The organism is Muriicola sp. E247 (assembly GCF_041358175.1).
Classification (GTDB): domain Bacteria; phylum Bacteroidota; class Bacteroidia; order Flavobacteriales; family Flavobacteriaceae; genus Muriicola.
The window spans coordinates 115,343-173,013 of sequence record NZ_JBGKBE010000006.1; the positions used below are offsets into that span (position 1 = coordinate 115,343).

The following is a 57,671-nucleotide window of genomic DNA, read 5'->3' on the forward strand; positions in this document are numbered from 1 at the left end:
GATACTATTCGGGATATCGTAAATAGTATCTCCAAGATCCCGGACCGTATCAAGCGTGAAATATACGTGCAGCAATGTGCTGCGATGATGAATATTTCAGAAGAGGTACTTTTTAACACCCTGGCACAGATCAGCAGGAAAGAAAATACCGAGGCAAAGAAACAGGAAAGACAGCAGCAAAAGGCGTTCGAAGTAGTTAGAGAGCATCCTAAGGAAGCCAAGGTAGATGTGCAATTTGAGCTGGAACGAAAGATAATCGAGATCCTCCTTCTTTACGGAAAGGAACAACAGCAATTCGAGGATCTGGTTCTCAAAGAAAATGAGGAAGGAGAATTGGTCCTTGAACCTGAACAGGTTGAAGCTAAGGTTTACGAAAAGATCTACCTCGATCTGCAGGAAGATGAGATTGAACTTACTCATGATCAATTCAAAATCATCTATTACAAGCTAATGGAATCCCTGAATGAAAAAGATGATTTCCAACTCTCAGCATTTTTGAACGACCTGGATCAGGAATTGGTTAATAATATCTCTTCTATCCTGATGGAGGAGGAAAAGTACAACCTGCACAACTGGGAACGAAAAGACATTTATCCCAAAGAGAAATCCGGAACTATTGCTCAGCTTGTAAGCGAAACCATCCTTACCCTGAGGTGCTACCTGATAAAAAAAAGGATTTACAGTCTGCAACAAAACACCGAGGAAGAATCAGAGGATAATAATGAAGTGCTGGAAGAAATTGTCAATTATCTCCAGCTCAATAAATTACTCAATAATAAATTAAACCGGGTCCTGTCTTAAAACCCGGAATTCCGCTATAATTGGTTAGGAAAAGAACATAAAAAAAGCCCCCAATTAGAAACGGGAGCTTTCATCTTATCTAAAATGTTTAATACAATTCCAGGGCTTTTGCCTGCTGTAGTAAGTCTACTAGGTTGTCTACATTGAGTTTTTTCATCAAACGAGACTTGTAGGTACTTACCGTCTTTTCATTCAGGTTAAGGCCTTCTGCGACATCTTTATTTCGTTTACCACTGGCAAGAAGTTTTAAAACTTCTACTTCCCTGGTGGATAATTTCCGGAAGAATCTTCGCTGTTTTTGTGTTCCTTCATCAAACGCCAGACGCTGAGCCAGTTCGTTAGTGATGAACATCTTGGCATCACCTACCTTTTTTACGGCAGTAATAATATAGTCCAATTCCGAGGTTTTCGACAGATATCCGAAGGCTCCAGCTCTTATTGTACTCAAGGCGTATACATCTTCCGACTGCCCGCTGTAGATGAGTACCTTTACATCGGGATACTCTTTTTTCATCTTCCTTAAAGTAGCAATCCCATTGATTTCAGGAATATCCATTTCTAATATAACCACGTCTGGTTTAACTTTTTCTAAAGTATTAAAAAGTTCAGTGGTTGTTGAAACGTCTCCTAAAACTTGAAATTCCGGAACAGTATTAAGGACTTCTTTGATTCCCAATCGGACAATAGGATGATTGTCTGCAATTAAAATATTGATCATTGTTGGTTTTTTCTGAATACTATACGTATGTCTTACGTATAACCCTAACACGCAATGTAAGGTTTTAATATCAAATTTCTAAGGCAAAACTGTAATAATTTTATGGTTTTACTACAATTTACGACCAACAATTCGTCTTAATAGCTTGATTCTTAGGTGATCGGTTGTTTTAGCGTATCAGGAATCTCACAAATTGGTATAGGAATCATCTTATGTTTATTGGCAGAATTGTACTTCTTATAAATGGTAAAAACTTCTGCTTCACGATTTTTGAAGTCCTCAATGCTTTTTCCTTTTTCATCCATTTTCATGGCCCACTCCAATTCGGGGTAAGAGGCGCCAATCTGATCCTCATCGGTTCTGTCGTCTCCCCAGAGTCCGTCTGTCGGAGGTGCCATTAGGATGTCTTTATTCACACCGAGGAAAGAACCTATCTCGTACACTTCTGTTTTCAGCAGGTCTGCAATAGGGCTGAGGTCTACCCCACCATCTCCGTATTTTGTGTAGAACCCAATCCCAAAATCTTCCACCTTATTACCCGTCCCTGCTACCAGATACCCTAATAAAGCTGCGAAGTAATAAAGGGTGGTCATTCTTAGTCTCGCACGGGTATTGGCTAGTGACATAAATCGTTCTTCCTCGTTATCTACTTTTGGTAAGGAATCCACCAACTGATCAAAGACAGGGGTGAGGTTTACCGGTTGCCTGCTCACATTGGGATATTTTTCCATCAGCCAGTCTATATGCCTGTCGGCTCTGGTAACCTGACTTTCCCCCTGGTGTATGGGCATTTCAACGCATAATACCTTCAGGCCCGTACGGGCACAGAGTGTAGAGGTGACCGCAGAATCTATTCCACCTGAAACTCCTACTACAAATCCTTTCATTCTGGCATTCAGGGTATAATCCTTTAACCATTCTACAATATGATCTACCACTTTGTCTGTTTGCATAATGCGCTTTTTTAAATTCAAATACTGTAACTTTGGCCCCGTAAAAATAACCCCTGTAAACCGAATATTAAAACAGATAAGGCTTTACTTTTTATGCAAAAGACAACAGTATGGGTTTTGGTAATTCTTGTTCTTTTCTCCGCTTGTAAGGAGGAAAAAGGAATTCCGGAAGCAATTGCAAACAGACCAGTAGCTCTGAATGTGCTCAGATTCGACAAGGAGTTTGCCGGGGCCACTCCGGCCACACTTCCAAAGATCAAACAAAAATACCCTTACTTTTTTCCTCCTCAGTATTCGGATAGTGTCTGGATCGCAAAACTGCAGGATAGTATACAGATGGAATTAAGGCAGGCAGTAGACAGTGCATTTACAGATTTTAAAGAGCAGGAGGAAGAATTAACACTACTTTTTAAACATATTACGTATTACTTCCCGAATTATCAGGTGCCGACCCTGATTACGCTTACTACAGATGTCGATTATGAAAACCGTATCATCCTTACTGATAGCCTGCTCCTGATAGGGTTGGATAATTATCTCGGGAAGAATCATAGGTTTTATGCGGGGATTGACCGGTATATTGCCAAGGGGCTGGAGAAAGAATACCTCGAAAGTGACATTGTAAGTGCACTTTCGAAAAAAATTATTCCTTATCCCGAGAATCGAAGTTTTTTGGCTCAAATGGTGTACTATGGAAAAGAACTTTATTTAAAAGACCTTCTTCTTTCATGGCAGTCTGATGAACAAAAGATAGGATACGAGCCAAATGAGTTAGTATGGGCGGAGGCGAACGAAGAACAAATCTGGCGATACTTCATTGAACGGGAGTTGCTTTTTAGCACCGACACCAAGTTGGGTCCCCGATTTCTGGATCCTGCACCTTTCTCAAAATTCAGACTTGAACTGGACAACGAATCCCCGGGACGTCTTGGAAGGTATATGGGGTGGAAAATCGTCAGAGCATTTATGGAAAGAACGAGTACTCCTGTTTCGGAATTGTGGAATTTACCCGCGGAAACCATCTTTAAACAATCAAATTATAAACCTCAGAAGTAAGAAAATGGCAAAAGAAGAGTCTTCAGAAATCACTTTAAGAATTACTCTTGATGAGAATCGGATTCCTGAAAAATTAAACTGGTCTGCAGAAGACGGAGGTATTGTAGATGAGGAAGCCAAGGCAATGTTGCTTTCCGTCTGGGATAGTAAAAATAAGGAGTCGCTTAAGATCGACCTCTGGACAAAAGACATGCCGCTGGATGAAATGAAGGTCTTTTTTCACCAGACTTTAGTGGCCCTTTCTGATACCTTTATGAAGGCAACTCAGGACGAGAAAATGACGGCCACTATGAAGGATTTTTGTTCATATTTTGCTGAAAAGCTCGAATTGAATGCTTGAACGATATAGGGGCCTAATTAGACATAGGTACCTCCATCAACAGGATTTTACATTCTTCCTGAATCTCAAACTCCACAGATTGGGTTTCCCATACTCCCAATCCATCTCTGTTATTTAAGGTCTCACCAGCTACCCTGCAGCTGCCTTCAAGGAGGAAAATATACAGTCCGTTAGTCTTATCCTGTAAATTCTTCCTGATCGTCAGACCAGGATCAAATTCCCCCAGATGAAACCATGCATCCTGGTGAATCCAGACCCCACTGTCTCCGGGATCAGGAGAGACAATCTGAAAGAATTGATTTTTAAAAGAAGCTTTGTCCAGGGTTATCTGATCATATCTGGGCGTAACATTCACTTTGTTGGGAAGTACCCATATTTGCAAAAATTTCACCTTTTTATCACGGTTCTTATTTCGTTCGCTATGTTCCACCCCGATGCCCGCACTCATCACCTGAATATCCCCTGCTTTAATTAGGGCTTTGTTGCCCATGCTGTCTTTGTGTTCGAGTTCTCCTTCCAGGGGGATAGAAATAATTTCCATATTTTGATGTGGATGTGTTCCAAATCCCATTCCGGGGGCTACTTCATCATCATTTAATACACGTAATACACCAAAATTCATCCGGGAAGATTCATAATAATTTCCAAAGCTAAATGTGTGATAACTACTAAGCCATCCATGGTTGGCAGATCCCCTTGTGTTTGCTTTATGGAGTATTTTCTTCATGATAGGTCAAGTATTAATTCTTATTTTAGAAGTAAGGTATTCTGTTATGTTTCGTCTACGAGGTCTGAAACCCATCCTTAAATAGAAATTTAAAAATCGTTATTTGTGCCCGGAGATCCAATTAAGAACTTACTTTTTGTTTACAATGCTGACTCAGGACTGATGAACGGCATCTTTGATGCCGCACATAAAGCTTTGAATCCCGAGACGTATCAATGCAGGCTCTGCGAACTGACCTATGGGAAATTCAGGGAGAAATCGATATGGAAAAGGTTTCGAAAGGAACATAACATCCCGATGGAATTTCTGCATAAGGATGAATTTTTAGCGCAATACTCCTCTAAATTCATGCCTCAGTACTCTTTCCCTGTTGTTCTTGAACTCTCTGACCATGAAATGAGTCTCTTTTTAGGTACTAAAGAAATCAACGAATTACAAAAGACCGAAGAATTGATCGAGGCAATCTGTAAAAGATTGGATTGATAAGATGATCTGACGTCGAATTAACTCTGGCTTTCAGGGGATTAAAGCTGCTGCTTGTAAAATTCAATATTTATTCCATCTATATAAGACAGGATCTCATCTCTCCCAAAAGCTTTGAGGGAGGAGGTCACAAAATACTGAGGAGCTTCTTCCCACAGGTCGTCAGTCATTGTTTTAAGGTACGCCTGAACCTGTCTGTCGATAGCCTTGGGTTTGAGTTTGTCTGCCTTTGTAAAAATGATGGAAAACGGGATCTGATTTTCTCCCATCCAGGCCATAAAATTGAGGTCTATGGGTTGGGGTTCATGACGTATGTCGATAAGTACGAATGCACTTAGAAGCTGGGATCTTTTTAAAAAGTACTCCGTAATATATTTTTGAAAGGTTTTTTTGTCTTTTTTCGATACCCTGGCATAGCCATATCCCGGTAGATCTACTAAAAACCAGTTCTTATTGATTTTAAAGTGATTGATCAGCTGGGTCTTACCTGGCCTGCCCGAAGTCTTAGCCAGTGACTTACGCTGAGTAAGCATATTGATCAGCGAACTTTTTCCTACATTGGATCGGCCTATAAAGGCGTATTCGGGAATGGGATCAGAAGGGCAATGGGCAACACTGGAATTGCTCATGACAAAGTCGGCCGACTTTATTTTCATGATTTGCGGATTTAGAATTTACGCTTCTCCAGCCATTTGGCAAGAATTTCATTGAATTCATCGGGATGTTCCATCATAGGGGCATGTCCGCATTTCTCAATCCAGAATAAATCCGAATCGGGGAGAAGTTCATGAAACTCTTTGGCTACATTGGGAGGCGTCACAGAATCGTTTTCCCCCCAGATAATACATGTAGGGGTAAGCATATGAGGCAGGTCTTTGGACATATTATGCCTGATGGCACTTTTGGCGATTGCCAGAGTTTTAACCAGTTTCATCCTATCATTTACAGTGGCAAATACCTCATCGACTATTTCTTTGGTCGCAACCGCAGGATCATAGAATACGTCCTGAGCTTTCTTCTTTATAAATTCATAATCCCCACGTTTGGGATACCCATCTCCCATGGCACTTTCATATAGGCCGGAACTACCGGTGATGACCAGTGCCTTCACCATTTCAGGGTATAGTTTGGTATGTAGTAATCCAATATGTCCGCCTAAAGAGTTTCCCAAAAGAATAACATCTTTTAGCCCTTTGTATTCGATGAACTGCTCGAGGTATTTGGCAAAATTCTTAACGTTGGTCTTGAGCATTGGCATGCTGTAGATTGGCAATTCGGGAACGAGTACCTGATACCCTTTTTCAGGAAAGTAATTGGTTACACCCTCAAAATTACTCAGCCCTCCCATCAACCCGTGAAGTATGATCATAGGTGTGCCTTCACCGACTTCTATATATCGGTATTTCCCATCGGTCTTAATTGAATTCTCCATGCTCGACAGCTTCGGTTGTCAGTTGGCAAATATAGGCATTTCCCTCATATGGGGCCATTTAATTGAGATGACCATGAATTGTCACTACATCTTAGCTTAAAATACTTTGAGGTATTGCCGACCAATGTATTTAACACAATTACAGGGGTAGGTTCAAAGGTTAAATATTCCAATTTTTATGAACAAAGTGGTAATTTGTGGTAAATTGTGGTAATAATTTCTATATATTTGAGTTTATATACGGTAGACCAACCAGATTTGAATGATCAATTTCATTGGAACATATGAATGCAAGGCCGATGTAAAAGGGAGGGTAATGATACCTGTCACCCTTAAGAATCAAATGGCTCCCGTAATAAACAAGGGCTTTGTGATCAAGCGCTCTGTTTTTCAGCCTTGCCTGGAACTTTATCCCATGGAAGAATGGAATCTGCTTATGCAGAAAATGAATCGGAAAAATCGATTCAAGAAAAAGAACAACGATTTTATAAGAAGGTTCTCAGCCGGGGTTAAACCTGTTGAGATTGATGCCACTGGCCGATTGTTGATTCCAAAAAACCTTATTGCCATTGCAGGTATTTCCAAGGAAGTGGTGCTGAGTTCGGCAATTAATATAATTGAAATCTGGGATAAGGACAGCTACGAAAAAGTACTGGATGAAACAGCTGAGAATTTTGCAGAATTAGCTGAAGAAGTAATGGGTGAAGATGGTGATGAGTTATCATAATCCGGTATTGCTGGGTCCTTCAGTGGAAGGGCTCAACATAAAAAAAGATGGTGTCTATGTAGACATCACGTTTGGAGGAGGAGGTCATTCCAAAGCTATATTGGAAAGATTGGGAAAAGAAGGAAGGTTGATCGCTTTTGATCAGGATGAAGACGCTCTGGACAATGAGATAAAAGATGACCGATTTACACTGATCAATGAAAATTTCAGGTACCTCGGTCAGTTTTTAAAGTTCTATGGAATTCGGAAAGTGAATGGAATACTTGCAGATTTCGGTGTTTCCTCACATCAATTCGACAGTGCAAAGCGCGGTTTTTCTACTCGTTTTGAAGGCGATCTGGACATGAGGATGTCTCAGAGAAATGAACTGTCGGCTTACGAAGTGATCAACGAATACCCGGCTAAGGATTTGGGGCGGGTTTTAAAGGTCTATGGCGAACTCAGAAATGCCGAAGCTATGGCCAGGAGCTTGGTTGAGGCAAGAGAAAAGAATCCTGTAAAGACCTCGTCAGAACTGAAGCAGGTATTAAAAAGGTTTTTACCTGCACATAAAGAGCATAAAATTCTGGCCCAGATTTATCAGGCGGTGAGAATTGAAGTGAATCAGGAATTGGAGGCCATAAAAGAATTTCTGCTTCAGACACCGGATTTGCTCGTTGAAGGAGGGCGCTTGAGTATCATCAGTTACCATTCACTGGAAGACAGATTGGTAAAACGGTTTATCCTAACGGGAAACTTTGAAGGGGAATTGGAAAAGGATTTTTATGGTAAACCGATAAAGCCATTTAAAAAAGTAGGAAATCTGGTCGTCCCTACAGAAGAGGAGATCAAAGAAAACAACAGGGCACGAAGTGCCAAGTTGAGAATTGCAGAACGCATTTAAAAATATTGAGCAACGAAATGAAAAAAGGAATCGTATCCATTTTAAAAGGTAAGTTTCTCGTTAGTGGGGACGCTCCAAAAAACTGGCTGTTCCTTGTATTTGCTTCATTCCTGGCAACAGTGATGATATCGAGCTCCCACAGTGCCGACAGAAAAGTACATCAGCTTGCTTCTCTTAACGAAGAAGTAAAGGAATTGCGTAGTCAATTTGTGGAAATGCGCTCGGATGTACAAAAGCTAAAATTAGAGTCGACTGTACGTTTAACCGTAGCAGAAAAAGGTCTGCTCCCGTCCGAGACCCCGCCAAAGAAGATCAAAGTAAAATCAACCCTCCCTTAAATGGCATTTTCCAGTAAGCACATTTTAACCAGGTTATATCTCGTTGCCGGAGGTCTCTTCCTTTTTGGCGGCCTGGTTCTGTTTAAGCTGGTGAGTATTCAAATGGTGCAGGGTGATAAATACAAAGAACTGGCTTTGCAGCGAACAGAGAAAATGTTCACTATCCCACCTAACCGGGGGAATCTATATTCTGATGACGGAAGTTTGCTCGCCACTTCTGTTTCCAAATACGCTATCAGATTTGATGCTGTTACGGTAAAAGACGAGGATTTTCAACGGTATGCCGGGCCCCTTGCTGCCAAACTGGGTGCTTTATTAAATAGGCCCGCATCTCATTTTGAACGCCTTCTTCGCAAAGCAAAAGCCAATAAAAACAGATATGCTCTCATCGCCCGAAACCTGGATTACTCCCAGTATATGAGCATTAAAGAGTTTCCGCTTTTTAATATGGGACCATACAGGGGTGGACTCATAGTAGATCAGAAAACAGTACGCGAACACCCTTTGGGAAAGATTGCTGAACGGAGTGTAGGATACGAGCGGTTTGATGAAAACGGCTATGTTACCCGTGTAGGCCTTGAAGGTGCTTTTGGCGAATACCTGAGAGGGAAAGAGGGGAAGCGACTCAAGCAAAAAATTGCCAAAGGGCAATGGAAGCCTATCGGACTTGACAATATTATAGAGCCTCAGGATGGGTACGATGTTATTTCTACCATTGATATCAACATTCAGGACATCGCCCATCATGCCTTGCTCAGGCAGCTGGAAAAATACAAAGCTGACCATGGCTCTGTTATCGTTATGGAGACCCATACAGGAGAGATTAAAGCAATTTCCAATTTGGGCAGGACGGCTGATGACAAATACTACGAAAGATTGAATTATGCTGTTGGAGAATCACATGAGCCTGGATCGACATTTAAACTGATGTCACTGGTGGCAGCTCTGGAAGATAAAGTGGTAGATACCAGCAGCATTATAGATACAGAAAAAGGGAGGTGGCGCCTTTACGACCGAATCGTGAGAGATTCAAAACACGGGGGATATGGTAAGATTTCTGTAGCTGAAGCTTTTGAAGTTTCATCCAATACGGCCTTCGCCAAAATGATCCACAATAATTATAAGCACAATCCCCAGGCATTTGTCAACCGACTTATGCAAATGGACCTGCATAAAGATCTCGGTCTTCCAATAAAGGGAGAAGGGGTGCCGGTACTAAGAAATCCTGGCGACAAAGGCTGGTCTGGAATTTCTTTGGCATGGATGTCTCACGGCTATGAAGTGGCCATGACTCCCCTCCAGATACTTGCTTTTTACAATGCCATTGCGAACGACGGAGAACTTCTCAGGCCCAGACTTATTAAGGAAGTAAAAGAGTGGAATAATACAATTCAGGAATTTGACAAGGAAGTAATCAACCCTGCCATATGTTCTAAGGAGACAGTGCGAAAAGTACAGCAATTACTAAAAAATGTCGTGGAGCGAGAGCATGGAACAGGACACAAATTATATGCTGCGGACTTTTCTATGGCTGGTAAAACAGGTACGGCCCAAAAGAATTATGTAGGGAAAGATCCTGACAAACTAAGGTACATTTCCACCTTTGCAGGTTATTTCCCCGCTGATAATCCTAAGTATTCCTGCATAGTGGTCATCCATGAACCGGATAAGAGTGTAGGCTACTACGGAGCCGATGTGTCAGGGCCCGTATTCAAATCCATAGCACAAAAGATTTATTCAAATAATCCACTGGTTGATGAGGTAGCAGACCTCGAACCCTATAATGAGGCACTTGAACAGGCCTATGAATCTTATTATCAGGAAGCGCAGAAGGAATTGACGATCATGCCCAATTTAAAAGGTATGAGTGGGATGGATGCCATTTCCATCCTGGAAAACCTCGGCCTGGAGGTAGAAGTAAAAGGCAATGGAAAAGTAAAGAAGCAATCGGTTAGTCAGGGAACCCGTCTTAATCAGGTTTCTAAAATAGTTCTCGAACTCTCATGAAGTCATTAAAAGACATATTATATGGAGTTAGCCTTACGGCGGTTAGCGGTACTACCGCCAAGCTCGTGAATCAAATATGTTTTGATTCCAGAATGGTTGCTCTTGATGATGTGTTTGTGGCTATAAGAGGAACACAATCCGACGGACACGATTATATAGAAAAAGCCATTGCGAAAGGAGCCAATGCAATCATTTGTGAGCAATTGCCGAATAAGCTGGTCAATGAGGTGAGCTATATTGAAGTAAGTGATACTAAAAAGGCACTGGCTATTATGGCCTCAAATTTTTATGAGAATCCCTCTAAAAATTTAAAATTAATAGGGGTCACGGGTACCAACGGGAAAACAACGGTAAGTACCCTTTTATACCAACTCTTTAAAAAAGCCGGATTTAAGGTAGGGCTGTTATCAACCATTAGGATCATGGTAGACGACAAGGAGTACGACACTCTACACACTACCCCTGACGCCCTTACCATAAATTACCATTTATCCCTGATGAGTGAGGAAGGAGTGGAATACTGCTTTATGGAAGCTAGCTCGCATGGCATCGATCAGAAACGTACAGAAGGCCTTGTTTTTGCAGGAGCCATTTTTACGAATCTCTCCCATGATCACCTCGATTACCACAAATCTTTTGCCGATTACAGAGATGCAAAAAAGACCTTGTTTGATCACCTGCCTAAAACAGCCTTTGCCTTATCAAATATGGATGATAAGAACGGCCTGATCATGTTACAGAATACCAAGGCCAGAAAATTCACATACGCCCTAAAATCCTATGCTGATTACCGGGCACAAATCCTGGAAAATCAATTTAGCGGGCAACTGCTGAAGATTGATAACAATGAATTATGGACTAAGCTCATTGGGAATTTCAATGCTTACAATGTTCTGGCGATTTATGCTACAGCTGATTTACTTGGGTTAGATAAGCTCGAAACCCTGAAGTTGCTAAGTGAGCTGGAAAATGTAAGTGGAAGATTTCAATACTATATATCAAAGAATCGCATAACGGCTATTGTTGATTATGCCCATACGCCGGACGCTTTAAAAAATGTACTGGAAACAATCAGTGCATTGAGGACTGGAAATGAAAACGTCATCACCGTAGTGGGGTGTGGTGGTGATCGTGACAAGTCTAAGCGTCCGGTAATGGGGCATATCGCTACCTCCCTTAGTAACAAGGTTATTTTCACCAGCGACAATCCAAGGACGGAACCTCCCGCCAACATTATTTCAGAAATGGAAGCAGGGGTAGAACCCCAGAACACAATGAAGGTGCTGTCTATTGAAAACAGGAAACAGGCTATTAAAACGGCCTGCCAACTTGCCGATGCAAAGGATATAATACTCCTGGCCGGGAAAGGACATGAAACCTACCAGGAAACTAATGGCAACAGGACTGATTTTGATGATTTTAAAATCGTCAAGCAAGTATTGAAGGATCTAAAAAAATAGTGAGAAAAACGTATGCTGTATTATTTGTTTGAATACTTAGAAAAACAATACCAGTTCCCGGGGGCGACACTCTTCCAGTTTCTCTCCTTCAGGGCAGCTATGGCAGTATTGCTTTCCCTTATTCTGGCCACAACTCTTGGAAAGCGCATCATTCTTTTTCTCAGAAAGAAACAAATAGGTGAGACTGTGCGTGATCTCGGACTCGACGGACAACAGCAAAAACAGGGAACACCCACTATGGGCGGACTTATCATTATTATGTCTACCCTGGTACCTGTACTTCTCTTCGCCCGACTTGATAATGTGTACGTAGTCCTGTTAATTATAACAACCCTATGGATGGGAATTATCGGATTTATAGATGACTATATAAAAATATTTAGAAAGAATAAACAAGGCCTTAAGGGTCGTTTCAAAATCCTGGGACAAGTAGTCTTAGGCCTGGTTGTGGGAGCTACCCTCTTTTTCCACCCCGAGGTGACCATGAAGGAAAAGAACAGAACAATCATCACAGAGAGTTTTGAAGTTCAGGAGGTAGAAGGCAAGGAATTAAAATCGACCAAGACCAATGTTCCCTTTTTTAAGAACAATGAGCTCGATTACGGGAATTTGATTTCATGGATTGGAGGAGATGTACAAAACTACGCCTGGCTCATCTTTATCCCCATAGTGATATTTATTGTGACCGCGGTTTCCAACGGAGCCAACCTCACTGATGGAATCGATGGCCTGGCCGCAGGTACTTCTGCTATTATAGTCTTAACTCTGGGCATTTTTGCCTGGGTATCGGGTAATATCATTTTCTCAGACTATCTCGATATTTTTTATATCCCCAGAGCGGGAGAGCTGGTGGTGTTTATTTCAGCTTTTGTAGGGGCACTGGTCGGATTCCTTTGGTACAATGCCTTCCCTGCCCAGGTATTTATGGGGGATACTGGAAGTTTAACCATAGGAGGTGTGATTGCAGTTATTGCCATCATCGTACGAAAGGAATTACTGATACCTCTGCTGTGCGGGATTTTCTTCGCCGAGTCGCTCTCAGTAATGATGCAGGTTAGTTATTTCAAATACACAAAGAAAAAATACGGAGAAGGGAAGCGCATATTTCTGATGTCGCCTCTTCACCACCATTATCAAAAAAAAGGATATCACGAAAGCAAGATTGTCACCAGATTCTGGATTATCGGAATCTTACTGGCCATTGTGACCATTGTAACCTTAAAAGTGAGGTAAATGGAGCGATTAGTGATCCTGGGAGGAGGCGAAAGTGGCGTCGGTACGGCCATCCTGGGGAAGCAGAAGGGGTATGAAGTCTTTGTCTCAGACAAAGGCCTGCTAAAGAAAAAATATAAAGACGTTCTTATACATGATGGATTGGAATGGGAAGAAGGAGGACATACCGAGACTAAGATTTTGAATGCCGACCTGGTGATGAAGAGTCCCGGAATCCCAGATAGAGTTCCTCTGGTTCAGAAACTGGTTAATAAAGGTATTCCAGTGATATCGGAGATCGAATTTGCATCGAGATATACAAAGGCAACTATCATCGGGATCACAGGTAGTAATGGAAAGACTACCACGACCATGCTCACACATCACATCCTTGAACAAGCTGGCTATTCGGTTGGAATGGCTGGAAATATCGGGGATAGTTTTGCAAGGATGGTAGCTGAAACCGAGAAGGAGTACTATGTACTTGAAATAAGCAGCTTCCAACTCGACGGAATCACTTCTTTCAGGCCGCATATTGCGATGATAACTAACATCACTCCTGATCATTTAGATCGATATGAAAATGATTTTCTAAAGTATGTCGCTTCTAAATTCAGGATAACCGAAAACCAGAGCAGCAAGGATTTTTTAATCTACGATGCCGAAGACGAAGCAATAATCGCTCACCTCGAAAGTCACCCAATCCAAGCCAATAAACTACCCTTTTCACTGAAGAAGGAAGGGGATATAGGAACATATATAAAAGACAAACAATTTGTAATAAAGACACAAGAAGACACTATGGAACTAGCATCAGATTCACTTGCATTAGAAGGTCGGCACAACCTTAAAAATACCATGGCGGCCATTACGGCGGCGAAACTGGTGGGGATCCGTAAAGAAACCATCCGTGATAGTATTCAAAACTTTCAGGGTGCTGCACACAGGCTTGAAAAAGTCCTGAAAATTCATCATGTGCAGTATATCAACGATTCAAAAGCGACTAATGTCAATGCAACTTATTATGCACTCGACAGCATGACTACCCCAACCGTATGGATAGTTGGGGGTGTTGATAAAGGAAATGACTATAAGTCCCTTATGCCCCTCGTGCGTGAGAAGGTAAAGGCAATAATTTGCCTTGGGGAAGACAATTCCAAACTCAGACAGACCTTCGTCAATGCTGTGGATATTTTTGTCGAAACCTTTGCCATGTCTGAGGCTGTTAAAGTAGCCTACAAAATTGCAGAACGTGGTGACACGGTGTTGCTCTCCCCTGCATGTGCAAGTTTCGATCTTTTTGAAAACTATGAGGACAGGGGAAATCAGTTTAAAGAAGCCATTAAAAATCTATAGATCCTGAAATTTCTAAGACACATACAAGGCGATAAAGTAATTTGGGCAGTAGTAGCACTCCTGGCCCTATTCTCTTTCCTACCGGTATATAGTGCCAGTAGTAACCTGGTATATGTGGTAGGAAATGGAACCACAATGGGGCACCTGATGAAACACGGCCTCTTACTTTTTTTGGGATTCGGAATAATTTACGGTGTTCATAAGATTCCCTCTCATTATTTCAAAGGCCTTTCTATTATAGCCATGCCCGTAGTCCTCGCCTTACTGGTGTATACTCTTGCTCAGGGAACAACAATTGAAGGAGCCAATGCAAGTCGTTGGATAAGGTTGCCACTGGTAGGGATCACTTTTCAGACATCTACACTGGCTTCAGTGGTACTCATGGTATATATCGCCCGGTATCTATCCAAAATAAAAGATCGCGAAGTAACCTTTAGAGAAAGTATTTTACCCTTATGGGCTCCGGTTTTTCTCATTGTCGTTTTGATTTTGCCGGCTAATTTTTCAACGGCAGCTATCCTATTTTTTATGGTGTTGGTTCTATGTTTCCTTGGAGGTTATCCCTTAAAATACTTGTCGGCGATGATAGGCTTTGGGTTGATCGGACTTATGTTCTTTGTTCTTATCGCCAAAGCGGCCCCCGATCTTTTTCCCAACAGAGTAGATACCTGGATGAGTCGGATTGAAAGTTTCTGGGACCCTGCGGATACTGAGGCAGATTACCAGATTGAAAAGGCCAAAATAGCAATTTCCAGTGGCGGACTTGTAGGGAACGGAGCCGGGAAAAGTGTAATGAAGAATTTCCTGCCGCAGAGCTCCTCTGATTTTATTTATGCCATCATCGTTGAGGAATATGGTCTTATAGGAGGCTTTTCCCTGATGTTTTTTTATATGCTGTTGCTTTTTAGAATTGTGGTAGTGGCTAATGCCAACGAGTCGGTTTTTGGAAAGTTACTGGTGGTGGGTGTCGGACTTCCTATTGTATTTCAGGCCTTGATAAATATGGCTGTGGCTGTTGAACTGTTTCCGGTTACCGGACAAACGCTGCCTCTGATTAGTTCCGGAGGGACTTCCATCTGGATGACATGCCTGGCGATAGGTATTGTACTGAGTGCAAGTAGAAAGAAAGCAAATGATTTAGATGAATCGGAAGTAGATGAGAATAACCCTTTAGAAGTCTTAAGTGGGCAACTATAAGTTTATCCTCTCCGGAGGAGGTACCGGAGGTCATATATATCCGGCGATTGCAATCGCCAATGAGCTGAAAAAGCGATTTCCGGAAGCTGAGTTTTTGTTTGTGGGGGCGAAAGACAAGATGGAGATGGAGAAGGTCCCTCAGGCTGGTTACCAAATAAAAGGATTATGGATAAGTGGTTTACAGAGAAGACTGACGTGGAAGAATTTGCTCTTCCCAATTAAAGTGATTAGTAGTTTGATAAAAGCGAGGAACATAGTGAACACTTTTAAACCCGATGTGGTCATTGGAACTGGTGGATTTGCCAGTGGTCCTGTGCTTAGAGTCGCATCCGGGAAGGGGATTCCCTGCCTTCTGCAGGAACAGAATTCCTATGCTGGAATCACCAATAAACTCCTGGCTTCAAGAGTGAGCAAAATATGTGTAGCCTATAATGGGATGGATAAGTTCTTCCCGAAGGAGAAGATCGTCCTCACCGGAAACCCGGTGAGATCAACCCTCGTTCAGTTGCCCGCAGAGGCGGGGCCGTCCTATGGGTATTTCGAGCTGGATCCGACTAAAAAGACCTTATTGATTTTGGGGGGGAGCCTGGGATCGCGGAGAATCAATGAACTCATTGAAAACCATCTGTCGTATTTCGCAGACTCGGGGTTACAGTTGGTTTGGCAATGTGGATCTATGTATTACGAGAAGTACAAACAATACAACAGTGAAAATGTAAAGGTCTACGGATATCTCAATCAAATGGAACACGGTTACAGGATATCAGATATCATCATCTCCAGGTCGGGAGCAGGCTCAGTATCCGAACTGTGTCTGGTGGGCAAACCCGTGCTTTTTATCCCTTCACCAAATGTGGCCGAAGACCATCAGACCAAAAATGCGCTGGCATTGGTAAACGTGAATGCAGCTGAAATGGTGGCCGAAAAGGATCTTGAAACCAAATTTAAATCCTCATTCGAAGAACTATTGCAATCAGATCGAAAAAGGGAAGAACTGAGTGAAAATATAAAGAAAATGGCCTTGCCCAGGGCCACCGAACATATTGTGGATGAAATTGAAAAATTAATTGAGTCAGGATCATGAGGAAATTTGATTTTCTTAGGGTGTATTTTATTGGTATCGGTGGGATAGGTATGTCTGCCCTGGCCCGGTATTTTACTTTTTTGGGTACATCCGTAGCCGGCTATGACAAGACTTCTACCCCCCTGACCCGGGAATTGGAAGCTCTTGGAATTGATATCCATTACTCGGATGACCTGTCGCTGATTCCCGAATCCTTTTTTAATACCAAAGAAACACTGGTGGTGTATACGCCGGCAGTACCAAAAGACTTAAAGGAATGGCTCTATTTTACGGAAAAGGGATTTACGGTAAAAAAGAGGTCTGAAGTGCTGGGAATGATTACCCGGGAGACCTTTTGTTTTGCAGTCGCAGGTACTCATGGAAAAACGACCACTTCCAGTATACTGGCTCATCTTCTCAGGGAAACAGGAACTCCGCTTACGGCTTTTTTGGGAGGGATATCCGAGGATTTCAACAGTAATTTTATATGGGAAGGTAATCAGTACTCTGTTGTGGAGGCCGATGAATTTGACAGATCTTTTCTTCAGCTAGAGCCCGATGTGGCCTGTATTACTTCCATGGATGCTGATCACCTCGATATATATGGAAATAATGAAGCCCTGCAAATGTCCTTCAGAGAGTTCGCAGCCAAGCTCAAACCCAATGGGAAATTATTTGTCAGGAAGGGCCTCCCCATTCAGGGGATCACTTATGGGATAGATGATAACTCGGATTATTGTATAAAAAACATCAGAATTGAACATGGTACCTACATTTTTGATTTGGGCACCCCTGACACTATTTTGAAAGGGGTGAAATTCAACAAACCAGGCAGGCATAACCTGTTAAACGGTTTGGTGGCTTTCGCAATGGCGATTCAGGCTGGTCCCCCGCTGGATCGCCTTGCAGAAGCTTTGGAAACATTTAAAGGTGTTCAGCGAAGATTCTCCTATAAGATCAAGGAAGAAAATCTGATTTTTATTGATGACTATGCGCATCATCCCACAGAAATTGACGCTGTTTTTGAGGCGATTAAAGAGATGCATCCCAATACTAAGATCCTAACTGTTTTTCAACCACATCTCTATTCCAGAACTCGTGATTTCCTTGAGGAATTCGCCAGAAGCTTGTCCAGGTTCGACAGTGTTATTCTTCTGGATATTTATCCGGCCCGTGAAAAACCTATCCCCGGAGTAAGCTCCCAGGGATTACTTGATCTTATTCAAAATCCCAGGAAAAAGTTGATAGCAAAACAAGACTTGGCAAATGAAATAATAGCACAAAAACCACAGGTCCTGGTAACTCTTGGAGCAGGGGATATCGGACTTGAAGTAGAATCATTAAAACAAGCATTGGAATATGAAAATTAATTGGAACTATATTAAGGTCTTGATTCTAATATTCTGCATAACAGGACTTTATGCATTCTCGAATAAAAGAAATCTCAAAAGACCCGTAAAGGAAATGGAGATCATATTTGAAGGAGACAACAATTTATACCTCTCTGAGGAGATGGTTAATAAATTGTTAATACAAAATTATGGTAGTGTCCTCAAGCTGGGCAAAGAAAAATTAGTTTTGAATACTATAGAAAAGGTCATTGAGACCCATGATATGGTAAAAAGCGCCCAGGTATATCTTACTATTGATGACAAACTTACATCTAAAATTTTCCAAAGGCAGCCCATAGGTCGTGTAGAGGGGATTAAAACATTTTACCTTGATGAGGAAGGTAAATCTATGCCTTTATCCAGGCTGCATTCTGCCCGTGTGCCAATAATCACCGGAGAGATTACAGGTAAGAGTCTGGATGATGTTTTTGAAATATTAAAATATATCAACCAGGATGATTTTTTGCGAAAAAACGTAATTGGGATACATGTAGAGGCCGAGGAAAGGTATCAATTGAAGTTTCGAGTAGAGGATTTCATAGTTGACCTGGGAAATGTGGAAGATCTGGAAAAGAAATTTAAAAATTTTAAAGCCTTTTATGCCAAGGCTCTAAAGGATAAATCCCTGAGGGACTATGCAGTAGTGAATTTGGAATTTGACAATCAAGTAGTGTGTACTAAAATTTAAGACCATGGAACAAGAAAATTACTCAGTTGGCCTCGATATCGGAACTACTAAAATAGTAGCGATCATCGGTAAAGAAAATGAATACGGCAAAATAGAAGTACTTGGGATAGGTCGTTCTAAAAGTCTTGGCGTGCATAGGGGCGTGGTGAATAACATCACCCAGACAATTAAATCTATTCAGCAGGCCGTGGAACAGGCCGAAGCTGATGCCGGACTTAAGATAGGATCTGTTGTCGTGGGTATTGCCGGACAACATATTCGCAGTTTGCAGCACAGTGATTATATCACCAGGGCGAATTCTGAAGAAGTTATCAATGAAGACGACCTGGATAAACTCTGTAACCAGGTTTACAAGTTAGTGATGTTGCCCGGGGAAGAAATTATCCATGTACTGCCTCAGGAATACAAGGTAGACGGGCAGGCTGAAATAAAACAACCTATAGGGATGTACGGAGGACGCCTGGAAGCGAACTTTCATGTAGTAGTGGGCCAGGTATCCTCTATAAAAAATATTGGAAGATGTATTAAAAGTGCAGGCCTCGATTTGTACAATATCACTCTGGAGCCACTGGCATCCTCCGAGGCTGTATTAAGTCAGGAAGAAAAAGAAGCAGGGGTGGCCCTGATCGATATCGGGGGGGGTACCACAGACCTGGCGATTTTTAAAGATGGGATTATAAGGCATACAGCGGTTATACCTTTTGGAGGAAACGTGATCACCGAAGATATAAAGGAAGGATGCTCTATTATAGAAAAACAGGCTGAGCTTTTGAAAATGAAATTCGGTTCTGCCTGGCCGGGAGAAAACAAGGACAATGAAATTGTTTCTATCCCCGGATTGAGAGGAAGGGAGCCTAAGGAAATTACACTGAAGAATTTGTCAAAGATTATCCATGCCCGTGTGGTCGAGATCGTAGAACAGGTCTATGTTGAGATTAAGAATTACGGCCATGAAGAACAAAAGAAAAAATTAATTGCCGGCATCGTCCTCACCGGTGGAGGTAGCCAGTTGAAACACCTGAAACAACTGGTAGAATACATCACCGGAATGGACACCCGTATTGGATACCCCAACGAGCATCTGGCAGGAGATTCAGATGCAGAGATCGCCAGTCCCCTTTATGCCACCGCAGTAGGATTATTGATGAATGCCGTTGAGAATAAGGATAAGCGCAGGTTAAAGACCCTGGAGGAAGAAAAAGAGAGAGAGATGGTTTTAGAAGGGCACGAAGAGGTGGGTGCAAGCGCGTCTGCCAGAAAAGAACGAAAATCAGTATTTGACAGGTGGTCTGAAAAGCTCAAGGATTTTCTAGACAACGCAGAATAAAGTAAAGTATATCATTTAACCAGTAATAAAAGTATCATGAACAAGAACACCGAATTTGAAAGTATTTCCTTTGACCTCCCCAAGAATCAAAGTAATGTAATAAAAGTGATCGGCGTTGGCGGTGGTGGTAGCAATGCCATAAATTATATGTTCCAGGCGGGAATCAATGGAGTTGATTTTGTCATCTGCAATACAGATTCCCAGGCACTCCAAAATAGCCCGGTACCCAATAAGATTCAGCTAGGGGTTTCCCTGACAGAAGGACTGGGAGCAGGGGCCAACCCTGAAGTAGGGGAGCAGGCAGCAGTTGAGAGCATGGAAGAAATAAAACGCATGCTCGATACCACAACAAAAATGATTTTCATTACAGCCGGAATGGGTGGGGGAACAGGTACTGGTGCTGCTCCTGTCATCGCAAAACAGGCAAAGTCAATGGATGTTTTAACTGTGGGAATCGTTACAATGCCCTTCCAGTTTGAAGGTAAAATGAGGTGTCAGCAGGCGCAAAAAGGAATTGAGCGCCTTCGGGAGCACGTAGATTCCCTGATCATCATCAACAATAATAAGCTCAGGGAAGTATATGGGAATCTCGGATTTAAAGCCGGTTTCTCCAAGGCAGATGAAGTTCTGGCGACTGCAGCCCGTGGAATTGCAGAAGTTATTACACACCATTATACTCAAAATATAGATTTAAGGGATGCCAAAACAGTGCTTTCGAACAGTGGTACTGCTATTATGGGATCATCCATGGCTTCAGGTTCAGCCAGGGCTCAGGAGGCCATCATGAAAGCGCTCGATTCTCCCCTGCTCAATGACAATAAGATCAATGGAGCGAAAAATGTACTGTTATTAATAGTCTCAGGTACAAAAGAAATTACAATAGATGAGATAGGAGAGATCAATGATCACATTCAAATAGAGGCAGGTCACGGCGCTAATATAATCATGGGGGTAGGTGAGGACGAAACTCTAGGAGATGCTATAGCCGTTACTGTTATTGCAACGGGTTTTAACGTGGACCAGCAGGATGAAATCGTCAATACCGAATCCAAAAAAATCATCCATACCCTGGAAGAAGACCAAAAGGCCGAACAACAGCTTATGGAGTCTGAACAGGTGGTTCATGAGCTGGTCATGGAAGAGGAAGAAACTGAGCCTATTGTAAAGCACGTTTTAGAAATTGAGGAAGAAATGGATTTGATTCCTACTACTAATTTCATTAGAAATTTCAACGTCTTTTATGATGAAGTAGTAGCTGAAGATATCGATGAAGATAGTTTTGTGATTATTGATTCAAAGGAAGCTCTATTTGACATCGAAGTTGTCGATCCTGTAACCGTTTCCTCAAAAGAGAGCAAGGAGCAGATCAGCATGAGTTTTGATATGCCCCTATCCAAAGAAGGAGAACCTGAAGAAGAGGAAGATAAAGAGCACGTGATTACTTTTTCCCTTGATGAAGACATCAGTGATATAGATGTAAATGAACATATCGAAGTAATTCCTGTATTAGAGTACAATAAAGAAGGAGAAAAACGGTACAGCCTTGACGATTATATGGAGCTTGAATCCAAGTTAACCGGCGCTCGTTCCAAGGCAGAGGATTTCGATCCAAAGATTGTTGAGGATGAACTTGTTTTTGAACACAAAACCGTAAGTGCCTACGAACAATCAAATAAAGAAATGAATCCGGAGGAGATCGATCCGATGTCTTCACCTATAGAAGAACTATTGAAGGCCAGGGCCGACGAACGCAGGAAAAAACTTAAGGATTTCAATTATAAGTTTCAGAATAGTATGGGCCATATTGAAGAAATTGAAAAGGAACCCGCTTATAAACGTCAGGGAGTTAATTTGAACGACAACCCTAAGGAGGGAAAGGTTTCCAGGACAACACTGGGTGAGGATAGCAATGATGAAATTCAAATGCGTTCTAACAATTCATTTTTACACGATAATGTAGACTAGTTAATTTTGATTGGTTGTTTCAACCGTTCTAAAACCCGAGATGATTCCCTTCGTTTCGGGTTTATTTTTTAACTTCACATCACTAAAAATAAAGGGTTATGAGCTTACAGGATAAGGTAATGCAGGAAATGAAGACAGCGATGAAAGCGAAGGATACTGTTGCTTTGGAGTCGCTTCGGGCCATAAAATCGGCACTTTTGTTAGCCCAAACCGATAAAGGAGGGGGAAAAGGACTCACTGAAGAAGAAGAGATAAAAATGGTTCAGCGTTTAGTGAAGCAGAGGAAAGACAGTGCAGCAATCTTTACCGAACAAGGTCGGAAAGACCTTGCAGAAGCAGAGATGTCTCAGGTCGCTGTTATCGAGAAATTCCTTCCAGAACAGCTTGGGGAAGCAGAAATTGAAAAGGTAGTGGTGTCTACAATAGAGGAAATGGGGGCAAGTGGAATGAAAGATATGGGGCCTGTGATGGGTCAGGTATCTAAAAAACTTGCAGGGAAAGCAGATGGAAAGACGATCTCGGGGATTGTCAGAAAGCATTTGAACTAAGTAGTAGCGTCGTGGATACTTCTGAACTTAGGGCACTATTACAATCCGCAATCACAAGGACGGAAAAACGAATAAAGCAATACAGCGATTTAAGCGGTCCTGTGGCTCCCGACAATGCCATCGGCAGGGTATCGAGGATGGATGCTATTAACAATAAGGGAGTCATGGAAGCGGCCCTGCGCAAGGCTGAAGAACAATTAAAAGGCCTGGAACGCAATTTCTCCCTGCTGGATACTGAAGATTTTGGAAAATGCATGAAATGCACGGCAGAGATTCCTATTGAACGTATTTTATTAGCTCCGGAAAGTTCTTTTTGTGTAAATTGCGCTCGCTAAGAAAAAGGCAGATAAAGGCCGCGTAGTTCAACTGGATAGAATATCAGATTTCGGCTCTGAGGGTTGGGGGTTCGAATCCTCCCGCGGTCACTACAAGCACCAAACCCCGCAACGGAAGTTGCGGGGTTTTTAGTTTCCTAAAGCGCCAATTTAAGCATGCTTAAAGCTGGCGCTAGGGAAACTAAAACCGCATGGGACAGGGCCCATGCAGGGTTGGTATTTCCAGAGGGGAGTGCCGTGAGGCTCATCGAACGGTAGTGAGGTAATCCATTGCGAAGCGAAGTCTTCTTTTTTTGGTTTTCAACCCCCCTGCCTGCCTGAGACGATCAGCTTGGGGAATATTTCCTTACCACTTTTCCTTATTCTGATTCTGTTCTGAGTTTTAAATAAAAGCTTGATTCAGCTATCTTAGTAAAGATTAAATTCTTCATGAAAACCGGAATAGGAGCACGAATAAGCACAATATTAGCATATCCTTAACAGTGGGAAGCAAATCATTATTTAATTTTGAAATTATGGGAGGTAACAGTTTAAAGATCACTTTTTCTTTATTGCTACTCGGTCTATTCCTTTTAGGCAAGGGAATAAGTTATCACCCATTATCCCATAGTGATGAAGCCGACACTGAAAAATGCGAATTGTGCCTGTTTTCAGTATTAAGTGAATCATTTCTTTACGATACCCCCGCCCAGGCAGTAAAACCTGCTATTGTATTCAACGTCCCCTCTCAAGGACATTTGGAAAGCAGGGACGCGTTTTTTAAAGAAGATAATTTCTTTCCATCCCTTTTTAGTCGACCTCCCCCCGCTCTATAGGTCTATACAGACAACTTGAGCAATACTCTTTTGCATTCCTGGGATGCAGGCCATATTAATTTATTATTTCATCTAATGTCTTTCAGACTCTTATATTTTTTGAGCGCTTTGCTCCTGCCGTTTATATTGATAGGGCAGAAATGCAACGATAAACTTACCGGAAAGGTTCTCGATTTTCACAATAAGACCCCCCTGGTTGGTGCAACGCTGGTTATTTCAGATATGAATGTATCGGCTTTTACAGACCTAAACGGGCAATATGTCTTTAAAGATATATGTAGTGGAGACTATGAGATAGAAGTCATGCACCCTGATTGCAGAACCCTTATTTTTCCTGTTACGATCTCAGGGGAGACAGAAAAGGATTTTTTCCTTGAACATCACCTGGAAGAATTAGATGAGGTACAGGTCGTTGGAGGTGCTGTTGTAAAAAAGACCAACTCCGGAATTGAAGAACGGCTCGATAATGAGACGCTGATCAGGTATAGTGGGGGTAGTTTGGGTGATGCATTAAATGAAATCAGCGGTGTCTCCAGCTTAAATACCGGGGCAACAATAGTGAAGCCTGTAATTCACGGATTAAACGGAAGCAGGGTCCTGGTTCTGAATGATGGAGTACGTATGCAGGATATGGAATGGGGAGATGAACACGCACCCAATGTAGACATCAATTCGGCCAGTGCCATTTCAGTTGTAAAAGGGGCCGCTGCGCTTCAATATGGGGGAGATGCGGTAGGAGGTGTTATCCTGATGGAGCAGGAAATCATGCCGGCTAAGGATACACTCTATGGTAAGACCATCCTTAACGGAATGACCAACGGACGTGGGGGATCAATATCCTCTGAACTATCGAAGGTCTTCGAAAACCAATGGTTTGCCAAAGTCCAGGGATCCTATAAACGCCTCGGGGATCAGGAAGCCCCGGATTATATTTTATCCAATACGGGTATCCGGGAAACCGGTATATCGCTGCAGGCTGGGAAGAAGACCTTTAACTGGGGCATAGACGCCCGGTTTTCTTACTACGATGCAGAAATCGCTATCCTAAGGGCCTCACATATCGGTAATGTCGATGATCTGATCAGAAGTATCAACAGTGGTACCCCCCAGATTATACGGTCCTTTACGTACGACTTGCAAAATCCAAGGCAGCAGGTTACCCATTACCTGGGAAAAATAGCCTTGTATAAAAGATTTCAGGGCCTTGGAAAATGGAGTCTACAATACGATTTTCAGGATAATCGAAGGCTGGAGTACGACGTAAGACGTGGTGAACTTGATGATAGAGCTTCTCTCGACCTCCAACTAACTACCCATACGATCAATACTGATTTTAAGTGGGATGCCAATGAAAGGTTAGAGATGCAGTTAGGTCTAATGGGGAGGTACCAGGATAATTTTCCTAATCCAGATACAGGTGTACGCAGGCTTATCCCGGATTATGAGAAATTCGATTTGGGTATTTTTAGTATTGCTGAGTATAGAATTTCCCAGGATTGGAACCTAGATGCCGGATTTCGGTACGATTTTTCCCGTATCGATGCCACCAAGTTTTATCTAACCAGCAGGTGGGAAGAAAGGGGCTACGATCAGGATTTCAGTGATATCATTATAGAAGACCTGGATACTCAGTTGCTGACCAACCCTGTACTCGATTTCAATAATTTTTCGGGAACGGCAGGTGTAAAATATAACAAAGACAACAATACCTTTTTTAGACTTAATTACGCCCTGGCGCAACGAGCACCTAACCCATCTGAACTTTTTAGTGACGGCCTTCATCATTCCGCAGCACGTATTGAATTGGGAGACCTGAGAATCAATAGCGAAACTTCCAGTAAGATTTCACTTTCCTATGAAAAGCGAAATACAAACTGGGGCTTTACCCTTGAACCTTACGCAAATTTTGTTTCAGATTTTATTGTCCTCGAACCAACCGGGGTTGAGTTTACCATTCGAGGTGCATTTCCCGTTTGGTCGTATCGTCAGACAGACAGTCGACTTATAGGCCTCGATGCATCTGCCTACATAGATTGGAGTGATCGATGGGAAACCGACCATCAGTTTTCCATAGTGAAAGGAAAGGATACGGAGAACGATATCGCCTTGATCAATATCCCATCGGCTAACTTTAGGAACAGGATCCGTTTTGTAAAAAGAGAATGGAACGGGTTGGAAGTAGCTCTGATGAGTAACCTGGTATTCCGGCAAAATGAATTCCCTCCGAACATAGTGGTATTCTCCCCTGAGGAGCAACAAGATGTGTTGTTGGAGATTAACACTCCACCCGATGCATACCATCTGCTGGGCTTTACCTCTAAGATGGACTTTTCCCTTGGAGATTCAGCGGCATTGACGGCTTCCGTTAACGTAAATAATATATTCGATACATCTTTCAGGGACTATTTAAACAGACAACGATTTTTTGCCGATGGAATGGGCAGAAACATTCAATTACAATTAATATTTAACTATTAAAATAAATCATGACTATGAAAAACATTAAATTCTTTACGCTTGTACTACTTTCAGGATTTCTTTTTACTTCATGTTCTGACGACGACAATCCGGTTCCGGTAAATGAAGAAGAGATAATTACGACCATAACAGTTACCCTGGTCCCCAATGGAGGGGGTGACACCATAACCTTGCAAAGCAGGGATCTCGACGGTGACGGGCCAGACGCCCCCGTGGTGACCGTTTCAGGCAATTTTGTAGCGAATACGGTATACGGAGGAGCGATAGTTATACTCAATGAAACGGAGTCACCTGCAGAGAATATTACGGATGAAGTGGAAGCGGAAGACGAAGAACACCAGTTTTTTTATACGATTAGTGGCGGACTTGATGCCACTACGGATTACGCCAATTTTGATGACGATGGAAATCCTTTGGGAACGCTATTTACTCTGAGTACAGGAGCAGCCAGTACAGGAACCCTTGGTTTTACCCTGCGTCATGAGCCTACAAAACCAAATACAGGCTTGGCAGATGCAGGAGGAGAAACCGATTTAGCCGTTACATTTTCCGTAACAATAGACTAGTCGGTTCAAGGGCGTTTATTATCAAGGGTAATAACCTGAATTAGCTAAACCCTTTAATTAATCGGATTTATATATCCGGTTGATTGAGGAGTTTTTTAATTAGGTTTGCCTTCTTTGAAGGAAGGGGATGAGACTGTCTTTGTGTTCGCTTTCATTTTTTTCAGGATTTCTGCAATGATAATCTTGGCGTGTATCCTTGAGTTTTCTATAAACCATTTATGAGTCTCCATCCCGCCACAGATTACCCCGGCAAGATAGAGGCCTTTTATATTGGTCTCCATAGTTTCCGGATTGTAATCAGGGAGTCTTTTCTCATCTTCGGATAATTGGATGCCCATGGTCTCTAAAAACTCAAAATTTGGCATGTATCCTGTAAGTGCCAGGACAAAATCATTAGGAAGTTCAACCTCCCCTTCTGGGGTGTTGAGGATGATCACATCGGGTCTTATCTCTGAAACGGTAGTATTATAATAGGCCTTAATACTTCCTTCTTCTATTCGGTTAATGATATCGGGTCTTACCCAGTATTTTACTCTTTGACCCACCTCAGGGCCTCTAATAATCATGGTAACATCAGCACCTTTACGCCAGCATTCCAGGGCGGCATCCACTGCAGAATTACTGGCCCCTACTACGGCTAGTTTCTGGCTGGCGTAAAAGTGAGGGTCTTTGTAGTAATGTGATACCTTCGGCAGTTCTTCACCGGGAACATTAAGTTTGTTGGGCAGGTCATAAAACCCTGTGGATATGATCACTTGCCTTGCACCATACGTTTCTTTCTCTGTTTTTACCTCAAATTCTTCGTTGTATTTCTTTACTGAGCTAACCTTTTCAAAAAGATGGATATTCAGCTTATTTGAGGTTACAATTCTCCTGTAATATTCCAGGGCCTCATTTCGCTTTGGCTTGGCTTCTTTGCTGATAAAAGGGATCTCATCTATCTCCAATTTTTCGGAAGATGAAAAAAACTGCATGTTCACAGGATAATTAAACAGGGAATTTACAATAGGTCCTTTTTCAATGATCAGGTACGACAATCCCTTTTTTTGAGCTTCCAGTCCGCATGCAATTCCAATAGGTCCTCCCCCTACGATAATCAGATCAAAATCCTTCTTCATTTTTTCTTTCGTAATCAGATAAATTATTTCAACATCACAAAACTAGGCATATTCTTATTATAATTCCCTAATCCTGGGTAGGAGGCTTAAACCTGACAATTATCATTCTTTTCCGGAGTATTGAATCGGATATTTAGGTAATAAAACTAAAACAATTCATCATGACCATTTCTATAGACATACCCATCTCAACTATAATGACCAAGAATATTATTTCGGTTGATATAAAGGACGGACTAGACAGAGCAGAACATTTGTTCAAGAAAAACAACATCAGACATATGCCCGTCACGGACAACAAAAAAATTGTGGGGATGCTCAGTATGAACGATCTGTTACGATTGAGCTTTGCAGACGGTGCTTTTCGGGAAGAAGACAATGTAAAGTCGGAGATATACGAAATGTTTTCCATTAACCAACTAATGGTTCGGACCCCTGAATCGATCAGTTCTAAAGAAACAGTGCGGGATGCCACGGAATTACTGGTAAAGCGCAAATATCACTCCTTACCCGTAGTTGATGATGGAGAGGTAGTTGGAATAGTGACTACAACGGACCTCTTAAAATATTATCTTTCCATGTTCTAGGAAAAGGTAGTAGCTGCCAGTTCTGCGATAATCTTTTTAGGATCTTCGGACTTAAATACCGAACTACCTGCTACAAGGACATCGGCCCCGGCCTCAATGAGTCTGGGGGCATTTTCAAGATTTACCCCGCCATCCACTTCAATAAGAGCAGACGCCTCCTGCTGTTCGATCATCTTCCGAAGTTTTCTGATCTTATCATAAGTCCTGGGAATAAAAGACTGACCTCCAAAACCAGGATTGACACTCATTACAAGTACCAGGTCAAGATCATTCAACACATTTTCCAATAATGAGACATCGGTATGCGGATTTAGGGCAACCCCGCTTTTCATTCCTGCTGCCTTTATGGCCTGGATTGTCCTGTGTAGATGGGTGCAAGCCTCGTAGTGTACCGTTAGCATATACACCCCAAGATCTGCAAAAGTCTGGATGTATCTGTCAGGGTCGACGATCATAAGATGGGTGTCCAAAGGCTTTGTTGCGTGTTCAGCGATGGTTTTAACTACAGGCATTCCATAAGATATATTGGGGACAAAAAGTCCGTCCATGATATCAAGGTGATGCCACGCGGCTTCGCTCTCATTGACCAATTCCACATCCCTCTGCAGATTTCCGAAGTCTGCGGCCAGGAGGGAAGGGGCAATTTTAACGTGATTCATTGATCAGCAGATTTTTATAAGTGTAAAAGTAAACAAACCCTTGTTATTCAGAGATAAGAGGGTCTTATTTTCTGATGGTGATATTACTGAGATCGCTTTCAGCAGCAATGTAACCAAAGGAAGTCCAGCTATCTCGTTCTATTATATCCATCCATATTTCTATGGCTTCTTCTTCCATCCCCTCATAAAAATACCAATTTGCCAGGCCGTAGGACACGGCATCTGAGGCAGCAGACATTTCTTTGGCTTTTGTGAGGGAATCTACAGGGATCAGGCCCTTGTAAAACCTACAGAGATCATAATAATTTGTATTTTCAATCACCTCCAATCCATTTTCGATTGGGATTAAAAGACTATCTGCCACAGTTTTGTTTCCGAGACGGCGCTGTATCATATACAACCAGTGGGTGCTCGATACGAGATTATCGGGGTTGGATCCGCTTTCACGGCAATTGAGATATGCCCTATAGGCATTGTTATAATCGTGTTTGAGGTAATAGGCAAGCCCCAGGTGGTACCAAATGTTACCGTGAAGGGTGCTAACGGGGATATTCATTGCATTGGGCATCCCGTCGGGTTCTATTTCATTTTCGGTGCCAAGGATAAGAGCTGCTCCCTTTTCCAGGTCGGCGATGGCTTTATCAAATTCTCTTATTGAGATATATCTGTGACCTCGATGCCTGTAGAGTCGGGCATCTTCAGGAAACCTTTTGATACCATTTGAGTATATGGCTATGGCATCTTCGTAGTTTCCCAGATAGGCCATTCTCCTGCCGTACCATATGAGAAGGTCTACATCGGTGGTATCTTTTAAATAGGCAATTCTCGCTTGCTGGAAATCTTCCAGTGCCTTACCACTGGCTATATTTCGCTGATAAACTTTTCCCGAAGGAGTAGTGAAGGGGGTAGGTGTTGCCGGGATATAGGCTTTTTCCTGCTTACAGGATGTATTCAGGAGGATAGATAAAATACCACTCACTAGCAGAAGTCGCTTTATAAGGGTTGGGATCGCAATTATTTTCTCCTTTTTGATGGCATTTACAGACATTTAAATCGGCTTTAGGTTGGTGATTGGTTGAAATGAAAAACTCCGGTAATCAGCCGGAGTTTATTCATCAATCAAAAAACGAACAGTCATGATACACTGTTGTTATCTTTTGCAAAATACACTAAAATCTCCAGTATTCCAATTTAAGGACTGGACATCCGTGTTCTTGCCCCCGGGAAATATTATCCCAGGTAGGTCTTCAGTATCTTACTTCTGGAGGTGTGTTTCAACCTTCGAATTGCCTTTTCTTTGATCTGTCTGACACGTTCCCTGGTGAGGTCAAAGGTCTCACCAATCTCCTCGAGGGTCATAGAATGTTGCCCTGCCAGGCCAAAGTATAGTCTGATCACATCAGCTTCTCTGGGCGTTAATGTTTCCAGGGCTCTTTCGATTTCCGTTCTCAGGGATTCATGCAATAAATCCTTATCAGGATTTGGCGACTCTCCGCTGCGCAATACATCGTAGAGGTTAGAATCTTCCCCGTCTATCAGAGGTGCATCCATGGAGACGTGCCTTCCTGAATTCTTCAGGGATTGCTTTACATCCTCCACAGTCATATCGAGTTCCTTTGCAATTTCTTCAGCAGATGGCACTCTTTCGTGTGCCTGCTCTAGAAATGCGAAGGTTTTATTAATCTTATTTATAGAGCCGATCTTATTCAAAGGAAGGCGTACAATCCGCGATTGTTCAGCCAAAGCCTGAAGGATCGACTGGCGAATCCACCAAACGGCGTAGGAAATAAACTTAAAACCACGGGTTTCGTCAAAACGTTGTGCTGCTTTGATCAGGCCCAGGTTCCCCTCGTTGATCAAATCAGGGAGGGTAAGACCCTGGTTCTGGTATTGTTTTGCCACAGAAACGACAAACCTGAGGTTGGCCTTGGTCAGTTTTTCAAGGGCGGTTTGATCTCCTGCCTTGATACGTTGTGCCAACTCCACTTCTTCATCAGCCGTGATCAAATCTACCTTACCAATTTCCTGTAAGTATTTGTCAAGTGAGGCCGTTTCCCGGTTGGTCACCTGTTTTGTAATCTTTAACTGTCTCATCTAATAGGTTCCTTTCAATTTAGGGTTTATTGCATGTGCTGCATATACTTATACGTATAAAAAGAGAGAATGTTACAAATAGGTAAGGAAATTTTCAATAAAATGTTAAAAAAATCAAAAAACCCCGACAAAATGCCGGGGTTTGAGCTTCTTAGGTCGAAAGATTAGTCTCTTCGCTGTCTTGAGGGTCTTCTTTGTCCTCTGTCATTTCGGTCACCGCGATCTCTCCTGTCATTTCTTGGAGGTCTTTCTACGTAACCTTCAGGTTTTGGAAGTAAAGCTTTCCTGGAAACCTTATCTTTTTTGGTACGCGGATCTATACCGATGTATTTAATGTCGAACACATCGCCCATATTTACCACATCGGAAACATTTTCTGTCCGTTCCCATGCCAGTTCTGAGACGTGCAACAGGACTTCGTTCCCCGGAGCTTCAGCATATTCTACCACAGCTCCGAAATCGAGCATTTTGATTACTTTAACCTCGTAAACGCTTCCCACTTTCGGTTTAAACGTTATAGAATCAATTTTTGCTAAAACAGCGTCTATTCCGGCCTGGTCAGTTCCCAGGATCTCAACTAAGCCTTCTTCGGTAACAGGGTCTTCATTAATTACAATGGTGGTACCTGTACTTTTCTGTAATTCCTGGATCACTTTTCCTCCGGGCCCGATCAAAGCACCGATATATTCTCCAGGAATCGTAGCGGTAACCATTTTTGGGGCATGAGGTTTTACATCACTGTTAGGTGCTGCAATGGTCTCAGTTAATTTAGAGAGGATATGTAACCTTCCATCTCTGGCTTGTTTCAATGCTTTTACGAGAATCTCGTAAGAAAGACCTTTTACCTTTATGTCCATCTGACATGCGGTAATACCATCCTCAGTTCCGGTTACTTTAAAGTCCATGTCTCCCAGGTGATCTTCGTCTCCCAGAATATCAGACAGCACTGCGTATTTTCCAGACTCCGTATCAGTGATCAGTCCCATGGCGATTCCCGATACTGGTTTTTTCAACTGTACCCCGGCATCCATAAGTGCCATCGTCCCGGAACAAACAGTAGCCATAGAAGACGAACCGTTACTTTCCAACACCTCTGAAACTACACGTACAGTATAAGGACAATCAAGCGGGATCATCCTCTTTAGTGCACGTTGTGCAAGGTTACCATGTCCTACTTCCCTTCTTGAGGTACCTCTGATTGGCCTCGCTTCTCCTGTAGAGAAAGGCGGGAAGTTGTAATGGAGGTAGAATGTTTCTTCGCCTTCATAGGAGGGCATATCAATTTGATTCGCCTCCCTTGAAGTTCCCAGGGTTACAGTAGCAAGAGCCTGAGTTTCTCCTCTCGTGAAAATGGCAGAACCATGAGTTGAAGGCAGGTAATCTACTTCACACCAAATAGGCCTGATTTCATCTGTCTTACGTCCGTCTAATCGAAGTCCCTCGTTAAGGGTAAGATCCCTGACGGCTGCTTTTTCTGCTTTGTAATAGTATTTTTTGATCAGATCACCTTTTTCTTCCTGTTCTTCTTCGGAAAAGGATGATTTTATCTCTTCTTTAATCTCAGAGAATGCGGTACTTCGTTCGTGTTTAGAAGAACCTGCTTTGGCGATGGCATATACTTTGTCATAAGCCATGTCATGGATTTTCTTAGCCAGAGCTTCATCTTCATCTTCCTGATCGTATTCTCTTACTTCTTTCCTGCCAAAAGCGTCGGCAAGTCGCTTCTGAGCAGCAACTTGTTCCTTTATCGCTTCATGGGCAAATTTAATGGCCTCTACCATTTCCTCTTCGGAAATTTCTCCCATTTCTCCTTCTACCATCATCACAGAATCTTCTGAAGCCCCGATGACCATTTCTAAATCGGATTCCTCGAGCTGTGCACGGGTTGGGTTGATAATGAATTTACCGTCAACCCTTCCTACGCGTACTTCTGAGATGGCGCATTCAAAAGGGAAGTCGGATAACTGTATTGCAGCAGAAGCGGCCAATCCGGCCATAGCGTCGGGCATAACGTCATCATCATGAGACATCAGCTGGATCATTACCTGCGTTTCCGCATGGTAGTCTTTGGGAAATAAGGGTCTTAATACCCGGTCTACAAGTCGCATGGTAAGAACTTCTCCATCGCTGGGTCGGGCTTCTCTTTTAAAGAAACCTCCCGGATATCGGCCAGAGGCAGCGAATTTCTCGCGATAGTCAACCGTAAGAGGCAGAAAGTCTACATCAGACGCTTTGTAATTGGATACAACGGTGCACAATAACATGCATTTACCCGATTGAACAACAACAGAACCGTGTGCCTGTTTTGCAAGTTTTCCGGTTTCGATAGAAATAGTTCTGCCGTCACCGAGGTCAATGACCTCTTTAAATGTCTTTGGAATCATAGTTTTTAGTTAATCCTGTTTCTTCAGGAATGTTAAACAATGGTCTCTGCCGCCCTCATGGCCGGCCGAAGTTGTGTTGTTGTGTTGTGGACCAATGAAAAACCGAGTGTAAGCTTTTTAATGTAGCCCTTTTCAGGGCCCTGAAAATTAAAAAATGGGGAAGCTTAACTTCCCCATTTCCATTATTTTCTGATATTCAGATCTTTAATTAATTCGCGATATTTTTCAATATCTTTCTTTTTAAGGTAATCGAGCAGGCTTCTTCTTTTTCCCACTAATCTCACCAAAGATCTTTCTGTATTGAAATCTTTCTGGTTGTTTTTTAAATGACCGGTAAGGTGATTTATCCTATGGGTGAATAAGGCGATCTGAGCCTCTGTTGCACCCGTGTTGTTTTCGTCCCCTCCGTACTTTTTGAAGATGTCTTTCTTCACTTCTTTGGTTAAATACATGCCAATATTTTATTTAATGATTTTTATGTATCTGATTGATTTTCAATCGAGGCGCAAAGATAGTAATAATTTAATAATAAGAGCTGTGTACAAATATTTTTTGGTCATACGTTAAACCTTTCTTAAAGAAATTGGTCTTAGATGGGTAATCTTTAAAAACTACATTATGAAAAAGAGTCTCAAAACATTGAACTATGCAGGTGTTGTGCTACTGGCAACAACCTTATTGATTTCCTGTGACAAGGAGGAATCAACTCCATTTGTGGAACAAGAAACCTTTGAAGTGGCTGAACTGAAGGTCAGTGATGAAACAGAAATGATCTCGGAAGAAGTTATGAATATTGCAGAAGACGTGTATATGGCTGATGAAGTCCTTGCCACTTCCAAATTTTCATATAATTCTGATTTTCTTCCAGACTGTGTGACCATTACCACGGTAATTACTTCAACTACAAAAGAACGCACCATTGATTTCGGGGAAGGGTGTGAATTGCCCAATGGAAATGTGCTCAGTGGAATTATTTACCTCAGCTATGCCAAGGATATGGAAATGGCTACAAAGACCCTGAGTTTGTCACTAGAGAATTTTACCTTTAACAGTGTTGCCATTGAAGGCTCGGCCTCTATCCTTAGAATGAGAGCCAATGAGGAGGGAAATCCTCAGTCTGATGCGGATGCTAGTTTCTCTGCTACCTGGCCTAACGGCGATACCGCTAGTTTTACTGGTGAAAGAACCAGAGAATGGATAGAAGGATACGGTACTGGCTTCTGGGGAGATAATGTTTACCTTATTTCCGGAAAAGGTACTTTTACCGGACCTTTGGGGAATGTCTTTGTAAAAGAGACAGTAACTCCTCTGAGAAGAGAATTGGCATGCCGATTCATTGTAAGTGGGATATTGAATATTTCAAGAAATGATGCAACGGCTAGTCTCGACTTTGGAGATGGAAGCTGTGATGCCAAGGGTCTACTTACTTATCCCGACGGAACAACAGAGGAGATATTCCTGAGAAGATTCTTAAACTAAGATCTGTTAAAGTAAAAGCCCTGATGATTCAGGGCTTTTTTTATTTCCTTACCGGATTGTTTTGTATCAGGTCAAGATAGAGATTGATCTTATTTTTTAATTCGCTGCGGTGGACAATAAAATCCAGGAAGCCGTGTTCCTTGACAAATTCAGCTGTCTGGAAATCCTTGGGAAGGTCTTTACCCGTTGCTTCTTTCACGACCCGCGGACCGGCAAACCCTATCAATGCGCCCGGCTCTGAAATATTGATGTCCCCTAACATGGCATAGGAAGCAGTAGTTCCTCCGGTTGTAGGATCCGTACAAAGAGAAACATAAGGTAGCTTTGCTTCCGCAAGTTGTGCGAGTTTTGCCGAAGTTTTGGCCAGTTGCATTAATGAGAGGGCAGCTTCCATCATTCGAGCTCCCCCTGATTTGGAAATCATCACAAACGGTACCTTTTTCTTTATTGCCATATCGATGGCCCTTGCAATCTTTTCTCCAACAACGCTTCCCATGGAACCTCCGATAAAACTGAAATCCATACAAGCCACAACCAGGTCGTTCCCTTTAGATTTTCCCATGGCTGTTCGCACAGCATCTTTTAATCCGGTTTTTTTCTGTGCAGCTTTGAGGCGATCTGCGTATTTCTTTGTGTCTTCAAATTTCAGGGGATCCTTGGAACTCAATTTGGGGTCGAGTTCAGTGAACTTATTGTCATCGAACAAAATCTCGAAGTATTCTTGACTTCCTATCCTTACATGGTAGTCGTCTTCCGGACTCACATAAAAATTCTTTGCGAGCTCTTCGTACTCAACTATCTTTCCCGTAGGTGATTTATACCAAAGTCCTTTAGGAGTGTCTTTCTTCTGCTCTGTAGCAGTCTGTATCCCTTTCTCTTTTCGTTTAAACCAAGCCGTCATAGTCTCTTCTTTTTTAATATCAGAACTACCTTTAAAGTTATAGGGTATTCACATTGTTGAGATCTTCGAAAGCCTTTTTCAGGCGCTCCACAAATGTTTTTTCACCTTCGCGAAGCCACACCCGAGGATCGTAATACTTTTTGTTGGGTTGATCATCTCCGTCCGGATTTCCGATCTGAGATTGTAAATACCCTTCTTTCCCCTTGAAGTAATCACGAATCCCTTCCATAAAGGCGTATTGAAGGTCGGTATCAATATTCATTTTAATTACACCATATCCGATAGCTTCTCTGATTTCCTCTACTGTAGAACCCGATCCACCATGGAAGACAAAGTCGATATGGTTGTGTTCCACATTGTATTTTTTTGTGACGTACTCCTGAGAATTCTTTAAGATTTTAGGAGTGAGTTTTACGTTGCCTGGTTTGTAAACGCCATGTACATTTCCAAAGGCAGCTGCAACCGTGAATCTATGGCTCACTTTAGACAATTCTTCGTAGGCGTATGCCACTTCCTCTGGTTGTGTATAGAGTTTGGAGTCATCAACGTCGGTGTTATCTACTCCATCTTCTTCTCCACCTGTTATCCCGAGTTCGATCTCCAGTGTCATATTCATCTTGCTCATTCGGGCAAGATATTCCTTGCAGATGGCAATATTCTCTTCGAGGGGCTCTTCTGAAAGGTCGATCATATGTGAACTAAAGAGAGATTTACCTGTAGCCTTAAAATGAACCTCGCTTGCATCCAGAAGACCATCAATCCAGGGAAGTAATTTTTTGGCGCAGTGATCGGTATGAAGGATTACGGTAGCACCATAAGCTTCTGCCAGTTCATGAATATGTCTGGCTCCAGCAATTGCACCCTTGATGGCTGCTTGCTGACCTTCATTCGAAAGTCCTTTCCCGGCGTTAAATTGAGAGCCTCCATTCGAAAACTGTATGATCACAGGAGAATTAAGGGCTGCAGCAGTTTCCAGAACAGCATTGACGGTGTTTGAACCGGTAACATTGACGGCGGGTAGCGCAAATCCTTTTTCTTTGGCATATGCAAAGATTTTCTGAACTTCATCGCCCGTGGCGACACCCGGTTTTATATTGTGGGACATAGTTTTTAGTTTGATTTTTGTGTTAGCCTACTCGGGCAAAAGTAATAAAATAATTAGGTCTAAAAGGGATAATTGATTCCTATTTGTATGACCGCATTGCTAAAATTATAATCCCTGAACCATCTTTTTGATTGTACTTCAGCGGGATTATATGTTTTAAATCCGGTGTCGACCCGGAATACAAAATAGGTAAAATCGTACCGAAGACCAAAACCTGTCCCCAGGGCAATATCGGCAAGGGATTCGAATCCGCTGAAAGTCTTGGCGGGATCATCAACATTGTCCCAAACATTCCAGATATTTCCAGCATCCGCAAACAAAGCACCCTTGATATTTCCCACGATTGGAAAACGGTATTCCAGGTTAAAGGCCAGTTTTAGATTTGCTTCATTAAAGTCGTTTATATCACTTGAACTTCCAGGACCCAGGGAATACGGAAACCATGCCCGGTTGTCATTTGAGCCACCTGCGAAGTAACTTCGTACAAAAGGAACACTTTCAGAATTTCCATATGGAATGGCTACCCCAAGGAAACTTCTGAATGCCAGAACGTTCGACCTGCTGAGATCCCAATGCTTGATAAAATCAAATTCAGTTTTTACATACTGGGAATAGGGAACGCCAAAAACCAGCAGATTGTCATTGTCATTTTGGTTGAAGGGAATCACATATGACAAGCCAGACAGGAGGTTTCCAGCACTTTCCAGGTTCAATCTGAACTGGTAGAAACTATTATCGTTGATTCCACCCTTATTATTCTTTGTAAAGGTGTAGTTGCTCGAAAATATCAGGTTGTTTTCTGTGAGTCGGTCTCTGCGTTCTTCAATCCGGCTCACATCGATGAAATCATCGGTATCGGTCGTTATAGTCCCGTCGAGGACTGCCTGGGTAAAACCGGTTGTTCCTTCAGGGATGATCAGGTTAGGATCATCCGGATCATCTGTAGAATCAAAGAAATCGGCCAGGACCGGATCGTCCTCATAATTGTCGGCGATGTCATCGAGTGACTCATATGTACTGGTATAAACATTAAAAAATCGATCCGGGTTAACATTCCTCACATAGAGGATATTTAACAATTCAAGTGAATTCCTTTTATAGGTATTCGGAACCCAGCCATACCTTAGAATAGAATTAAGAGTCTGCTTGTCCAAACCGATATTTTTCTGGAAGCTTGTACCTGCAGAAATACTGGTTTTGGGAAGCATAAAATTGGGAATAATACGCTTGGTGTTCAGCAAGGGAAACCAAATCCTGGGAAAGGTAAGGTTGATATCCGCTCCGACTTCCGAGAAAAAATCCTCTGGAAGGGAAGTGTCACTTAAAAGACCGAACGTTCCCCTCGCAGAGAGACTTAAAGTTTCTGCACCTCCAAATACATTTCTGGTAATAAGGGAACTGCTAAACCCGATTCCCAGGCGTTGAATGTTGGAGTGTGTAATATCCAGGTTAAGACCCAGGGAATATTTTGGTCTTGCTGTTAGAAAAATATTGGAAATGAGTTTGGTCTGTGTACTGTCTTCGAGAATCTGGATATTGGGATATTTAAAGGTGTTGAGATTGGTGATCTGCCGATAGGTTCTGAGCCTATCCAGATCTCTGTATAAACTGTCCTTCTCAAAAAAAATGGCATCGGTGAGAGCCTTGGGTTTGTACCTTAATTTTTCTTTAAAGTAAATTGTGTAATTCTCAAATTCGGTAGATTGCAGCGTTTCTGTCTCATCTCCAAATTCGTAATCGGCATAAATATTAATTTTTTCGAAAGAAAATACCTTATATTCTGAAGTGGTTATCGCCGTATCGCTTCGTTTTCGCAGGTTATCTATATTGAGTTCTACGTTCATCTGCTGATCGTCCCTTATCTCAGTAGTATCGCGAAGAATATCATAGGTGATGGAGCTCTCCTGGAAATTATATACACCCGAATTCCTGAACAATTCGGTAAGCCTTTGTCTTTCGTTGTTAAAATCGGTAAGATCGAATTGCTTCTTTTCCTTGATAAAGGAATTCTCCCTGGTGCGCTGGTATAAAGAATCGATTGCCGGAGAGGCTATATTTCGGGATAAAGAATCGATATAAAAGGGTTTTCCCAGTGTAACATTATAATCGATTGCTGCCCTTTGCTCCCTTTTTTCTTCCCTGATCTTAAAGGTTGTTGAATTGTTGAAATATCCCTTACTCCCATAATAAGAATTCAATCTCTGAAGCGTTTTTCTTGCTCTGGAAGTATCGATAACCACCGGTGCCTCTCCAATTTTCTTTAACCATTCGCTGTATCCTTTGACGAAAAATGATTCCCCCAATGCGTCGACCTGTTTTTGTGACAAGAGATTGGCCAGTCGTTCTTCCCTTCCGGGTTTTTTGTGCAGCCATGCCTGGAAGGTGGAATCTGGATCCTTTTTAGCCAGATTGTAGAGATTAAGGCGCAGTGGATACCCCAAAACGCGGGTATTGGGTTTCTGAACGATAAGACTTTTAATATCTTCGTCCAGAACCTTTTCGCCATCGACGAGAATCGTATTTTTTGTGAGTAAAAGTTCGTCTTCCCCAACCCTTTTTAATGTATTACAGGAGGAAAGCAGCGCGATAAGCAGGAAGATACCTATTTTAGCAGCGATGCCTTTAAGAGGAAAGGGGGTATTCATAAGTACCAAAAATACATTATTTGGATGGTTGGTAAAAGTCAATTAAAGTTTATAAAAAGCTTACAACTAAAAAAGTACCGAAAGGCAAATGGCCTGTTCGTGGCTGAAGGAGTTAAACTGGTTAATGAGTTATTAAAAACTGATCTGGAGGCCGAAGGGGTCTTCACTACTCAGCCGGAACTGCTGCCTTCCGAATTCTCTTCATTTGAAATTATCGGTGAATCGGATCTCAAAAGGATGAGCGGACTCAAAACCCCAAACAAGGTGCTGGCAGTTTTTCGGATTCCTAAAGCTCCTGAAGCGGTCATGGAAGAATGGACAATCGCTCTGGACGGAGTGAAAGATCCGGGGAACCTGGGAACCATTATTCGACTTTGCGATTGGTTCGGAATTCGGCAACTGTTGTGTTCGGAAGATACTGTAGATTGCTATAACCCTAAAGTTCTGCAGGCAACTATGGGGTCCATCGCCCGTGTAAATATAATTTATACACCCCTGGAACCCCTGTTAATAAAATCAGGTTTACCGGTTTATGGGGCGGATATGGAAGGGGAAAATGTCTATGGACTCAACTGGCCGACAAGTGGGATTTTGGTTATGGGGAATGAGGCCCATGGAATTTCAGACGAAGTGTGCGCAGTACTGGAGAAAAAGGTAAGTATCCCTCAATTTGGGAAAAGTACAACAGAAAGTCTCAATGTGGCTACAGCAACTGCCGTATTTTTAAGTGAACTGCGAAGAAGGGATAGCTGAATTACTCAAAAGTAAAGTTTACAAAGACTCCGCGTGTGCGCAAGGCATCGATATTAGCCGTCCAGGGACTCGATGGGTCATTATCCGGAACCAGTTCATCAGTTATGGCAAACACACCCCGTATGGAAGGTGAGAATTTAAAATATTCGGTGTAAAAATCGATCCCAAACCCCAGTTCGTAATTAAAAACCTGACTTTTCATTCTAAAGGTTCCGCTGCTGTTGTCATCAAGGCTGTCCTCATTGCTGCCCAGGTTGAGGGAGGCCGAAAAACCTCCTACAAGAAAGGGTTTCCAGTTTCCAATTCTCTTAGTGCTTACTTTCAGTAAAAGGGGAAAGTTAATATAGGTCGATTTTACCTCTCTGATAGCATCATTTGCTTCTGAAAAACCAGGGAATCCAAGTGTTCTCGTGCCGTAATACAAACCTGGTTCAAATCGAAGATCAAGGTGTTCGTGCAATCTCAATTCACCGATAAGGCCCACATTAAATCCCATGGTCTTATCAACAAGAATGTCCTGGAGGTCGTTGGTGTATTCAAACTTAAAATCATATTGATTAAAGCCGAGGAAATACCCCCAGTTCAGCAAGGCCTTATCTTCATTTTCTAAATTGAGGATGGGTCTTTCATTGAACTGTGCAAATACTCCGTAACCCGATGTACAAAGGAACAGTGCCAGTAGAATGGTGAATCTTCTCATAAATTTACTTCGAGGCGATATAAATGGAGGCCACCCCAAATGTCTGGGGCTTATTCTCCATACCTATAAACCCGATTTTCCCTAAAATATTGTTGAATTCGCGGCCATGGGGAAATACCGAAGCAGAATCACTTAAATACTGATATGCCGATCTGTCTTTAGAGAAAATTTTACCGATAGAAGGCAGAACATATTTGGAGTAGAACTTGTACCCTTGTTTAAATGGTGTTTTCGTTGGCACCGAGGTTTCCAGGATCACCAGCGTACCCTTTGGTTTCAGAACCCTATAAATTTCCGCCAGGCCCTTCTCCAGATTTTCAAAATTGCGAACCCCGAAAGCCACTGTTACGGCATCAAAACTATCATCTTCAAATTGGAGGTTTTCACTGTCGCCAACTATCATTTCTACTTTTCCTTCTAATTTTTTCCGAACAACTTTTGTTTTTCCAACCTCCAGCATCCCCCTGGAAATGTCGAGACCAACAATCCTGGAAGCTCCTGTTTCCACCAGATTGATGGCCAGGTCTCCCGTACCGGTAGCTATATCCAGGATTTTGTCGGGGGATTTCGTTTTTAATATCCCGACTACTTTTTTTCGCCATTTCACGTCGATCCCGAAAGAGATAACCCTGTTCAGGCCGTCGTATTCACCAGAAATGGCGTCGAACATAGTGGTCACCTGCTCCTTCTTGCCCTGTGATGAATCTTTGTATGGTGTTACGTTCCGCGGCATTACAGCAATTTTCCTGCAAAGATAGCATATAGTTGAAGTTTACCAGCTAGCAATGAGAAGAAGTATGCCTTCTAATCAGAATCTCATCTCCCTATATATAGGTTTGCAATAAAAATGTGTAATTTTGCCTCGCAAACCATGCAACTCTTCCTTAGGTAAGTGCCGTGGCTTATAGATCAAAATAGAACTTCCTAGACGATCTGTATAATATGTTTAAAGACCTTATTTTTTTATGAAGATTATTATTGCTGGAGCTGGCGAAGTAGGGTTCCATTTGGCGAAACTACTTTCCTATGAATCACAGGATATCACCTTAATCGATACTCATAAGGAAAGCCTTATATATGCCGACAACCACTTGGATATTAGGGTATTAAGAGGAGATGCTACTTCGGTCTCTATTCTCCAGGAAGCCAGAGTTGAGGGCTCAGATCTCGTAATTGGGGTCACTTCTTCGGAAACGACCAATATTACACTCTGTATGTTAGCCAAACAAATGGGATGTAAAAAAACCATTGCCAGAATTTCGAATACTGAATTTCTGGATCACCGGGAAATGATCAAATTCCCTGAACTAGGGATAGATGAACTCATTTCTCCCGAGGAATTAGCTGCTTCAGAAATACAACTTCTTTTACATCAGTCGGCCTTCCACGACACCTATGAGTTTGAAGATGGTGCCTTGATTATGGCAGGGGTTTCTCTGCCTAAAAGCGCACCCTTTGTGGGAAAATCTGTGAAGGAAGCGGCTTCTATATTCCCTGAACTGCATTTTATGCCCATTGCCATGCAGCGCAGTGGAACACAATTCACCCTGATCCCCAGGGGGGATTCGGTCTTTAAAGCCGATGATCAGGTTTATTTCATTACGGACCGAAAGGGAGTTGATGAATTGTACAAACTTACCGGGAAGAAGAAGGAGGCCATGAAGAATGTCATGATCCTGGGAGGCAGTAAGGTTGGATTTAAAGCGGCCCGGGATCTTTGCGGGAAGAAATTCAATGTAAAACTAATCGAGAAGAACAAGGAAAAAGCATTCGATCTTGCCGATATTCTGCCCAACGCCCTGGTGATTAACGGAGATGGCAGGAATGTGGAATTGCTGGAAGAGGAAAGCCTGGAATCGATGGATGCCTTTATAGCGGTGACGGGTAATTCAGAGACCAATATTATGTCCTGCCTGGTGGCTAAATCTAAGAATATAAAAAAGACGATAGCCCTAGTTGAAAATATGGACTACTTTCAGTTGTCGCAATCAATAGGTATCGATACACTGATCAATAAAAAACTTCTGGCAGCCAACAATATCTTTCGGTATGTAAGAAAGGGAGAGGTAGTGGCACTTACACGACTAAACAACCTCAATGCCGAAATACTTGAATTTGAGGTAAAACCAGAATCGAGAATGAACGGGCAAGTCATTCGCGACCTCGATTTTCCAAGAAATGCCATTATTGGCGGGGTTATAAGAAACGGTCTGGGTATGATAGCCCTGGGGGATTTTGAAATTGCAGCCGGTGACCGGGTTGTGGTTTGTTGCCTGCCCCAGGCGATCCAGAAAATTGAACGCTTATTTCTATAAAATGGGGTTTAACACGAAAATCATCCTGCACCTCATGGGCCTCCTTTTACTTTGCAACGGAGGATTTATGCTCTTGGCGGCCCTCGTAAGTGGCATCTATCAGGACGGTGTAACCCTGGATATTACCCTGGCGGCGATTGTTACCATGATGCTTGGAGTAATGGCCATGTTTCTCACCAGAGGCCATGAAAAAGAAGTGAGCCGGAAAGAAGGGTATATCATTGTAACCTTTGGGTGGATCATTATGGCGGCCTCCGGCGTTTTACCCTACTTGTTTTCAGGTGCCATACCGGATATTACCAATGCCTTTTTTGAAACCATGTCGGGTTATACAACCACAGGAGCATCTATTATTGATGATATAGAAGCTTTACCGGAAGGGATTCTTTTCTGGAGGAGTCTTACTCACTGGATTGGGGGTATGGGAATTATTGTCCTTGCCATTGCCATATTGCCATTATTGGGAATAGGGGGGATGCAGCTCTTCGCCGCTGAGGCCCCGGGGCCAAACGCAGACAAACTACATCCAAGGATTACAGATACCGCTAAACGTCTCTGGTTGATTTATTTTGGCTATACAATGGCCGAAACCCTGTTATTGAAATTGGCAGGAATGTCGTTCTTCGATGCGATCAACCACTCCCTTGCTACATTATCCACCGGAGGGTTTTCCACCAAAAATGCGAGTCTGGCTTACTGGAATAACCAGCCTCTGATTCAATACATCGTTATCTTTTTTATGTTTCTGGCCGGAAGTAATTTTGTCCTGAGTTATTTTGCTTTTAAGGGGAAAATCCAGAAGGTACTCAGGGATGAGGAATTTAAATTCTACGCCATACTGATGGGGATCTTTGTCCTAGCGGTTGGTCTTGTAATTTATTTTAAGGCTGAAGTGCCAGTCTCGGATTATCATCCCATGGTTATGGGTAATGTAGAAAGCTCATTCAGGCATGGCCTCTTTCAGGTGGTAGCCGTAATAACAACTACGGGTTTTGTTACGGCCGATTTTACAGCCTGGACACCTTTTGTTACAGTTTTCTTCTTCGGACTAATGTTTATTGGAGGTTCTGCCGGATCTACTGCAGGAGGTATTAAAATCATGCGGCATATCCTGATCATCAAGAACGGTCTGCTCGAATTTAAAAGGACCTTGCATCCCAATGCGATTATCCCTGTGCGTTTTAATCAAAAGACGGTCACCGAGCATGTGGTCTATAACGTCATCGGGTTCTTTGTGCTTTATATGTTGTTGTTTATTATAGGCGCGCTGGTGTTGGGTTTTTTAGGACTCGATTTTGAATCTTCCATTGGAGGGGCTGCTTCTTCCCTGGGGAATGTTGGCCCCGCTTTTGGCACCCTTAGTCCGTTGAACAATTTTAACAGCTTACCCCAACTTGGAAAATGGTGGTGTGGATTTCTGATGCTGGCAGGAAGATTGGAGCTTTTTACTGTCCTTATCCTGATGACCCCATATTTCTGGAAGAAAACCTGATAGGCTTAAAGAACCTTTTTTATCCTGTCTACGGCTTCGCGTATCTCGGCTTCAGAGGCAGCATAGGATATCCGGATGCAATCAGGGTTGCCAAAGGCTTCACCGGTAACTGTTGCTACATTGGCGTGCTCCAGCAGGTACATGGCAAAATCTGAAGCATTATTGATTTTGACACCCTTCAACTCCTTTCCAAAATAACTTGAAATATTCGGGAAGACATAAAAGGCTCCTTCAGGTACGTTCAGTTTAAATCCGTCAATCGTACCCAGAAGGCCCAGAATAAGGTCGCGCCTCTCCCGGAATTTGTCAATCATGAACTGTATCCTGCTTACGGGAGCTTCCAATGCGGCGATAGTAGCGCGCTGACCTATTGCGTTGGCACCACTTGTAATTTGCCCCTGAAATTTTGTACATGCTTTAGCTATCCAATCCGCGGCTCCGATATAGCCAATCCTCCATCCTGTCATGGCAAAGGCCTTGGAAACTCCGTTTACGGTGATAGTCCTGTCATACATTCCTTCAATGGCGGCAATACTGGAGTGTTTTCCCCTGAAATTGATGTGTTCGTAGATCTCATCCGATACAACGAAAATTCCCGGGTGCTTTTTCAAAACTTTCGCAAGCCCTTTCAGTTCTTCTTCGCTGTAAACAGAACCACTGGGATTACAGGGAGAGCTAAACCAAAGCATCTTTGTCTTTGGCGTAATCGCAGCTTCTAGCTGTTCAGGTGTCATTTTGAAATCGGTTTCTATAGAAGTCGGTACCTCAACCGGAGTCCCTTCTGCAAGTTGGACTATATCGCTATAGCTTACCCAGTAAGGAGCTGGGAGGATCACTTCATCCCCTTTGTTGAGCATAACCATGGCTACATTGGCCAGGGATTGTTTTGCTCCTGTAGAGACAACAATCTGATTAGGAGAGTAGGTGAGGGCATTATCTCGTTTAAACTTTTCTGAAATGGCCTTTTTAAGATCCGCATATCCGTCTACCGGAGAATAGCTGCTGTAATTTTCGTCTATAGCCTTTTTGGCAGCATCTTTTATAAAATCAGGAATATTAAAGTCGGGTTCCCCCAGGCTAAGACCAATGATATCCTTGCCTTCGTTTCTGAGTTCCCGGGCCTTGGCGGCCATAGCAAGGGTGGCCGAAGTAGATAATTTGTTGATTCTATCGGATAGTGGGTTGCTCATTGCGGATAAAATTTATTGAAACTGCAACTGTGGATTTTTCCCCAGTTCTTTTAAATGTCTGAAGTGCGAAATTATGGCTTTTCTGGTAGTTTTATACTCATTATAAGGCAAATTAAACTCCTTAGCCGTTTCTTTCACAATTTTGGAGATTTTTGTGTAATGGATATGACTGATGTTAGGGAAGATATGATGTTCAACCTGATGGTTGAGTCCGCCGGTAAACCAATTGACAATCTTATTTTTGGTTCCAAAGTTTACTGTAGTAAACAACTGGTGAATAGCCCAGGTGTTTTTCATTGATCCGTCTTTCTCAGGTAAGGGGGTCTCTGCTTCATCCACCACATGTGCCAGTTGGAATACAACACTGAGAATAACACCTGCGACGTAATGCATAATAAAAAACCCGAGAAGGATTTTCCACCAGGCAATATTCAGAAATATCATTGGGAGGACGATCCAGATGGTGACATATATTGCTTTTGTAGCAAGTAATACACTCCAGTTCAGGAAGGGGTTTGGAAACTTGCCATATGACAACTTCCTTTTAGTGTATCTGTACATCTGCATAAAATCGGTTGTAATGGCCCAGTTAAAGGTAAGTAAGCCGTATAGTAATACAGAATAGAAATGTTGAAATCTGTGAAATCGGTGCCATTTCGCATGTTTGGAAAAGCGTAATACCCGACCTGCTTCGAGGTCTTCATCGTGATTGTGGATATTCGTATAGGTATGATGCAGTACATTGTGTTGTACCTGCCAGTTATATACATTTCCGGCAAGGATGTATATACTGCTGCCCATGAGTTTATTTACCCATTTTTTGGTTGAGTAGGAACCGTGATTGCCATCGTGCATCACATTCATCCCTACGCCGGCCATACCAACTCCCATAGTAATCGTAAGTAATAGGTTAGCCCAGTTGGGCAGGTTTAATGTCAGGATTAGAAAATAAGGTGCGAGAAAAAGGGAAAACATAACAGCGGTTTTAAGGTGCAGCCGCCAGTTCCCGGTCTTTTTTAAATTGTTCTCTGCGAAATAATCATTGACCCGTTTATTAAGGGTCCTGAAGAATTTGGCTGAGTCCTTTCTTGAAAATTTAATTGTTTGATTCTCCATAATAGTACTAAAAGCCGTAAAGATAACGTAATATGTTGCTATTTAATGCCCGTCATGTCATAAAATTAGATTAAAAAGTGATTTGAATTGTGGTATTTTTGGTCAGGAAATCACCTTATATGGATGCGACTTTAATTAGAAAATACTTCCTTGATCTTACGGCTTTACAGCAACAACAATTCGAGAATTTAGGTGAACTTTACCAGGACTGGAATAAAAAAATCAATGTGGTATCACGTAAAGACATCGATGAGCTTTACCTGAGACATGTGTTGCATTCACTGGGGATTGCCAAAGTGATGTCTTTCCTTCCCGGAGCGCAGGTCCTCGATGTGGGTACGGGCGGTGGATTTCCGGGAATACCACTGGCAATTCTCTTCCCTGAAACTCAGTTTACCCTGGTAGATTCCATTGGAAAGAAAGTTAAAGTAGTTGAGGAAGTGGCAGATGGATTGGGATTACAAAACGTCACGGTAAAAAATATGCGTGTTGAAGGACTTCAGCTTCAGTTTGATTTTATTGTGAGTAGAGCTGTAGCTGCCATGCCAACATTTGTGCATTGGGTGAGAGGAAAAATAAAAAAGGAATCGAGTCACTCTCTGAAGAATGGCATTCTGTATTTAAAAGGGGGGGATTTAACAGAGGAATTAAAGACCTACAGAAATACACAGATCTTTGATCTTTCCGATTATTTTTCAGAGGACTTTTTTATATCAAAGAAGGTCGTTTACCTGCCTTTGAAATATAAAGGATAACTACATAGTTAGCATGGAGAGATAACAATATCTGCACTTTCGGGCGTACTTTTTTATTGCCTGGTAGAGGCGATTGAATTTCGACATAATCATTCCCTGAGAATTGTTAATGGCAACTGAATTCTTCATACGAATTGATTTTATTTTATAAATTTACAAAAAAATTACTTTAAATTAACGTTAACTTTACATTAAAAGTATCTCAGCTTTATAAATATTTCAAATTTTAAATAAAAAAACCCCTAATAATCAACGCCTTAGGGGTTTAGTTATAAGTGGATTCTGTTTTTATCCCATAAATGGATATCGATAATCTTCCGGACTAACAAAGGTTTCTTTAATCAGTCTGGGGCTAACCCATCTAAGCAAGTTTTGAGCAGAACCTGCCTTGTCGTTGGTTCCTGAGGCTCGGGCTCCACCAAAGGGTTGCTGTCCTACAACAGCTCCTGTAGGTTTATCATTGATGTAGAAGTTTCCGGCGCAATTTTGCAAGGCCTTGGTTGCCTGTTCAATAGCATAACGATCCGTAGACATCACTGCACCGGTAAGGGCGTATGGGGATGTTGTATCAACCAGTCCCAGCGTCTCATTCCAGTCTTCATCCTTGTATACATATACGGTAACTACAGGCCCGAATAATTCTGTTTCCATAGTGACATAATGCGGGTCGGTAGTTAAAATAACTGTGGGTTCAATAAAATAACCCTTCGACTTATCGTATCCGCCACCGGCAAAAATGGATGCTTCCTTGTCCTTTTTTGCCCTATCGATATAGGATGCCAGTTTGTCAAATGCCCCTTCGTGAATAACAGCAGTAATAAAGTTCTTCATGTCTTCAGGTGAGCCCGGAGCATTAAAAGAAGCAAGGTCTTTCTTCACTTCTGCAAGAATAGTTTCCGCGGTGGATTCGGGCAGATACACCCTTGAAGCTGCGCTACATTTCTGTCCCTGGAATTCAAAAGCCCCGCGGACGATAGCTGTCGCAACCTGTTTTGGTTTCGCTGTCGGGTGAGCCAGGATAAAGTCTTTCCCTCCGGTTTCTCCAACAATTCGGGGATAGGTTTTATAAGTATGGATGTTGTTTCCTATTTGTGTCCATAAACTTTTAAAGACATCAGTAGATCCGGTAAAATGAAGTCCGGAAAAATCGGGATGAGACAGGATGGTCTCTGTGATCATTACCGGATCTCCGTAGATTACGTTGATCACCCCGTCAGGCAAGCCTGCTTCCTTAAATACGTCTACGAGTATTTTTGCTGAGAAGATCTGACTGTCACTGGGTTTCCAGACCACTACATTGCCCATCATCGCCGCACTTGCAGGAAGATTTCCGGCGATGGCCGTAAAATTGAATGGTGTAATGGCATAGACAAAGCCTTCCAAAGGCCGATATTCTACCCGGTTCCAGATCCCTTCCGCAGAATCGGGCTGCTCCTGATAGATCTGAGACATATACTCCACATTAAAACGAAGGAAGTCGATAAACTCACAGGCCGCATCAATTTCAGCCTGATGTATGGTTTTCGACTGGGCAATCATTGTTGCAGCATTGATCTTAGCCCTGTAGGGTCCGGCAACTAATTCAGCTGTCTTAAGGAAAATTGCTGCACGTTGCTCCCAGCTGAGGTTTGCCCATGCTTCCCTTGCTTCCAATCCTGTTTCAATAGCCTGAGTTACATGTTTTTTTTCGGCAAGATGGTACTCACCTACCTGTTTTTTATGATCATGGGGAGGAGAGAGGGGTTTGGTATTTCCCGTCCTGATTTCTTCGGATCCGATGTAAAGAGGAATGTCTTCGTTTCCGTTGTAATATGTTTTGTATTGTACAAGAACCGCTTCCCTTTCCGGAGTTCCGGGAGCATAGCTTTTTATCGGTTCATTAATCGCTATTGGTACCTGAAAAAATCCTTTACCCATGATTTAGATAGTTTAGTTTAAAATCATGCAAAGGTACTAAAAGAAGGAAGCTTTATAAAATACTTAGAGAGGGAAAAATGACTTAATTTAAGGCAAATGGAGCACTGAATTTAAATACGGGAACGTAGACCCTGAATTTCTCTGTGGTCGTAAAATTAACCATGTTAAAATAGCCCTTCATTGAGCCGATAGGAGATGATAACAGACACCCGGAACTATAGGTGTGAGACTGCCCTGGTTTGATTACCGGTTTTTTGCCTATTACACCTTCTCCATCGAGAATTTCCATCTCGTTCAGGGCATCGAAGATCTGCCAATGACGAGAAGTGAGTTGTACAGAGTGTTTGCTCTGATTTTCTATACTTATTGTATATCCGAAGGCGAAATGCGTTTTATAGTTTTTAAAGAAAGTACCTTCAAAACTTGTCGCAACAGAAATTTTTATCCCTTTGGTAACCTGTGTAATCATCTTCACGTCTTCTATAGTTCTTCTGTTTGTTTCTTTAAGCGATTGGCTTCCTGAGCTTCACCTATTTTAAGGTGTCAAAAGATATGGTTTTCAATCGAAATAGAAATATCCTGTTAATCAGGAAACTTGTACCAGGCAAGATAATAAATATGCCCAATGGCCGGTAGATTTATAAAAAATATTCGGTGTAGCGGTAATTTTCCCTGCTCAACCTGAATATCCTAGTTTGTAATAGTGCTCGAATTTGCAGTACCTATCCCGATGATTCCGTCGTAAAGGTCCCCGAAATCCCTGTAGTATACCAGGATCAGATAACTGTTTTCGGTAAAGTGAAAATTGCCGCCTACCGCATTGAGATCTACCTGTCCATCTGCTCGTTTTAACGCATAAGAGTAGTTGTAGAAACCCTGCTTAAGGAGAAGGGTAGCTTCCATATTCCCAGTGGTTTCATTATAGCTCATTTTATTTTCCTCTTCCAGGGCATAATTATTAAACTTCCCATAGATAAAAACCTCGTCAAGGCCAAGGCGTTCTGTATACGGTAACGTAAAGTGAACTTCCGTGTATTCTGCTTCGCGTGAAACTTCTTCCCCCTGCAGGGTTCTGATAAGAAAGTCGCCATTGATATCAGGGAAATAGGTGTACTCCCTATCGTATCTGAAAATATCTGGGAAGAGGTAATGCTGGTACAGATCCTCAAATTCGATCCTCGAAATGGCCGCCGTTGGCGCTCTCAGATCACTGGTATCAAAATTTAGGAATTCGTTCCCCCCTAAAAAGCTTGTCTCCTTATCATATTTATATACCAAAGAATTGCCCAGAACATACTGTGGCCTGATATTCTGTAACATCGAATGCCACTGGTAATTCTGAATAATGGCTACTTTAATCTCTTTTATAGGATTGACCCAGGGAAAGCCTGCTGAATTGATCTCAAATTGAACCGATTGACGCTCGTCAAGAAAATTGAAATCCCGCGATCTTTTGACCACAGCACCTACATTTACCAGGTCCCGATATACGACAAATCGTCTCGAAAACTGTAATTGGTATGAACTGTTATATACCTCAAGTATATAGTTTCCACTTACTTTTAGCCTGACGTTGGCATTTGGAATGGTGAGCTGGTAGTTGGAATAGGGTTGAAGGGTGTTGTAGCTATTTTCGTAATTGATGATACGTTGGTTATCCATCCCGCTCAGGTACTGGGACTTTAAAAGTTGTGACTTTGTCCAGTCATAATTACAATGCACAATAGAATAATAGTAGTCCTGTTCTGTTGCAAGAAGGTCGTCGAATTCCAGGAATAGCTGATCCCCTAACTGAATCACCGGAAATTGTTCTTCGGTTGCCCCTTTGAAAATAATAGTTTTTATATTTTCAGGAGGATTCACTTCCTCTTGAACCTGGGTAAAACCCTGAACTACAACCAAGCAGAAAATAAATTGTTTAAGATTTAGGCGCATTATCAGGCTAAATTTGAACCAAAGGTAAACAAAAACCATGCCCACGAAAGTCACATCGGTGTAATGCCCAAATTTATAGGCAATAATTATGAAAACTTTCTTTTAAGTGGTATTTTTGGGCAAATTTTTATAACCATAAAAGGGTTCTGTTTCATGTCAAAAGACATTCGAATTAAAAAGGGGTTAAATATCAACCTGGTAGGTGCCGCGGAACCTACGACTTCCAAAGCCGCACTGAGCAATGTATACGCCATAAACCTTTCTGACTTTCACGGCATGACGCCAAAAATGATAGTAAAAGAAGGTGCAGAAGTGAAAGCCGGCGAACCCCTGTTTTACAATAAGAAAGTTGAATCCATGATGTTCGTCTCCCCTGTCAGTGGGGAGCTTATTGAAATTGAACGCGGGGCAAGAAGAAGAATCCTGAGAATAAAAATACTTGCTGACAAAGAACAGGAAAGTATAACACATAAAACACCTGAGCTGGATAAAGTTTCAGGAGCCGAATTAAAAAGCTTTTTGTTGCAATCAGGATGCTGGCCATTTATCAAGCAAAGACCTTATGATCTGATTGCAGATCCTGAAACGACACCAAAGTCGGTTTTTATCTCCGGCTTCAATACCGGTCCCCTGGCTGCGGATATGGAATATGTACTTGCTGGACGGGAAAAAGAAATTCAGGCGGCACTTACCGCCCTCGGGAAACTAACACCCGGGTCGGTTCATGTTTCCGTAAAAGCTTCCGGTAATTCTATTTTCGCTGCTATGGATGGAATAGAATTGCATAAGGTATCTGGCCCACATCCGGCAGGATTGGTGGGGACTCAGATCAATAAAATAGATCCGATAAACAAAGGAGAAAGAGTTTGGACTGTAGGTGCAGCAGACCTGGTCATCATCGGTGAGGCCCTGCTCACAGGGAAGTTTAATGCCGAACGCCTGATTGCCCTGGCAGGATCTTCGATTAAAAAGCCACAGTATTATAAAACCAGAATAGGAGCGGAGGTAGCTACTTTCCTTTATGCAAGCGGAGTCAACGATAAGAATTTTAGGGTTATTAACGGAGATGTTCTAACGGGATCTAAAACCCGTCAGGACGGTCATCTTGGTTTTTACAACTCGACGGTATCAGCCATCCCTGAGGGCGATGATTACGAATTGTTTGGATGGAATAAACCTGTGTTTGACAAAATTTCAACTACCAGAGCACTGACATTCTCCTGGTTTCAGCCAAAGAAAAAATACGACCTTGATACCAATACCAACGGAGAGCACAGGGCTTTTGTGGTAACGGGGCAATACGAAGAGGTATTTCCAATGGATATCTACCCCCTGCAGCTTTTAAAAGCCTGTATGGTTAAAGACCTGGATGAAATGGAGCAACTGGGCTTGTACGAAGTGATCCCGGAAGACTTTTCCCTGACTGAATTTATTTGTATTTCAAAACAACCACACCAGCAGATCATTAGAGAAGGATTGGACTTATTACACAAAGAAATTGGATAAGAATGAGAGACAAGAGACTGACGTTTAAAAAGAGATTGCACATCCTGAAACATCATTTCCGGGATAAAAAGATGGCGCCGGCTTTTAACGCCTTCCACACCTTTTTATTTACCCCGGATGAAACTACACATTCTGGCAGTCACATCAGGGCGGCGGATGATTTGAAACGGACGATGAATACTGTGATCATGGCATTGATTCCGGTTCTGTTATTTTCCATGTTCAATGCAGGTTACCAGCATTATTCAGCTGTCAATGGATTTCCGGAAAACTTTTCAGTTTGGAACGACTTTATCACCTGGGATAACTTCTGGATCGGAATTATTAAAGTTTTACCCCTTGTAGTAGTCTCCTACGGGGTAGGACTATTGGTTGAATTTATTTTTGCTGTGATAAAGGGTCATGAGGTGGAAGAAGGATATCTGGTGACAGGTATGCTTGTGCCCCTCATTGTCCCTATCGACACTCCACTATGGATGCTGGCGGTTGCCGTAGTATTTGGTGTGGTTATAGGAAAAGAAGTGTTTGGAGGTACAGGGATGAATATCCTCAATCCGGCCTTAACCATTCGTGCCTTCCTTTTCTTTGCCTATCCTACCTGGATGAGTGGAGACAAGGTATGGGTCTATGAGGGAATGGAAAGGGCAGGAACTCCCGATGCAATTTCCGGAGAAACCATTTTAGGGTATCTGGCCCAGAATGGAGGAGACCAGTTTTCCTACACGGTTTCTGATATGTTCTTTGGATTTATTCCGGGTTCAGTAGGTGAAACCTCAGCCTTCCTCATCTTGCTGGGAGGGCTATTTCTGATCTTTAGTAAGATCGCCAGTTGGAGGATCATGGTAAGTGCCGTGGCAGGTGCCCTGGCAATGGGTCTTATTTTCAATGGCGTAGTTGATGCGGGCTGGATCACGGAAACAAGTAAATTCTACGGACTGATGAGTTTTGATTTCTGGAAACATCTGATCGTGGGCGGACTCGCTTTCGGGATTGTCTATATGGCTACCGACCCGGTGACTGGTTCACAGACAAACAGGGGTAAATGGATTTACGGCTTCTTGATCGGATTTATTTCGGTTATGATCCGCGTATTTAATCCGGCTTACCCTGAAGGTGTATTCCTCGCCATTTTATTGATGAACGTATTTGCACCAACCATAGATCATTACGTAGTTCGAGGCAATGTCAGAAGGAGATTAAAACGATTTAAGAATGCAGTGATCCTGCCAAAGGATACAGAAGAAAAAGAGGCTGCGCTTAAAGTTGAAACCATATAGCTCATGAATAAAGAAAATAATTTATACACTGTACTTTTTGCCTGTGCAATGGTTATTGTGGTGGGTACTATTCTGGCTTATCTGGCCTCTGCCCTTAGTGGGAAGATCAAAGAGAATGAGCGCTTCGAAAAGCAACAGAATATACTTTACGCGATGGGCGTCAATGAAAATGAAGATGAAGGCAGCGTAAATTTTGTACCGGCAGATGTGGTAGAACAGGAGTTCAAGACCTATATCACCAAACAATTAGTAATTGAAGGGGATAAGATCACGGAAAACGATGAGGCATATTTGATCGATCTCAAAAAAGAACTGGATAAATTAAAGAATGGAGCAACTCCTCAGTTGCCTGTTTATGTTGGAGATAAAGACGGAGAAACCTTCTACATCGTTCCGATGTACGGCAAAGGACTGTGGGATGCGATCTGGGGATTTATGGCTCTGGATAAAAATATGGTCGTACAAGGCGTGTATTTTGATCATAAGGCTGAAACTCCCGGTCTGGGTGCCAATATCAAGCAACGTTATTTCATGGACGATTTTACAGGAGAAAGTATCCTGAACGGCTCAAATTATGCAGGCATTAAGGTGATTAAAGGGAATAATGATCCTGTGAATAACATTAAAGACGACAATGAGGTAGATGCTCTTGCAGGAGCGACTATAACCGGGAATGGAGTCTCAGCGATGATCTCTAAGACGGTGACTCTATACAAGGACTATTTTGAATCAATAAGAACTCAATAAGATGGCAATACTTTCCAAAAAAGATTCCAAACTAATATTAGATCCTCTGGCGGATAATAATCCTATTACTATTCAGGTACTTGGTATCTGTTCTGCCCTGGCGATCACAGCGGAACTCAAAGCATCCATTGTTATGGCCCTGTCGGTTGTATTTGTAATGGGCCTTGGGAATGTGGTCATCTCTCTGTTACGGAATGTGATTCCATCCAAAATAAGGATTATCGTGCAACTGGTCGTTGTGGCCGCTTTGGTGATTGTCGTGGATCAGGTGCTGAAAGCTTATGCCTATACTTTGAGTAAAACCCTGGCGGTGTTTGTCGGACTTATCATCACCAACTGTATCATCATGGGGAGGTTTGAAGCATTTGCTTTGGGGAATGGAGTTAAAAGATCCTTCCTAGACGGTATCGGAAATGCTGCCGGGTACGGTATTATTTTAATTATCGTTGGCTTTTTCAGGGAATTACTGGGTTCAGGTACCTTACTCGGATACGCCGTTTTGGGTAACCCCATTGAAAAGACCGGCCTTTATGCAATTGGATACGAAAACAACGGCTTTATGCTATTGTCTCCCATGGCCCTTATCGTAGTAGGAATTTTAATCTGGGTACAACGAACGCGTAACCCGGCCTTGATAGAAGAAAATTAAACCAGCTTTTAAACACGAAATATGTTAGAGCACACAGAATTATTTTTTAAGTCGATTTTTATTGACAACATGGTATTCGCAACCTTCCTGGGGATGTGTTCCTATCTGGCCGTATCCAAAAAGGTGACTACGGCAGTAGGTCTTGGTGCCGCAGTAATTTTTGTCCTTGCCGTAACGGTTCCTTTGAACTGGCTCCTGGATCAATATTTACTCAGAGATGGTGCCCTTGCCTGGTTAGGACCAGAATATGCAGATTACAACCTGAGCTTTCTCTCCTTTATACTCTTTATTGCTACTATAGCGACTATGGTTCAACTCGTAGAAATTGTCGTGGAAAAATTTTCTCCGGCACTTTATAATTCCCTTGGAATATTTTTGCCACTTATTGCAGTAAACTGTGCAATTCTTGGCGGGTCATTATTTATGCAGGCCAGGGAAATTTCCTCTCTCGGACTGGCCTTTAACTACGGACTTAGTTCTGGGATCGGCTGGTTTTTAGCCATCCTCGCTATTGCGGCCATCCGTGAAAAAATCAGGTACTCCAATGTGCCACCACCCTTAAGAGGCCTGGGGATTACCTTTATCATTACAGGCCTTATGGCGATTGGCTTTATGAGTTTTGGAGGGATGCTAACCGGGGGCGATGAGGTTCCTGTTGCGGCTGAAGATACTACTGCACAGCAGGAGGAAGAGGAAAAGAAAAAATTGGAAGAGGAAACGGCACAGAATACCGTTACCTATAACGCTATAGAAAAAGAATAAGCATGATTTTAGCTACAAGTACTTTAGGTACCATATTGATCACAGTAATAGCCTTCCTGGTGCTGTTATTACTTTTGGTTGCCCTTTTACTTTTTACTAAAGAAAAATTATCCCCTTCAGGTCCTGTTACCATTACTATTAATGGGGAAAAACAAGTTGAAGTGGCATCCGGGAGTTCACTTTTGTCCACCCTGGGAAATCAGAAAATTTTCCTTCCCTCGGCCTGTGGCGGAGGTGGAACCTGTATCCAGTGTGAATGTCACGTATTGTCGGGAGGAGGAGAAGCCCTGCCTACAGAAACGCCTCATTTTTCAAAGAGAGAACTCAATGAAGGAGCAAGACTCGCCTGCCAGGTGAAGGTGAAGCAGGATATGAATATTACCATACCTGAAGAGGTTTTTGGGATAAAGAAATGGGAAGGAACTGTCGTTCGAAATTACAACGTAGCTTCCTTCATTAAGGAATTTGTAGTAGAAATTCCGGAGGATATGAATTACAAGGCTGGGGGATATATCCAGATTGAAATCCCCCCCTGCGAGATTAAGTATTCCGATATCGATATTACCGCACATCCCGAAGAGCATGAAACTCCTGATAAATTTCAGACTGAATGGGATAAATTCAATCTCTGGCCTTTGGTGATGAAGAATACAGAAGTGGTAGAACGGGCGTATTCCATGGCATCCTATCCAGCTGAGGGAAGGGAGATCATGTTGAAT

56 protein-coding genes and 1 tRNA gene (2 of these 57 running past the window's edge) are annotated in these 57,671 nt (G+C 42.4%); 35 read left to right on the top strand and 22 right to left on the bottom strand.

What is annotated here, in order from left to right:
- Positions 1 to 801, top strand: the end of a protein-coding gene (dnaG, locus tag ACA086_RS10265; RefSeq protein ID WP_371003216.1) for a DNA primase. Its footprint begins 1,179 nt before the window's first position; only the last 801 of its 1,980 coding nucleotides appear in the window; its start codon lies off the left edge, out of view; its stop codon occupies positions 799 to 801.
- Between the two features lie 88 nt (positions 802 to 889).
- On the opposite strand, the gene ACA086_RS10270 is transcribed toward dnaG, so the two are convergent.
- Positions 890 to 1,519: a response regulator gene (locus ACA086_RS10270; protein ID WP_371003217.1), complete on the bottom strand. Its 630-nt coding sequence runs from the start codon at positions 1,517 to 1,519 to the stop codon at positions 890 to 892.
- A gap of 152 nt (positions 1,520 to 1,671) precedes the next feature.
- On the bottom strand, positions 1,672 to 2,472 hold the full coding sequence (nadE, locus tag ACA086_RS10275; protein WP_371003218.1) for an NAD(+) synthase: 801 nt from the start codon (positions 2,470 to 2,472) through the stop codon (positions 1,672 to 1,674).
- Between the two features lie 93 nt (positions 2,473 to 2,565).
- Here nadE and gldB point away from each other — a divergent pair, with 93 nt between their 5' ends.
- Together gldB and gldC are read left to right on the top strand one after the other, a co-directional pair.
- Entirely contained in the window at positions 2,566 to 3,528 is a 963-nt protein-coding gene (gene gldB, locus ACA086_RS10280; RefSeq protein ID WP_371003219.1) for a gliding motility lipoprotein GldB, read from the top strand.
- A gap of 4 nt (positions 3,529 to 3,532) precedes the next feature.
- Positions 3,533 to 3,868 carry a gliding motility protein GldC gene (gene gldC / locus ACA086_RS10285; protein ID WP_371003220.1) on the top strand — a complete coding sequence of 112 codons (336 nt, stop codon included), beginning with the start codon at positions 3,533 to 3,535 and terminating at the stop codon, positions 3,866 to 3,868.
- 13 nt (positions 3,869 to 3,881) lie between these two features.
- Here the strand turns inward: gldC and ACA086_RS10290 are convergent, their stop codons facing one another.
- Entirely contained in the window at positions 3,882 to 4,595 is a 714-nt protein-coding gene (locus tag ACA086_RS10290; protein WP_371003221.1) for a pirin family protein, read from the bottom strand.
- A 105-nt stretch (positions 4,596 to 4,700) separates the two neighbouring features.
- Between ACA086_RS10290 and ACA086_RS10295 the strand changes: the two genes are divergently transcribed.
- Entirely contained in the window at positions 4,701 to 5,078 is a 378-nt protein-coding gene (locus ACA086_RS10295) for a GTPase (protein ID WP_371003222.1), read from the top strand.
- A 41-nt stretch (positions 5,079 to 5,119) separates the two neighbouring features.
- Here the strand turns inward: ACA086_RS10295 and yihA are convergent, their stop codons facing one another.
- Positions 5,120 to 5,734, bottom strand: a complete 615-nt coding sequence (yihA, locus tag ACA086_RS10300) for a ribosome biogenesis GTP-binding protein YihA/YsxC (protein WP_371003224.1) — start codon at positions 5,732 to 5,734, stop codon at positions 5,120 to 5,122.
- Between the two features lie 11 nt (positions 5,735 to 5,745).
- Entirely contained in the window at positions 5,746 to 6,510 is a 765-nt protein-coding gene (locus ACA086_RS10305; RefSeq protein WP_371003226.1) for an alpha/beta fold hydrolase, read from the bottom strand.
- A gap of 262 nt (positions 6,511 to 6,772) precedes the next feature.
- Between ACA086_RS10305 and mraZ the strand changes: the two genes are divergently transcribed.
- From mraZ to ACA086_RS10400, 19 genes are all read left to right on the top strand, one after another.
- A complete protein-coding gene (gene mraZ, locus ACA086_RS10310) occupies positions 6,773 to 7,237 on the top strand; it encodes a division/cell wall cluster transcriptional repressor MraZ (protein WP_369747085.1) in 465 nt (154 codons plus the stop codon).
- Positions 7,224 to 8,120 (top strand): 16S rRNA (cytosine(1402)-N(4))-methyltransferase RsmH, encoded by an 897-nt coding sequence (gene rsmH / locus ACA086_RS10315; protein ID WP_371003227.1) that lies wholly within the window; start codon positions 7,224 to 7,226, stop codon positions 8,118 to 8,120. Before mraZ ends, rsmH begins: the two co-directional genes overlap by 14 nt.
- Positions 8,121 to 8,137: 17 nt before the next feature.
- Positions 8,138 to 8,458, top strand: coding sequence for an FtsL-like putative cell division protein (locus ACA086_RS10320; RefSeq protein ID WP_371003228.1), 321 nt, complete (start codon positions 8,138 to 8,140; stop codon positions 8,456 to 8,458).
- Positions 8,459 to 10,465, top strand: a complete 2,007-nt coding sequence (locus ACA086_RS10325; protein WP_371003229.1) for a penicillin-binding protein — start codon at positions 8,459 to 8,461, stop codon at positions 10,463 to 10,465.
- Positions 10,462 to 11,925, top strand: coding sequence for a UDP-N-acetylmuramoyl-L-alanyl-D-glutamate--2,6-diaminopimelate ligase (locus ACA086_RS10330; RefSeq protein WP_371003230.1), 1,464 nt, complete (start codon positions 10,462 to 10,464; stop codon positions 11,923 to 11,925). The genes ACA086_RS10325 and ACA086_RS10330 overlap by 4 nt, the downstream gene beginning before the upstream one ends.
- A gap of 12 nt (positions 11,926 to 11,937) precedes the next feature.
- Positions 11,938 to 13,158, top strand: a complete 1,221-nt coding sequence (mraY, locus tag ACA086_RS10335; protein WP_369747090.1) for a phospho-N-acetylmuramoyl-pentapeptide-transferase — start codon at positions 11,938 to 11,940, stop codon at positions 13,156 to 13,158.
- A complete protein-coding gene (murD, locus tag ACA086_RS10340; protein WP_371003231.1) occupies positions 13,159 to 14,493 on the top strand; it encodes a UDP-N-acetylmuramoyl-L-alanine--D-glutamate ligase in 1,335 nt (444 codons plus the stop codon). It begins immediately after the preceding gene.
- Complete coding sequence (locus ACA086_RS10345; protein ID WP_371003282.1) at positions 14,494 to 15,690, top strand: FtsW/RodA/SpoVE family cell cycle protein; 1,197 nt, start codon at positions 14,494 to 14,496, stop codon at positions 15,688 to 15,690.
- Positions 15,677 to 16,774, top strand: coding sequence for an undecaprenyldiphospho-muramoylpentapeptide beta-N-acetylglucosaminyltransferase (gene murG, locus ACA086_RS10350; RefSeq protein WP_371003232.1), 1,098 nt, complete (start codon positions 15,677 to 15,679; stop codon positions 16,772 to 16,774). Before ACA086_RS10345 ends, murG begins: the two co-directional genes overlap by 14 nt.
- On the top strand, positions 16,771 to 18,123 hold the full coding sequence (gene murC, locus ACA086_RS10355) for a UDP-N-acetylmuramate--L-alanine ligase (RefSeq protein ID WP_371003233.1): 1,353 nt from the start codon (positions 16,771 to 16,773) through the stop codon (positions 18,121 to 18,123). Before murG ends, murC begins: the two co-directional genes overlap by 4 nt.
- A 94-nt stretch (positions 18,124 to 18,217) precedes the next feature.
- Positions 18,218 to 18,832, top strand: coding sequence for a cell division protein FtsQ/DivIB (locus ACA086_RS10360; protein WP_369747094.1), 615 nt, complete (start codon positions 18,218 to 18,220; stop codon positions 18,830 to 18,832).
- Positions 18,833 to 18,836: 4 nt separating this feature from the next.
- Entirely contained in the window at positions 18,837 to 20,159 is a 1,323-nt protein-coding gene (ftsA, locus tag ACA086_RS10365; protein WP_371003234.1) for a cell division protein FtsA, read from the top strand.
- Between the two features lie 36 nt (positions 20,160 to 20,195).
- Entirely contained in the window at positions 20,196 to 22,124 is a 1,929-nt protein-coding gene (gene ftsZ / locus ACA086_RS10370; protein ID WP_371003235.1) for a cell division protein FtsZ, read from the top strand.
- Between the two features lie 98 nt (positions 22,125 to 22,222).
- Complete coding sequence (locus ACA086_RS10375; protein WP_371003236.1) at positions 22,223 to 22,672, top strand: GatB/YqeY domain-containing protein; 450 nt, start codon at positions 22,223 to 22,225, stop codon at positions 22,670 to 22,672.
- A gap of 11 nt (positions 22,673 to 22,683) precedes the next feature.
- Complete coding sequence (locus ACA086_RS10380) at positions 22,684 to 23,007, top strand: TraR/DksA family transcriptional regulator (protein ID WP_371003237.1); 324 nt, start codon at positions 22,684 to 22,686, stop codon at positions 23,005 to 23,007.
- 16 nt (positions 23,008 to 23,023) lie between these two features.
- Positions 23,024 to 23,097, top strand: a tRNA-Arg gene (locus tag ACA086_RS10385).
- A 425-nt stretch (positions 23,098 to 23,522) separates the two neighbouring features.
- A complete protein-coding gene (locus ACA086_RS10390) occupies positions 23,523 to 23,822 on the top strand; it encodes a hypothetical protein (RefSeq protein WP_371003238.1) in 300 nt (99 codons plus the stop codon).
- Between the two features lie 75 nt (positions 23,823 to 23,897).
- Positions 23,898 to 26,300 (top strand): TonB-dependent receptor domain-containing protein, encoded by a 2,403-nt coding sequence (locus ACA086_RS10395; protein WP_371003239.1) that lies wholly within the window; start codon positions 23,898 to 23,900, stop codon positions 26,298 to 26,300.
- A gap of 14 nt (positions 26,301 to 26,314) precedes the next feature.
- On the top strand, positions 26,315 to 26,866 hold the full coding sequence (locus ACA086_RS10400; protein ID WP_371003240.1) for a type 1 periplasmic binding fold superfamily protein: 552 nt from the start codon (positions 26,315 to 26,317) through the stop codon (positions 26,864 to 26,866).
- A gap of 95 nt (positions 26,867 to 26,961) precedes the next feature.
- On the opposite strand, the gene ACA086_RS10405 is transcribed toward ACA086_RS10400, so the two are convergent.
- Positions 26,962 to 27,984: a YpdA family putative bacillithiol disulfide reductase gene (locus tag ACA086_RS10405; RefSeq protein WP_371003241.1), complete on the bottom strand. Its 1,023-nt coding sequence runs from the start codon at positions 27,982 to 27,984 to the stop codon at positions 26,962 to 26,964.
- Between the two features lie 161 nt (positions 27,985 to 28,145).
- Between ACA086_RS10405 and ACA086_RS10410 the strand changes: the two genes are divergently transcribed.
- Positions 28,146 to 28,571 (top strand): CBS domain-containing protein, encoded by a 426-nt coding sequence (locus ACA086_RS10410; protein ID WP_369747102.1) that lies wholly within the window; start codon positions 28,146 to 28,148, stop codon positions 28,569 to 28,571.
- On the opposite strand, the gene rpe is transcribed toward ACA086_RS10410, so the two are convergent.
- The 5 genes from rpe to rpsO form a co-directional block, all read right to left on the bottom strand.
- Positions 28,568 to 29,230: a ribulose-phosphate 3-epimerase gene (gene rpe, locus ACA086_RS10415; protein WP_371003242.1), complete on the bottom strand. Its 663-nt coding sequence runs from the start codon at positions 29,228 to 29,230 to the stop codon at positions 28,568 to 28,570. The genes ACA086_RS10410 and rpe overlap by 4 nt on opposite strands.
- Positions 29,231 to 29,294: 64 nt before the next feature.
- Positions 29,295 to 30,278, bottom strand: coding sequence for a hypothetical protein (locus ACA086_RS10420; RefSeq protein WP_371003243.1), 984 nt, complete (start codon positions 30,276 to 30,278; stop codon positions 29,295 to 29,297).
- A 182-nt stretch (positions 30,279 to 30,460) separates the two neighbouring features.
- On the bottom strand, positions 30,461 to 31,324 hold the full coding sequence (locus ACA086_RS10425; RefSeq protein WP_266011705.1) for an RNA polymerase sigma factor RpoD/SigA: 864 nt from the start codon (positions 31,322 to 31,324) through the stop codon (positions 30,461 to 30,463).
- A 164-nt stretch (positions 31,325 to 31,488) separates the two neighbouring features.
- The gene (locus tag ACA086_RS10430) at positions 31,489 to 33,708 is read right to left on the bottom strand and encodes a polyribonucleotide nucleotidyltransferase (protein WP_371003244.1); all 2,220 of its coding nucleotides are present in this window, start codon (positions 33,706 to 33,708) and stop codon (positions 31,489 to 31,491) included.
- Positions 33,709 to 33,890: 182 nt separating this feature from the next.
- A complete protein-coding gene (rpsO, locus tag ACA086_RS10435; protein WP_371003246.1) occupies positions 33,891 to 34,160 on the bottom strand; it encodes a 30S ribosomal protein S15 in 270 nt (89 codons plus the stop codon).
- 166 nt (positions 34,161 to 34,326) lie between these two features.
- Between rpsO and ACA086_RS10440 the strand changes: the two genes are divergently transcribed.
- On the top strand, positions 34,327 to 35,187 hold the full coding sequence (locus ACA086_RS10440; protein WP_371003248.1) for a hypothetical protein: 861 nt from the start codon (positions 34,327 to 34,329) through the stop codon (positions 35,185 to 35,187).
- A gap of 40 nt (positions 35,188 to 35,227) precedes the next feature.
- On the opposite strand, the gene accD is transcribed toward ACA086_RS10440, so the two are convergent.
- From accD to ACA086_RS10455, 3 genes are read right to left on the bottom strand one after another with little or no spacing between them, the layout of a single operon-like run.
- Positions 35,228 to 36,088, bottom strand: a complete 861-nt coding sequence (gene accD, locus ACA086_RS10445; protein WP_371003249.1) for an acetyl-CoA carboxylase, carboxyltransferase subunit beta — start codon at positions 36,086 to 36,088, stop codon at positions 35,228 to 35,230.
- 37 nt (positions 36,089 to 36,125) lie between these two features.
- Positions 36,126 to 37,193, bottom strand: coding sequence for a class II fructose-bisphosphate aldolase (gene fbaA / locus ACA086_RS10450; RefSeq protein WP_371003250.1), 1,068 nt, complete (start codon positions 37,191 to 37,193; stop codon positions 36,126 to 36,128).
- 59 nt (positions 37,194 to 37,252) lie between these two features.
- A complete protein-coding gene (locus ACA086_RS10455; protein ID WP_371003251.1) occupies positions 37,253 to 39,838 on the bottom strand; it encodes a BamA/TamA family outer membrane protein in 2,586 nt (861 codons plus the stop codon).
- Positions 39,839 to 39,862: 24 nt separating this feature from the next.
- Here ACA086_RS10455 and ACA086_RS10460 point away from each other — a divergent pair, with 24 nt between their 5' ends.
- Positions 39,863 to 40,591, top strand: a complete 729-nt coding sequence (locus ACA086_RS10460) for a TrmH family RNA methyltransferase (protein ID WP_371003252.1) — start codon at positions 39,863 to 39,865, stop codon at positions 40,589 to 40,591.
- A 1-nt stretch (position 40,592) separates the two neighbouring features.
- On the opposite strand, the gene ACA086_RS10465 is transcribed toward ACA086_RS10460, so the two are convergent.
- Together ACA086_RS10465 and ubiE are read right to left on the bottom strand one after the other, a co-directional pair.
- Positions 40,593 to 41,291, bottom strand: a complete 699-nt coding sequence (locus tag ACA086_RS10465; RefSeq protein WP_371003254.1) for a porin family protein — start codon at positions 41,289 to 41,291, stop codon at positions 40,593 to 40,595.
- A gap of 4 nt (positions 41,292 to 41,295) precedes the next feature.
- Complete coding sequence (gene ubiE / locus ACA086_RS10470; RefSeq protein ID WP_371003255.1) at positions 41,296 to 42,024, bottom strand: bifunctional demethylmenaquinone methyltransferase/2-methoxy-6-polyprenyl-1,4-benzoquinol methylase UbiE; 729 nt, start codon at positions 42,022 to 42,024, stop codon at positions 41,296 to 41,298.
- Between the two features lie 232 nt (positions 42,025 to 42,256).
- Here ubiE and trkA point away from each other — a divergent pair, with 232 nt between their 5' ends.
- Both trkA and ACA086_RS10480 read left to right on the top strand, forming a co-directional pair.
- Complete coding sequence (gene trkA, locus ACA086_RS10475) at positions 42,257 to 43,606, top strand: Trk system potassium transporter TrkA (RefSeq protein WP_371003256.1); 1,350 nt, start codon at positions 42,257 to 42,259, stop codon at positions 43,604 to 43,606.
- A 1-nt stretch (position 43,607) separates the two neighbouring features.
- On the top strand, positions 43,608 to 45,098 hold the full coding sequence (locus ACA086_RS10480) for a TrkH family potassium uptake protein (protein WP_371003257.1): 1,491 nt from the start codon (positions 43,608 to 43,610) through the stop codon (positions 45,096 to 45,098).
- 5 nt (positions 45,099 to 45,103) lie between these two features.
- On the opposite strand, the gene ACA086_RS10485 is transcribed toward ACA086_RS10480, so the two are convergent.
- Both ACA086_RS10485 and ACA086_RS10490 read right to left on the bottom strand, forming a co-directional pair.
- Positions 45,104 to 46,288, bottom strand: a complete 1,185-nt coding sequence (locus ACA086_RS10485; protein ID WP_371003258.1) for a pyridoxal phosphate-dependent aminotransferase — start codon at positions 46,286 to 46,288, stop codon at positions 45,104 to 45,106.
- A 12-nt stretch (positions 46,289 to 46,300) separates the two neighbouring features.
- Positions 46,301 to 47,404: a fatty acid desaturase gene (locus ACA086_RS10490; RefSeq protein WP_371003259.1), complete on the bottom strand. Its 1,104-nt coding sequence runs from the start codon at positions 47,402 to 47,404 to the stop codon at positions 46,301 to 46,303.
- Between the two features lie 119 nt (positions 47,405 to 47,523).
- Between ACA086_RS10490 and rsmG the strand changes: the two genes are divergently transcribed.
- Positions 47,524 to 48,159 (top strand): 16S rRNA (guanine(527)-N(7))-methyltransferase RsmG, encoded by a 636-nt coding sequence (rsmG, locus tag ACA086_RS10495; RefSeq protein ID WP_371003260.1) that lies wholly within the window; start codon positions 47,524 to 47,526, stop codon positions 48,157 to 48,159.
- Here the strand turns inward: rsmG and ACA086_RS10500 are convergent, their stop codons facing one another.
- The 4 genes from ACA086_RS10500 to ACA086_RS10515 all read right to left on the bottom strand — a co-directional run bounded on the left by ACA086_RS10500 (position 48,160) and on the right by ACA086_RS10515 (position 52,011).
- Entirely contained in the window at positions 48,160 to 48,288 is a 129-nt protein-coding gene (locus tag ACA086_RS10500) for a hypothetical protein (RefSeq protein WP_371003262.1), read from the bottom strand. It lies immediately after the preceding gene.
- Between the two features lie 159 nt (positions 48,289 to 48,447).
- Positions 48,448 to 50,076: an L-glutamate gamma-semialdehyde dehydrogenase gene (gene pruA, locus ACA086_RS10505; protein WP_371003263.1), complete on the bottom strand. Its 1,629-nt coding sequence runs from the start codon at positions 50,074 to 50,076 to the stop codon at positions 48,448 to 48,450.
- Positions 50,077 to 50,158: 82 nt separating this feature from the next.
- Positions 50,159 to 50,545 carry a Co2+/Mg2+ efflux protein ApaG gene (apaG, locus tag ACA086_RS10510; RefSeq protein WP_129606892.1) on the bottom strand — a complete coding sequence of 129 codons (387 nt, stop codon included), beginning with the start codon at positions 50,543 to 50,545 and terminating at the stop codon, positions 50,159 to 50,161.
- A 221-nt stretch (positions 50,546 to 50,766) separates the two neighbouring features.
- Complete coding sequence (locus ACA086_RS10515; protein ID WP_371003264.1) at positions 50,767 to 52,011, bottom strand: DUF5103 domain-containing protein; 1,245 nt, start codon at positions 52,009 to 52,011, stop codon at positions 50,767 to 50,769.
- Positions 52,012 to 52,164: 153 nt separating this feature from the next.
- On the opposite strand from ACA086_RS10515, the gene ACA086_RS10520 reads away from it, so the two are divergent.
- The 6 genes in view from ACA086_RS10520 to nqrF are tightly spaced (at most 21 nt apart) and all read left to right on the top strand, a layout consistent with a single transcriptional unit that may run on beyond the window.
- Positions 52,165 to 53,517 carry a Na(+)-translocating NADH-quinone reductase subunit A gene (locus ACA086_RS10520; RefSeq protein WP_371003265.1) on the top strand — a complete coding sequence of 451 codons (1,353 nt, stop codon included), beginning with the start codon at positions 52,165 to 52,167 and terminating at the stop codon, positions 53,515 to 53,517.
- 2 nt (positions 53,518 to 53,519) lie between these two features.
- Positions 53,520 to 54,794 (top strand): NADH:ubiquinone reductase (Na(+)-transporting) subunit B, encoded by a 1,275-nt coding sequence (locus ACA086_RS10525; protein WP_371003266.1) that lies wholly within the window; start codon positions 53,520 to 53,522, stop codon positions 54,792 to 54,794.
- Positions 54,795 to 54,797: 3 nt separating this feature from the next.
- Positions 54,798 to 55,541, top strand: coding sequence for a Na(+)-translocating NADH-quinone reductase subunit C (locus ACA086_RS10530; RefSeq protein ID WP_369747125.1), 744 nt, complete (start codon positions 54,798 to 54,800; stop codon positions 55,539 to 55,541).
- Position 55,542: 1 nt separating this feature from the next.
- Positions 55,543 to 56,190, top strand: coding sequence for an NADH:ubiquinone reductase (Na(+)-transporting) subunit D (locus tag ACA086_RS10535; RefSeq protein WP_371003268.1), 648 nt, complete (start codon positions 55,543 to 55,545; stop codon positions 56,188 to 56,190).
- Positions 56,191 to 56,211: 21 nt separating this feature from the next.
- Positions 56,212 to 56,952, top strand: a complete 741-nt coding sequence (gene nqrE / locus ACA086_RS10540) for an NADH:ubiquinone reductase (Na(+)-transporting) subunit E (RefSeq protein ID WP_371003269.1) — start codon at positions 56,212 to 56,214, stop codon at positions 56,950 to 56,952.
- 2 nt (positions 56,953 to 56,954) lie between these two features.
- Positions 56,955 to 57,671: the 5' portion of an NADH:ubiquinone reductase (Na(+)-transporting) subunit F gene (gene nqrF / locus ACA086_RS10545; RefSeq protein WP_371003270.1), read on the top strand. The gene runs 591 nt beyond the window's last position; 717 of the gene's 1,308 nt are visible here — the first part of the coding sequence; it begins with the start codon at positions 56,955 to 56,957; its stop codon lies off the right edge, out of view.

Bases quoted from the DNA above. Each gene is read 5' to 3' on its own strand.
- ACA086_RS10270 (WP_371003217.1), bottom strand. From the start codon at position 1,519: ATGATCAATATTTTAATTGCAGACAATCATCCTATTGTCCGATTGGGA.
- nadE (WP_371003218.1), bottom strand. From the start codon at position 2,472: ATGCAAACAGACAAAGTGGTAGATCATATTGTAGAATGGTTAAAGGAT.
- gldB (WP_371003219.1), top strand. From the start codon at position 2,566: ATGCAAAAGACAACAGTATGGGTTTTGGTAATTCTTGTTCTTTTCTCC.
- gldC (WP_371003220.1), top strand. From the start codon at position 3,533: ATGGCAAAAGAAGAGTCTTCAGAAATCACTTTAAGAATTACTCTTGAT.
- ACA086_RS10290 (WP_371003221.1), bottom strand. From the start codon at position 4,595: ATGAAGAAAATACTCCATAAAGCAAACACAAGGGGATCTGCCAACCAT.
- yihA (WP_371003224.1), bottom strand. From the start codon at position 5,734: ATGAAAATAAAGTCGGCCGACTTTGTCATGAGCAATTCCAGTGTTGCC.
- ACA086_RS10305 (WP_371003226.1), bottom strand. From the start codon at position 6,510: ATGGAGAATTCAATTAAGACCGATGGGAAATACCGATATATAGAAGTC.
- mraZ (WP_369747085.1), top strand. From the start codon at position 6,773: ATGATCAATTTCATTGGAACATATGAATGCAAGGCCGATGTAAAAGGG.
- rsmH (WP_371003227.1), top strand. From the start codon at position 7,224: ATGAGTTATCATAATCCGGTATTGCTGGGTCCTTCAGTGGAAGGGCTC.
- ACA086_RS10320 (WP_371003228.1), top strand. From the start codon at position 8,138: ATGAAAAAAGGAATCGTATCCATTTTAAAAGGTAAGTTTCTCGTTAGT.
- ACA086_RS10325 (WP_371003229.1), top strand. From the start codon at position 8,459: ATGGCATTTTCCAGTAAGCACATTTTAACCAGGTTATATCTCGTTGCC.
- ACA086_RS10330 (WP_371003230.1), top strand. From the start codon at position 10,462: ATGAAGTCATTAAAAGACATATTATATGGAGTTAGCCTTACGGCGGTT.
- mraY (WP_369747090.1), top strand. From the start codon at position 11,938: ATGCTGTATTATTTGTTTGAATACTTAGAAAAACAATACCAGTTCCCG.
- murD (WP_371003231.1), top strand. From the start codon at position 13,159: ATGGAGCGATTAGTGATCCTGGGAGGAGGCGAAAGTGGCGTCGGTACG.
- murC (WP_371003233.1), top strand. From the start codon at position 16,771: ATGAGGAAATTTGATTTTCTTAGGGTGTATTTTATTGGTATCGGTGGG.
- ACA086_RS10360 (WP_369747094.1), top strand. From the start codon at position 18,218: ATGGAGATCATATTTGAAGGAGACAACAATTTATACCTCTCTGAGGAG.
- ftsA (WP_371003234.1), top strand. From the start codon at position 18,837: ATGGAACAAGAAAATTACTCAGTTGGCCTCGATATCGGAACTACTAAA.
- ftsZ (WP_371003235.1), top strand. From the start codon at position 20,196: ATGAACAAGAACACCGAATTTGAAAGTATTTCCTTTGACCTCCCCAAG.
- ACA086_RS10375 (WP_371003236.1), top strand. From the start codon at position 22,223: ATGAGCTTACAGGATAAGGTAATGCAGGAAATGAAGACAGCGATGAAA.
- ACA086_RS10390 (WP_371003238.1), top strand. From the start codon at position 23,523: ATGGGAGGTAACAGTTTAAAGATCACTTTTTCTTTATTGCTACTCGGT.
- ACA086_RS10395 (WP_371003239.1), top strand. From the start codon at position 23,898: ATGTCTTTCAGACTCTTATATTTTTTGAGCGCTTTGCTCCTGCCGTTT.
- ACA086_RS10400 (WP_371003240.1), top strand. From the start codon at position 26,315: ATGAAAAACATTAAATTCTTTACGCTTGTACTACTTTCAGGATTTCTT.
- ACA086_RS10405 (WP_371003241.1), bottom strand. From the start codon at position 27,984: ATGAAGAAGGATTTTGATCTGATTATCGTAGGGGGAGGACCTATTGGA.
- ACA086_RS10410 (WP_369747102.1), top strand. From the start codon at position 28,146: ATGACCATTTCTATAGACATACCCATCTCAACTATAATGACCAAGAAT.
- rpe (WP_371003242.1), bottom strand. From the start codon at position 29,230: ATGAATCACGTTAAAATTGCCCCTTCCCTCCTGGCCGCAGACTTCGGA.
- ACA086_RS10420 (WP_371003243.1), bottom strand. From the start codon at position 30,278: ATGTCTGTAAATGCCATCAAAAAGGAGAAAATAATTGCGATCCCAACC.
- ACA086_RS10425 (WP_266011705.1), bottom strand. From the start codon at position 31,324: ATGAGACAGTTAAAGATTACAAAACAGGTGACCAACCGGGAAACGGCC.
- ACA086_RS10430 (WP_371003244.1), bottom strand. From the start codon at position 33,708: ATGATTCCAAAGACATTTAAAGAGGTCATTGACCTCGGTGACGGCAGA.
- rpsO (WP_371003246.1), bottom strand. From the start codon at position 34,160: ATGTATTTAACCAAAGAAGTGAAGAAAGACATCTTCAAAAAGTACGGA.
- ACA086_RS10440 (WP_371003248.1), top strand. From the start codon at position 34,327: ATGAAAAAGAGTCTCAAAACATTGAACTATGCAGGTGTTGTGCTACTG.
- accD (WP_371003249.1), bottom strand. From the start codon at position 36,088: ATGACGGCTTGGTTTAAACGAAAAGAGAAAGGGATACAGACTGCTACA.
- fbaA (WP_371003250.1), bottom strand. From the start codon at position 37,193: ATGTCCCACAATATAAAACCGGGTGTCGCCACGGGCGATGAAGTTCAG.
- ACA086_RS10455 (WP_371003251.1), bottom strand. From the start codon at position 39,838: ATGAATACCCCCTTTCCTCTTAAAGGCATCGCTGCTAAAATAGGTATC.
- ACA086_RS10460 (WP_371003252.1), top strand. From the start codon at position 39,863: ATGGTTGGTAAAAGTCAATTAAAGTTTATAAAAAGCTTACAACTAAAA.
- ACA086_RS10465 (WP_371003254.1), bottom strand. From the start codon at position 41,291: ATGAGAAGATTCACCATTCTACTGGCACTGTTCCTTTGTACATCGGGT.
- ubiE (WP_371003255.1), bottom strand. From the start codon at position 42,024: ATGCCGCGGAACGTAACACCATACAAAGATTCATCACAGGGCAAGAAG.
- trkA (WP_371003256.1), top strand. From the start codon at position 42,257: ATGAAGATTATTATTGCTGGAGCTGGCGAAGTAGGGTTCCATTTGGCG.
- ACA086_RS10480 (WP_371003257.1), top strand. From the start codon at position 43,608: ATGGGGTTTAACACGAAAATCATCCTGCACCTCATGGGCCTCCTTTTA.
- ACA086_RS10485 (WP_371003258.1), bottom strand. From the start codon at position 46,288: ATGAGCAACCCACTATCCGATAGAATCAACAAATTATCTACTTCGGCC.
- ACA086_RS10490 (WP_371003259.1), bottom strand. From the start codon at position 47,404: ATGGAGAATCAAACAATTAAATTTTCAAGAAAGGACTCAGCCAAATTC.
- rsmG (WP_371003260.1), top strand. From the start codon at position 47,524: ATGGATGCGACTTTAATTAGAAAATACTTCCTTGATCTTACGGCTTTA.
- ACA086_RS10500 (WP_371003262.1), bottom strand. From the start codon at position 48,288: ATGAAGAATTCAGTTGCCATTAACAATTCTCAGGGAATGATTATGTCG.
- pruA (WP_371003263.1), bottom strand. From the start codon at position 50,076: ATGGGTAAAGGATTTTTTCAGGTACCAATAGCGATTAATGAACCGATA.
- apaG (WP_129606892.1), bottom strand. From the start codon at position 50,545: ATGATTACACAGGTTACCAAAGGGATAAAAATTTCTGTTGCGACAAGT.
- ACA086_RS10515 (WP_371003264.1), bottom strand. From the start codon at position 52,011: ATGCGCCTAAATCTTAAACAATTTATTTTCTGCTTGGTTGTAGTTCAG.
- ACA086_RS10520 (WP_371003265.1), top strand. From the start codon at position 52,165: ATGTCAAAAGACATTCGAATTAAAAAGGGGTTAAATATCAACCTGGTA.
- ACA086_RS10525 (WP_371003266.1), top strand. From the start codon at position 53,520: ATGAGAGACAAGAGACTGACGTTTAAAAAGAGATTGCACATCCTGAAA.
- ACA086_RS10530 (WP_369747125.1), top strand. From the start codon at position 54,798: ATGAATAAAGAAAATAATTTATACACTGTACTTTTTGCCTGTGCAATG.
- ACA086_RS10535 (WP_371003268.1), top strand. From the start codon at position 55,543: ATGGCAATACTTTCCAAAAAAGATTCCAAACTAATATTAGATCCTCTG.
- nqrE (WP_371003269.1), top strand. From the start codon at position 56,212: ATGTTAGAGCACACAGAATTATTTTTTAAGTCGATTTTTATTGACAAC.